Origin of the sequence: Litoribacter populi, assembly GCF_007483685.1 — a bacterium.
In the GTDB taxonomy this organism is placed as follows: Bacteria; Bacteroidota; Bacteroidia; order Cytophagales; family Cyclobacteriaceae; genus Litoribacter; species Litoribacter populi.
In genome coordinates this window covers 1937764-1995434 of record NZ_VMKN01000001.1, presented here as the reverse complement: position 1 = coordinate 1995434, position 57671 = coordinate 1937764, and the positions used below count along the sequence as shown (strand labels likewise).

The following is a 57671-nucleotide window of genomic DNA, read 5'->3' as shown; positions in this document are numbered from 1 at the left end:
TACGGTAATCAATCCAATATCAACACTGCTGAGTCCTCCCTTTTTGGTCAGTAACCCAAGGATGTCGCCTTTGCTTATCTTGTTTTTCTTCCCTGCGGAGATGTAGACGGAAACAAAATCAGGTGGAGCAGGCAACTCGATATGGTTATCAATGGTGAAGTCTTCGACAGAACCCTCCAAGTAATCAGGCAGCGATTCATCATGGGCCAACACTAGGTATGCCTGACCTTCGGCGTGCATTCTAGCCGTTCTTCCGTTCCGATGAATAAAAGCATCCTCTTTAGGGGGCAATTGATAATGCACCACATGCTTGATTTCAGGAATATCCAAGCCTCTTGCAGCCAGATCTGTGGCCACAAGAACATTGCAGGCCCCTCCCCGGAATTTGATCAGGTTCTTTTCACGGTCTATTTGCTCCATCCCTCCATGAAGAGTACCATGGGCAAAATCATGATCATATAAAAGCAAACTAATCCGCTCTACAGCCTCCCGGTGATTGCAAAAAACCAAGCAAACCTCGTTTTTAAAACCTGCTACCAGTTTCATCAAGGTCTGAGCCTTTTCGATGCTATCCGTATGGACTACTCCCAACTTCAACCTGGAGTAGGCTTCTTGCCTTAAAAAGCTTACAGTCTCAGGATAGGAAAAAGTTAAAAACTCAGGCCATTTGTCCAATCTGGTGGCCGAAGTAAGCAGGTGCTTTTGCTCCCCATTTAAACCCTGGAAAATTGTTTTTAACTGGTCATGAAAACCCAATTGTAGGGATTTGTCAAATTCATCCAGCACCACCATGCTAATCGAATCTGTTTTGAATGACCCCCGAATAACATGATCTTGGAGCCTGCCAGGGGTACCGATTACAACAGCAGGATTTTCTTGAAGGCTGTTTTGCTCAATCTTAAAACCATGCCCTCCATAGCAGCTACTCACTTTGAATGAAGTCTTCATGGAGCGAAAAACCTGTTCAATCTGTAAGGTCAGTTCCCTGGAAGGAACTATGATGAGAGCCTGAATGCCTTTGACATCAGCCTTGAGCTGATAAATCAAGGGGAGAAGAAAAGCAAGTGTTTTGCCTGACCCAGTGGGCGCCAAGAGCATCAGGTTGTATCCGTTATTTGCTTTTTTGATAAAAGCCCCCTGCATTTCATTTAATTTTTCAATGCCGAGATTGTTGAGGTATTGGCTTTGAGCCTCCTGCAAGTTATCTTCCATTCTACAAAGATAATCAGATTCTGAGCGCTTTTACAGGAATTATTGGAAGCCCTTCTAATTTCCATCCGCACTCCCTCCCAGCAGGCACACAAAAAAAAGCCATCCTATCCGGATGGCCTTTATTAACTCATTAACCTTAACCCTTAATGTGCATGAACCTCGTAGGCTCTTCTAGTTACGTTTCCATTGGCATCTTCAGCCCAGATGATGAGTTCGTAGTGATGATCACCAGCTGGTAATACAATTGCATTTTCCCCAGTCAGCACGTCAGCTAAATTTATTGAGGCTCCTGAAGGAAGTGCATCTCCACCGTACCAATTGCCATTGCTGTGTTGTCTCCAAGTAGATTGACCCCACATTTCTTCATACACATCTTCTCCATGACCGTGATCATCGTCATCATCATGCTCATCTTCTTCTACAAGTCTTACCCATAAAAAGGTAATATCAGAACTTAGTTGATGATCCCTTCTGTGAACAGTACCTTGTACAGATAACGCTTCCCCTGGCTCTCCTTCTAACTCATCCCCATCCAAATTGGTGATTTGCATATCAGGAGCATAAGGCCTCTCCAAATAGAAAGTTGAAGAATAATTATTGTTATCAGCATAGCTCGTCACATTACCGTGAATATCGGTAGCGTCGATTCCAAAATGATAAGGACCAGCTAACACCGTTCCATCAATCTCAGAATTTTCACCCTCCCAATAGATATCTGTGTCATGACCATCCTGATTATAAAAAGTGTCTCCATTCAAGTCAATTCTTCTTGAAACCACCAAAGGCTCAAAACCTTGGGCAACTCGACCATGAGTATGGCCATCAAAACCGGAATGCACCTCAATTCTCACTTGCTGAATCCCTGAAGGGTCAGTCACGCTAAATCTAACGTGCATATGATCATTAGTTGCGGCCATTCTTTCACCTTGTCTCGGTCTAATCTCATCACGACCTTCAGCTTTTGAAATTACGGGAGCATCCATATCTCTTGGCATGTCATCATCTGTATCACAGCTGAAAAAAACTACACCTGCCATAGCTGACAATAAAAGGTACTTCTTAATCATAATATTTATATTTTGTAAGTTAGTTGTATTTGCAATCACATTGCAATAATACAGTTCAAATCACTAAAATGCAAGAGTGTTGCATTTAAATTCTCATTAAAAATAGCATCAACGGCTATTTTCTTATCTGAACGGGTATCTTGATACTGAAATTTATATTTCTTCCCTGCTCTGGTAAATTGAGTAGTCTATATCTGCTCAAATGATTAAAATAATAAGTATCGGTAAGGTTTTGTCCGGAAACATTAAACTTAACCAGTTGGCTACCCAACCTTAAATCCATTCCAATTCCAGATTCCAATAACGTGTAACCTTCGGTAACCCTTTCATTTCTATCCACCCTGTCTTGAGTGGCTACATTTCTTACCTCTCCAAACACATAGAAGTTTTCAATTCTTCGACCAATATTCCCTAAGGAATACTCTAGTCTCGAAAGGGCTGAAAACGGTGGAGTCAAAGGTAAAGGAAGCCCAGTATCTAGGTTCTGGTTATAAACGTATTCCAAAGCCGTGGAAAACCGGAGATTCGGCAATATTGCAATCTCTGTCTTCAATTCGGCTCCCAAGAAATAAGCATCATTCTGACGGTATTCCCACATCATACTAGAGGCAGGCAGTGGTGAAAAAAGACCAGTAGGCGCCAGATATATAAACTTATCATAGAAACTGAAATATGGACTTATCCCTACATAAAAGTTCTTCTTTCTATAAGTATAATTTAAATCTATTTGATAGCTCCTCTCGCTTTCTAAATTTGGATTTCCTATTTCATGTCTAAAATTCCCATGATGAATGCCATTGGACGCTAATTCAATGGCAGTGGGTATACGATAACTGGTCCCTAAGTTGACCTTCAGGTTATTGGAATCATTAATGATCCAAGACAAGCCGGTCCCCCCACTGGCGTTATACATAGACCTGTTGATGTCCGGATTTCTTTGATCAAACTCTCCTGTTGCTTCTTGGCGTCTATAGATAGGCTGAAGGTGTTCTTGAATATCATGTACAGCACCATCCACCCTCACTCCTGCATTGAGAATAAGACTGGGACTATAAGTCATTTCGTGAAAGTAAAACACTCCCCCTTGAGTGGTGGTAAATTCAGGTAGCAAAAATTCAAAACCGTCTTTTTGGTTTTTCATATGCTGAAACTGAAAGCCATATATATGCTGGTGGGTTTCCGATCTTGAAGTGTTGTACCTTAAATTAGCAGTGTAAGTATCTAAATTTAGTCCCAAAGCCATAGTGCCAGAGGGAGTGGGCCCTATTCCATGAGTATGGGGAAGAGAGTGTTCCTCTCTGTTGTTTTTCTGATACCCCAAGTCTAATTCAAGCCAATTTTTGCCCAATAGGTATTTGGTATTGGAGATTACTTTTAAATGGGAATTGTTCTGGTTTGGAAGCTCTATATCCTTATGATCTCCTCTATGTTGCAAATTATAAGAATTGGGAATACCTACTGCACCAGGAAATATGCCGGCCAATTGAGAGAATCGACTTACCGTCACTGTGGAATGTCCCCATTCTTTTCTCAAACCTCCGGTAAGACTAAAATGCCTTTCCTTGCCTGCTGTATTTTTCATCCGCCCACCATGAACTGGCAATACAAAACCCGCGTAGGTAAATCTGTCGGTCGGAACACGATAATCATCATAATCCTGCATAGTAAACCTACCCTTGAAGACAAAGTCACTCTCATTCCCCTCTACAGAGACAGTATTGCCCCACATATTATTGTTAGAGCGATAAGTGGACATCACATCTGCATTAATTGTACCCGGGGATGGAAGCGGGGCGGGGGAAATATTGATCACGCCAGCCATACCATCAGATCCATAAATAAGTGAGCCTGGCCCCTTGATTACCTCTACCCTATCCACGTCAAATGGGTCAATTTCTAGACCGTGATCTGCACCCCATTGCTGTCCTTCTTGCTTGATACCACGGTCATTGACCATAATTCGGTTGAAGCTTAAACCACGGATTACTGGCTTACTTATACCCACTCCGGTATTAATGGTCGTGATGCCAGGAAGTTTTTCCAAGGCATTGGCAAAAGTACCTGCATTGTTTTTCTCAAGGTATGCTCTATCCACCACTTCTATGGTTTGGCTGTGTTGCAAAGGGCCGTTCTTAAATGGATTGGCTTCAATAGTCAATTCTTCTAAATTAAAAGTGGACTCCTTAAGGACTATATGGAGATCGTCTATATTTTGATCTCTAATAATTATGGTTTGGGAGGCAGATTGAAAACCCATCATAGTCACATGCAAGTGATAACTACCCTTACGTAAGCGAGACAACTCAAAACCTCCATCGAGATCGGCCATAACTCCCTTTTGAAGTTCATGAACCAGAACTTGAGCAGGTAGTCCCTCACCTTCTTCATTCACCACTGTACCCGAAACGGAAAAAGTAGGCGTCTGACCGAAGGCAGAAATGGCCCCGATAAGTAAAATTTGAAATAATATAAAGAGTGTTTTCAAGCGTACTTAATTATTTGCAACAGTGTTTCAACTACAAAAGTATACATTTCAGTTCCATGAATCAATGTTGATTTTCAAAGTGCAGAAAAACTTATTTAAATGGGAGGCAATGACAGTTGAATGGAAAAGATAAGGCAAAACTTTGAAGTTTTGCCTTATCTTTTCCATGAAAATGCCTAAACGGCTTTCCTAAAATTATATCAATTATTCACATTGGAATTCCCTTGCGCTGGAATTAAAATAAGATCTTCTTGAGGTTCAATAAGGTATTCGGCACCATCTGCTGTCACTACTGCCATTTCCTCGACTGACATTGTCTTTTCATTTCCATCAGGTAATTTCCAAGTATAAAATCCATCAAAGGCGAAGGTCATCCCTTCTTTAAGTTCCTTCAGTGATGAAGGGCGTGGCTCGTCCAATTGGGCACCTCCAAGGTTTGGACCCACATCATGGGCAACAAAACCTACTGGGTGTCCTGTGCTCCACATAACATACTCAGAACCTTTTTCTTTCATGAAATCGCGCTGAGCTTTATCTACTTCAAAACCCGTAGTCCCAGGCTTCATAGCTGCCAGAGCTATCCTTGAACCCTGCTTACTGTTTTCCCAATATTGCTGAACGGAGTCCGGTGCCGTGGTCTCTCCTTCTCTCAACACATAAGCAAATCTTTGGATATCGGTAACCCACATATCATGTACTTTGATACCAAAATCAATCTGGATCACATCACCGGGCAAGATTACTTTATCCGTGGCATGGGAATGGCCCCGGTCAGGGCCAGAATTCACATTTGGGTTTTGATCGGGATGCCAGCCATCCTTAAAACCATACTCAGCGATCTTATTCTTCAAAAACTTGGCAATATCAGCATCAGTACTTTTACCAGGAACCACTTGTTTATAAGCTTCAACCTGCCAGTCTGCAGTAATCTGGGCAGCCTTTCTCATAATTTCAACCTCTTCCGGCAATTTGATGCTAAGCCACTCATAAATCAAGCCGTCAGAAGAAACCAGCTTTTCTGACATTTCTCCCAAAGCATCCTCAAAAGCAAGCCGCTGGGTGTAGCTCAGCCCGTCCGCCATTTCATTATCTTTGGAGCTATTCACTGCAATAGAATTGAAATTTTTGTCGGAAATATATTTTGCTGCCGCAGATATGGCCGACTCGGTTCGACCAACGGGAATTACTTCATCGTGTATTTTAAGATCGGAAAGAGCTGTAGCCTCTCCTATTGGTGAAAAAACTTTGGAAATAACATTAATTCCATCCAAATAAAACAAGAAAACGGCAGTGCCACCGGCATTCTCCCCTCCTACATGTGGGGCTATCGGATCATTGTTATTTTCCCTGCAGACCACCGCCCAAGCATCTATCTCTGCGGCAATCATTGCCTGTGGTAGTAGTTCTGCAAGGCGCTTTTTTCTGATTTCTGGCCAGGGGTTTTCTCCTTTAAATGGGTTGTCTTTACCTTGGGCCCACGTGATCTGGCTCATTGTAATTGACAAGATAAAACAAAGGGCAAATTTCAAAAGTCTCATATGGTGATTTTTAGCATCCTCTAAAATAGTTTAAAAACAGGCAATAAAAAAAGGAGCTTAAAAGCCCCTTAAAAATTTTAGCTGATTATTATTACATTTAGTCTAACTCAGCAATATTTTCTTTTGCAACCTCAAATTCTGGTGCGAATGTCAAGGCTTGGTTAAAAGCTTCCTTTGCTTCAGAACTACTTCCTTTATCCTTATAGATCAAGCCTTTCAAGTTATAAGCGGCGGCTTTCATTGATATCTCCTGCTGAGAATTATCTTTAGTCGGGAAAGCAAGCTTCTCTTCATCAGCCTTTTTGTTTTTGGACAACATGTTAAGAGAATTCAATGCCTCATCGTACTTTTTCAAGCTATATTGAAGATTAGCTGCTTTGTAGAGACTAAATATATCATCCGATAGCAAGTATAAAGATTCAAAATGCCCCAATGCTCTATCCAATGCCCCTAATTGCTCAAGTGAATATGCGGCAATTTCCAAAGCAGCCACATTTTTGCTGTTCGCTTCTATGATATCCATAGCCACTAAGGCAGCTGATGCATATTGGTCCATTTCAAAATACATGGTGGCCAACATCTCTGCATAACGAGCATTATTTGGGTTTCTGGCGATCAAATCATAGAGTTTGGATTTAGCCACATCTACGTCATTGTACCTCAAAGCCATCTGATAGATTCTTTGATCAGTTTCATTTTTCACCTTATTGGTGTCAGTTGGTTCAGGTTGTTGTTCCTGGGCAAAAAGGTTGGCGCTGCAAAGGGCCAGTACTAAGGTTAAGATTCTAAACTTCTGGTTCATACTCATTTATCTGTTAATATTCAATCCTTTTTGGGCGGCTAATCTATACATTAACTCCAAAGCTTCTTCTTTATTGTTTTGAATTTCGCCCTCCAATATAGCTTCTTTTATTTCTTCTTTTAACTCTCCGACCATTTTTGATGGCTTTAAATCAAAAATTTCCATAATTTCCTCCCCGGAAATCGGCGGCTGGAAGTTCCTGACATGGTCATGTTCTTCTACAGCTTGCATTTTTTCTTCTACTTTATCAAAATTGGCCAAGAATCGCTTCACCTTATTATTATTTTTGGAAGTAACATCGGCCCGACACAACATCATCAAATCTTCAATATCATCTCCAGCATCAAATAGCAATCTTCTAATTGCGGCATCCGTAACCCGATCATTTACCAAAGCAATTGGTCTTAGGTGAAGCCTTACGAGCTTTTGCACATATTTCATCCGGTCGTCCATCGGCAACTTCAACCTTCTGAAAATTCCGGGAGTCATCCTTGCTCCCTTATCTTCATGTCCATGAAAGGTCCAGCCTACTTTTTTATTGAAACGTTTGGTCGCTGGCTTAGCTATATCATGCATGATAGCGGCCCAACGTAGCCAAAGATCATTTGACATGCCGGAAACATTGTCCAAAACCTGCAGAGTATGGTAAAAATTATCTTTGTGCGACTTGTCCCCTACCGAGTCCACACCTTGAAGGTCTACCATTTCTGGGAAAAACTGGTGCAGCAGTTTGCTCACAAACAAAAGTTTGAAGCCATAGGAAGGGGTGTCGGAAAGGATGATTTTATTTAGTTCTTCAATAATTCTTTCACCAGAAATAATTTGTAGCCTTTCGGCATTTTCCACGATACCGTCAAAGGTGTCAGGCTCAATATCAAACTTGAGTTGAGTTGCAAACCGCATCGCCCTCATCATCCTCAAAGGGTCATCTGAGAATGTAATGTTAGGCTCAGCAGGTGTACGGATCAATTTTCTCTTGAGATCTTTGACACCATCAAAAGGATCAATAAGGTCACCAAAATCCTCCCTATTGACACTTATGGCCATGGCATTAATGGTAAAATCACGACGATCTTGGTCTTCTTTCAAAGTTCCATCTTCTACTAGTGGGTTTCTGGAATCGGATCTGTAAGACTCCTTTCTGGCACCTACAAATTCCACTTCCCATTCTCCCAGTTTGATCTGGGCGGTTCCGTAAGTTTTGAACACAGAAACCGGAACATGGAAGTCGAGGCTTTCAGCGACTTTTTGTGCCAGCTGAATACCGCTGCCTACACACACAATATCGATGTCTTTACTTTCCCTTTTCAAAATCAGGTCACGCACATATCCCCCTACCACATAGGTATCCAATTGGAGCTGATCGGCACATTCCCCAACTTTTCTAAAAATATCTACTTGCTCTAATTGCTCCTTGAAATTCATTAACCCAAAATTTTCACATCACCTTCCGGTCCCAAAAACATCTCCTTATTAGCCATTATAAAGTTTTCATCCACCACTACATCAGGAGCAGCTGAGGATTTTTGAAAAATAACTGGCTTTCCTATTGCGAACAAAACTTTACTCCAAACCCCTTCTCGGATCATCCAAAATTTCACCTTTCCACTTACAAGCGGACCGTTTATAACCACCCTGTTTACAGGAGAGTGAAATATCACAGGTTTGGTGGTAAATTCAACAATATCCAAGGAAATCTCGGAAAATTGCTCTGTTAAGGAACGGATCTGAAACAAGTCGAATAATAAGTAAACCCCTTGGGAATCATCAGTTTTACTATCCCAGCTTTCCTGGGTAATAAGATCAAACTTCATCCCTGATTTCTCCTGAATACTAACCCTGCCTTTGGACTTTATGGTGTCGGTAATTTTCTTGATATCCACTTTATGATTATAGGTTCAATTTTCTACAAATCCTTTGATACCCCAAAAGTATAACAGAAATTCGAATAACATTAGAAAATGCGTGGCCGAGTTTGGAAAAGGGCCACAATCATCGTTCGCACACAAGAACTTTTTAAACTGTTTTAAGGAAAACTTGAATTAATATCAGAAGTGTGCAGGGTTCAGAACTTTAATTTCACAAACATCAGGAATCTCTGAAAATTTACTTAATTTTGCATCCCATAGAGTTCAAAACAAAATTTCATTTCAGCTTCTATGGCCTCAAATACCAAGTACATTTTCATTACAGGGGGAGTAACTTCATCATTAGGCAAAGGCATTATTGCCGCTTCACTTGCCAAACTGCTTCAATCCCGCGGCTTCTCCGTGACTATCCAAAAATTTGACCCTTATCTAAATATTGATCCAGGAACGCTGAATCCCTATGAACATGGGGAATGTTATGTAACTGATGATGGGGCAGAAACAGACTTGGATTTGGGTCATTATGAACGTTTTCTAAATACTCCAACCTCCCAAAGCAACAACATCACCACCGGTCGTATTTATAACAATGTGATCACCAAGGAGAGAAAAGGAGAGTTTCTGGGAAAAACAGTTCAGGTCATTCCACATATCACTGATGAGATTAAAACGAATTTCTACAAACTTGGAGAAGACGGCAAGTATGATGTAGTGATTACTGAAATTGGAGGCTGCGTGGGTGACATTGAATCGTTGCCGTTTATTGAGGCCGTAAGACAGGCGAAATGGGACCTAGGTCCCAACAATTTCCTTGTAGTTCACCTTACTTTAATCCCATACCTAGCTGCCGCCAAGGAACTCAAGACGAAGCCAACCCAGCACTCAGTAAAACAATTGCTTGAGGCAGGTATTCAGCCAGATATTTTGGTTTGCCGCTCCGAACACCATTTGCCACAAGAAGTGAAGAAGAAGCTTTCTCTTTTCTGCAACGTACAGCTCAACTGTGTAATCGAGGCACTAGATGCAGAAACCATCTATGACGTACCGCTACTAATGAAAAAAGAAAAGCTTGATGAGCGTGTAATGTCAAAATTAAAACTGCGCACGAATACTAACACAGAGCTTGAACATTGGAAAGATTTTCTAGGCAGGTTGAAAAACCCCACCTCTGAAATCAACATTGGCTTGGTTGGGAAATATGTTAGTCTTCCTGATGCCTACAAATCTATAATTGAAAGTTTTATCCATGCTGGTGCGGCAGCTGAGTGTAAAGTCAATCTCAAGCTGATTAGCTCTGAGGAAATCGACTCTGAAAATGCCCCTAGGAAGTTTGAGGAACTTGATGGAATCTTAGTTGCTCCAGGTTTTGGTGAGAGAGGCCTTGATGGTAAGGTAGAAACTGTTAAATTTGCGCGGACAAATGCAATTCCTTTTCTTGGAATTTGTTTGGGAATGCAAGTGGCCGTGATTGAATTTGCACGTAATGTACTGAATCTCAAGGGAGCCAACAGTACTGAAATGGACCCAAATACAGAGCATCCGGTAATAGCGCTGATGGAAGAACAAAAGAACATCGAGCAAATGGGCGGAACCATGAGACTCGGGTCTTATCCTTGTGAGCTGAAAAAAGGCACAAAGTCCAGTGCCGCCTACGGGAAAACAAAAATTAACGAAAGACACCGCCACAGATATGAGTTTAACAACCAGTATCTGGAGCAATTTGAGAAAAACGGAATGATTGCCACCGGAATTAACCCCGAAACCAATCTAGTGGAAATCGTAGAGATTAAAGACCACCCATGGTTTGTAGCCTCACAGTTTCACCCCGAATATAAAAGTACCGTGCTGAACCCTCATCCTTTATTCGTAAGGTTTGTAAGAGCAGCGATTGAGAATAAAACTAAAAATTAACGTTAGTTCGGAGCCATTTTAAAAATGGGCTCTTCTAAAAAGTAAAGTATGGACAGAAATCAAGCGACAGGGTTAATCCTATTCGCAGCAGTTATTCTGGTATATTCGATGTTCTTTGCCAAGGGACCAGAACTTCCGGAAGCGACAGAAACTCCCGCTCAGACGGAGGTGGTGGACTCCACCCAACCAGAACAACAAAGTTCACCTCAAGCTGTAACTCAGCCTACTGACAGCTTGATACAAGCACAAAATCAGGCCCAATTTGGAGATTTTGCAGCATTGGCTAGCGGAACCGAGGAGTCTTTGGTGGTGGAAAATGAAGTGATAAGAATAACTTTCTCTAACAAAGGAGGAGAGATCCGAGAAGTTGAGTTGAAAAACTTCAAAACTTGGGATCAGCGACCTTTGGTATTGGTTGATGAGGAATCTTATTCCCTCGAGTATCAGGTACAAACCGCAAAAGGACCAATTAGCTTGAATAACATTTTCTTTGATGTTCAAACTAGAAATGTGGCCGAAGCTGAAGCTCCTGGTCAAGAAGTGGTTTTTACTGCTCAGACTCCATCCGGTACTTTATCTAGAACCTATTTTCTACCAAATGAAAGTTATGTCCTTAATCAACATTTAAATCTTTCTGCTGGAGCTACCCTGCTTACGGATAGAAACATTACCATCAATTGGGAAGGCCAGTTGAAAAAGCATGAAGCTGACATTGAGGAGTCACGTAGAAAGACCTACATGAACTTCTTCACTGCTGACGAAAGCTATGATTACTTGAGCGCGTCTTCATCTTCAGATGCTGAGCAAGTAAGAAATCCATTGAAGTGGGTGGCGTTCAAGCAGCGGTTTTTCACATCCAGTATCATAGCCGGTGATCAATTCCTAGATGGCAATTTAGCTCAAGAGACGCCTACCGATACCATGTCGGTAAAAAACATGTCTGCCTCCTTGACCTTTAATCTAGATCAAAACGGCTCCGATATCTCCTATTTCTTTGGACCAAACAACTACAACCTATTAAGGAAAATCGCTCCTGGCTTCGATAAAAATGTCGAAATGGGCTATTGGTTTGTAAGCTGGGTCAACAAATACATCATTGTAAACCTTTTTCACTTCTTGGAAAGGTTCTTTACCAACTATGGTGTAATCATTATCTTGATCGTATTCATTATTAAGTTATTCCTCTTCCCGCTTACCTACAAATCATATGTCGGCATGGCCAAAATGAGGGTCATCAAGCCTGAAATTGATGAGTTAAAGGAAAAATACAAAGATGATCCGACCAAGCAGCAGCAAGAGCAGATGAAGCTATTTGGTCAGCTTGGAGTAAGCCCAATTAGCGGCTGTCTTCCGATGTTGTTGCAGATGCCATTCCTGTTTGCCATGTTCTTCTTTTTCCCAAACTCTATTGAGTTGAGACAGGAGAGCTTCTTGTGGGCGCATGACTTGTCAACTTATGACTCTGTACTTAATTTGCCATTCACTATTCCTTTTTATGGCTCGCACGTTTCTATGTTCACCTTGCTGATGACCATTTCGCAAATTGTCTATACAAGGTTCAACAACCAATTGACCGCTGCACAGGGGCCAATGAAAAACTTGGGCTATATCATGCCGATAGGTTTTATGTTTGTGCTTAACTCCTACCCAGCAGCTTTGAGTTTCTACTACTTTGTTTCAAACATGGTGACCTTTGGTCAGCAATACTTGATCAAAGCTTTTGTGGACGATTCCAAGATCAGAGCTAAAGTAGAAGAGAGCAAAGCCAAAAATGCCAACAAGAAAAAGAGTAAATTTCAAACCAAGCTTGAAGAGGCTATGAAAGCCAGTGAAGCTCAAAAGAAAAAGAAATAATCTTCTAGATAAAAATAATATAGGGGCAAAGATATTTTGCCCTTTTTTTTTTGCTCCTTATTTTATGTAAAATTTATTAGCAAATATGTCGTTAAAAGATTAAATTACTGTTTTGATATATATCCACAACTGCATGTGGATAAGAATCTGTTTTCAGTAAAGATTAAACTTTTATCTTTGTAGAATCTCACTAACCCAAAAATGCTATCATCATGAAACTTCAATACTTTGGACATTCCACATTTTTAATAATTGTTTCAGGTAAGAAAATCCTTTTTGACCCGTTCATTACTCCAAATGAACTGGCCAAGTCCATAGATATCAAGGAAATTGAGGCCGACTACATATTAGTTACCCATGGACATGAGGATCATGTGGCAGATGTGGAAGCCATAGCCAAGAACACTGGGGCCATGGTTGTTTCAAATTTTGAAGTAATAAGTTGGTTTCAAGAAAAAGGGCTAGAGAATGTGCACCCCATGAATCATGGAGGAAGCAAGGCATTTGATTTTGGAAAGGTGAAATATGTAAATGCCATCCACAGTAGCACATTGCCTGATGGTTCCCCTGGAGGAAATCCAGGAGGGTTTGTGATAAGTTCTGAGGAAGGCACTTTCTACTTTGCCGGAGATACAGCACTCACTTATGACATGAAGCTCATCGGTGAAGAGTTTGATTTGGACTTTGCCATTATGCCCATCGGTGACAACTTCACCATGGGGATCAAAGATGCCTGCAAAGCGGCCGACTTTGTAGGTACAAATAAGTTCATAGGCATGCATTATGACACTTTTCCTTACATCAAGATTGATGAGCAGGATGCAAAAAAAACAGCTGAAGAAGCTGGAAAAGAATTGATAATGCTTAATATTGGAGAAATAATCACCCTTTGATCGCATAGAATGGGAAAAATTATTGCTATTGCAAACCAGAAAGGTGGAGTAGGTAAAACTACTACAGCTATGAATCTCGCGGCAAGTTTGGCCGTATTAGAGTACAAGACCCTAGTCATCGATGCTGATCCTCAGGCCAACACCACTTCCGGTCTTGGCCAAGATCCCAAAGAAATCGAAACTAGTATTTACGAATGCATGGTGGATGGCATCGAGATCGACACCATTATCATCAAGACCGAGATGGACAACCTCGACCTTGTACCTTCCCATATCGACTTAGTCGGTGCCGAGGTGGAAATGATCAACTTGGAAGACAGGGAGGAAAAGATGAAAGAGGTTATTGAAAGTATCAAGGACCTATATGATTACATCATCATCGACTGTTCCCCTTCTCTTGGATTGATTACCATTAATGCCCTTACAGCAGCTAATTCAGTCATCATTCCTGTACAGTGTGAATACTTTGCACTGGAAGGGTTAGGCAAATTGCTCAACACCATAAAAATCATCCAGACCAGATTGAACCCGGAATTGGGAATAGAAGGAATTTTATTGACCATGTATGATGTAAGGCTCCGACTTTCCAATCAGGTGGTTGAAGAAGTGAGGATGCACTTCAAGGATATGGTTTTTGAAACGATTATCCCAAGAAACGTGCGTCTGAGTGAATCTCCAAGCTTTGGAGTGCCAGTAGTGGCATTTGATGCCGAGGGTAAAGGCGCTGTGGCCTACCTAAATCTGGCCAGCGAGATCGCAGAGAAAAACAACCTGGTAAAAGTTAACGGATAATTATGGCTAATAATAAACCTATGAAAAAGAAGAGTGCATTGGGCAGAGGTTTAGGTGCATTATTAGAGGACAGTCCCAAAAAAGGTAGGCCCGAGGTATTACCGACGGCAAATCCTTCATCAAGCATCAACGAGATTCCCTTAGAGGAAATACAAGTAAACCCTTTTCAGCCGAGGACTCATTTCGATAAAACAGCCTTGGAAGAGCTTGCCGAATCCATAAGGGTTCAAGGCATAATTCAACCCATTACTGTAAGGAAACTCGCAGACAATGAGTATCAGTTGATTTCAGGTGAGCGACGGTTCCAGGCCTCCAAATTGGCCGGATTGACTAGAGTTCCCGCGTATGTAAGGACAGCCAATGACCAGCAGATGCTGGAAATGGCTTTAATTGAGAATATTCAAAGGGAAAACCTCAACGCCTTGGAAATTGCTCATTCCTATCAGAGATTACTGAGTGAATGCGACCTTAAGCAAGAGCAATTGGGTGACCGTGTGGGAAAAAACAGAACTACGGTTAATAATTACCTACGTTTACTTAAATTGCCGCCGGATATTCAGGCAGGTCTTAGAGATCAAAAAATCAGTATGGGCCATGCCCGTGCGTTGATCAATATTGAAGACATTGACACCCAGTTGTCAATCTTTAAAAAGACAGTCGAGGAAGATTTAAGTGTTAGGAAAGTTGAAGCATTGGTAAAAAGCCTCAATGATGGTCCTGAAGAAAAGGCTGAAAAGAAAGAAAAAGACCTTGATCCTGTCAAAAAGTATGAATTGGGAAAACTGCAGCAAAAATTAGCTTCCCATTTCGGTTCCAAGGTTGCATTAAAGTCAGACAATAAAGATAAAGGTGAGATCAAAATACCGTTTAGATCAACAGAGGACCTTAACCGGATTCTTGAAATTCTTGAAATCATTTAGAGATTTGCAGATTTTTGAAAGTCGTTTGATGGCAAAAAAACTTCAAGCAATAGTTTTATATAAAGCTATTGCTATTTTTGTTTTATCGTTTGGCTTTTCGGAGATTGCAATAGGTCAAGTGGTACAGGACACCACTGCTCAAGGGGTGGTAATGGAAAGTTCCGATGCAGACCGGATCAGACTCACACCTTCCAAGGCTAAAGATCCCCGGACCGCTACGATACTCTCAGCCATACTGCCAGGTGCGGGACAGGTTTATAATGAGAAAATCTGGAAAGTGCCCATTATATATGGGGGAATAACTACTACCGCTTACTTTGTAGAATTTAACAATAGGCGCTATCAGCTTTTCCGTGATGCATTGAGAATTTCCAGAGACCCTAACATTGATCCAAGTCTCAACCCTTTTCCAAACCTTAACGAAGACGGGCTGGTCCGAAACGTGAACTACTGGAGAAGAAACCGGGACTTGAACTATATGATCTTCGTGATCATTTATGCGCTTAACTTAGTGGATGCCCAGGTGGATGCCCACCTATCGGCTTTTGATGTCAGCGATGACCTCAGCTTTGAATTAAAACCAGCATACGAAAACCTCTATGCCGGTTCAGGATTAATTGGATTATCATTTAAAATCAACTTTTAATAAAGTGAATATATTAATACTCGGATATGGGAAGATGGGCAAAATCATTTCTGAAATAGCAGAAGAGAGAGGCCATACCATAGTCGCCAAAATCACCTCAGATAACAGAGAGCAACTTGAAAACCTGGACGCTTCATCCGTAGATGTGGCCATTGAGTTCAGCCAGCCAGAATCGGCGGTAGACAATCTCTCATGGGCTATCAACCATGGCATCCCAGTAGTCTGTGGCACCACCGGTTGGTTAGAGCACAAACATGAAATCGAGCAGTTAACCTTATCCAAAGGGGGCGCTTACTTTTATGCTTCCAATTTTAGCATAGGTGTTAACATCTTCTTTAAAGTAAACAGATATCTGGCAAAACTCATGGATGAGCAGCACGATTACGGGATTCGAATGGAGGAGATACATCATACTGAGAAAAAGGACGCACCTAGCGGGACAGCCATCACCTTGGCTGAAGATATCATCAACAAAATCGACCGTGCAAAGCGTTGGAATTTGGACACCGAATCGGTCGAAAACGGACACAACGTACTAATCAGTGCCAAGCGGATCGACAAAGTTCCAGGCACTCATTCTGTGACCTATTCCTCTGATATAGACGATATTGAGATCAAACACACAGCACATTCACGCAAAGGGTTTGCACTTGGTGCAGTTTTAGTATCCGAATGGATAAAAGACAGAAAAGGAATTTTATCCATGGATGATTTTTTATCCTTTTAAGCGTAAATAGATGAAGACTAAAGAAAAAAAGAAAAAATCCCCTGCCCGTGAGTGGCTGGACGCATTGGTTTTTGCAGTCATTGCGGCCAGTTTGATCAGGTGGTTATTGCTTGAACCGTTTACCATCCCAACCCCTTCCATGGAAAAAAGCCTTTTAGTCGGTGATTTCCTGTTTGTAAGTAAAATGCACTACGGAACCCGGGCACCTAGGACTATTCTCCAAATGCCCCTCACCCACCAGACGATCTGGGGGACCAACATGAAGTCTTATAGCGACGCCGTACAGTTACCTTATTTTAGGCTTCCCGGTTTCACTTCAGTCAAAAGAAATGATGTGGTAGTGTTCAATTATCCGGTGGAGTTTGAACATCCATCAGACCTGCGAACAAACTATATCAAGCGAGCCGTGGGAATGCCGGGAGATGTGATCGAAATTAAAGATACCCAGCTATTTATCAATGGTCAACCTGGGGACAATCCGGAATTGATGCAGTTTTCCTACGAAGTAATGACTGAAAGAAGGTTTGGGTTGGAATTTTTCCAAGATTATGAAATTAATCCAGAAAGCATCATGCCGTTTTCAAATGGCTCTGGCTATTTAGTTTCCACCACTCCCGCGACCGCTGAAAGATTAAGAAAAGTTTCCAGCATTTCTGCCGTACACCTCCGCTCTTATAAAGAAGGCCTAGGTGAGCCTGACATTATGCCAGACGGCTCCTACTATTCTATGAATAGGGATAACTTCGGTCCATTGGAAATCCCAGCAAAAGGCTGGACTATTGACCTGACCGATGAAGACATGGTGAGAAGGTATGCCTTTACCATTGAAAGATTTGAAGGACATAAAAAAATTAGCATCGAAGCGAACAAGGTTTACATTGATGGCCAATTGCAAGAAAGCTATACCTTCAATCAGGATTATTTCTTCATGATGGGTGACAATAGGCATGATTCGGCTGATTCCCGATATTGGGGGTTTGTACCAGAGGATCATATAGTTGGGAAGGCTTGGTTCTTATGGCTATCCTTAGACAAACACCGCAACATGTTTAGCAAAATACGATGGGAAAGATTTTTTAAACCCATACGGTAAAAATAAAATGGCCCGATTCAACTTTGAATCGGGCCATTTTATTTTTCACCAATTGATTGTGGCTTTACCATTTTGCGCTAAATACTCATTGGCCTGACTAAAATGCCCGCAACCAATAAATCCCCTATGGGCTGATAATGGGCTTGGGTGAGGCGCTTTTAAGACCAAATGCCTACTTTCATCAATAAATTGTCCTTTTTTCTGGGCATAAGATCCCCAAAACATAAAAACCAAATTATTGTAATCTTCAGCAAGGTGATGAATTATCGAATCAGTAAATTCCTCCCACCCTTTCTTTTGATGCGACCCAGCTTGGGAAACTCTTACGGTCATTGTGGCGTTTAAAAGTAACACACCTTGCTCGGCCCACCTTTCTAGATTCCCTGAAAAAGGCGCCGAAATCCCCAAATCACGCTGTATTTCTTTGAAAATATTCCGTAAAGAAGGCGGGAAAGCTACCCCGTCAGAAACAGAAAAACTCAGTCCATGAGCCTGACCGGCACCATGATAGGGGTCTTGACCAAGAATGATCACCTTAGTATTTTCAGGAGGGCAATGATTTAACGCATTAAAAACTAATGACTTTGGGGGGAAAATGGTTTTATATTTGTATTCTTCTTCTACAAATTTCAACAATTCCCGATAATAGGGTTTCTCCATTTCGGATTTGAGGACAACCTCCCAATTTTCATGGATGTCAAAGTGCATGTGCTAATGATTGTAATTTGAAATTAATAAACTATATTCGAAATCATAATATCTCTCCATGGCGACTGCAATAACAGAAGGTATAAAAGTAAGCATAAATGCGAAATACCAAGCGGAGTTTTCCAGCCCGCACCAGCATCACTATGTGTTCACTTACAAGGTAACTATAGAAAATCACAGCAAATCAACCCTACAGCTCATGAGGAGAAAGTGGGAAATCACGGACGCCGCTGAGGAATTAAAACTTGTAGAAGGTGATGGAGTAGTAGGCAACCAACCTGTTCTAGAACCCGGAACATCTCATAGTTATGTATCAGGCTGCAATCTTCGGTCTGGATTCGGAAAAATGAAAGGTTACTACTATATGGAAAGAGTCGTAGATGGTAAAATAATCGAGGTAGAAATTCCCGAATTCCAACTAGTAGCTGACATCTTCTCGAATTAAATTCGCATGTTTTCAGCAGTACAGTATATTCTTCATTTTCTGAGAAAAGAAGACAGGCATAGCCTGCAGTCCCCCTTCGCATTTCAGCTTTACGATGGACTAATAAATCACTTCAAAACTGCTAAGTACCCTGAAATTGAAAAGATAAGAACCTCCTTCCTCCGCGATAATACTGAAATATTTGTCACGGATTATGGAGCTGGAAGTAAGATGGTTCCTAATTCCAAACGCAAGGTGAAGGACATTGCCTTATATAGTAATTCTCCTAAAAAATATAACCTCCTTTATCAATACTTTCTCTCACAAACCCCTGCAGATTACGCTGTAGAGTTGGGAACAGGCCTAGGTATCAATTCACAATATTTAGCTGCATGCACTAAAAAGAGTCTCTTAACAATTGAGGCGGATAAATCGATCTGCGATTTGGCTGCTTCCCACCTTCAGAAATTACCGAATGTTGAGGTTTTCTGTGATGAGATACCCAATGTGTTACCAACAATTGCTAGCCAAATGAATTCCTTAGATTTTTTGTTGATTGACGCGCATCACACCTATGAGGCCACAATAAAGTATTTCAACATGCTGGTCCCACGGTTGCATGAAAACAGTATCATGATTATAGGTGACATCTACTGGTCTAAGGGTATGAAAAAAGCATGGGATGAAATCAAGATGCACCCTGAGGTCCGGATGACTTTTGATTTTTTTGAATGTGGAGTGGCGTTTTTCAAAAAAGATCTTCAAAAAGAAAACTATATTCTCACTTATTGATCAAAATAATAAACAATTCGCTCCCATGTCGTGGGGCAATGGAATTATAACATGGCTCTAAGACTTGGATGTGAAAAGTTGACCCGAAATAACTTTGATATTCCTCAATAGATGCTCCAAACGGAGGCCCCACTTTCGAAAAGTCTTTATTAAATAGCACCCCCACTAATTTTCCTCCTGGATTTAATAGGGATTTCATTTTTTTTACATAATTTTCCCGTTGATCTGGCAAAAGAGCACAGAAGAAAGTTTGTTCAAGTATAAGATCATATTTATTTTTATGATCAAAAAAATCTTCACAATGAATTTGCGACATAGGAAAATTGGGATTTTCCTTGATAAAATTTTCAATTGGAACGGGGGAAAAATCTAAAATATGAACATTCGAAAAACCAATTGAATTGGTGTAAGCGGCTTCATAAGCATTGCCAGCTCCGGGAATAAGCACTCGGAGGGATTTATCCCTGATTTGGTCTAAATATTGCATTATTGGCAAAGTAACATTTCCGGCATCCCAGCCAGTTTCGTTATTTAAATATCGTTTTGTCCAATATTGGTCATTTAACATCGTTCGCATTTTATATTTCACAAATATAACTTAGGTCTAAATAATATTATGAGTAACAATACTCCTTCGGGAAAAGCTCCAAACACCGAGAAAGGCAAAAATATCCTAATTATCGTCTTGATCATTTTGGTGATTGTCAGCGGGATCAAATTATATATGGATCACCAAGACAAAAATAAAAAAACAGAGGAGATCATCATTCTTTCGGAGGAAAACAATGACCTCAACCTACGCCTGGACTCCATGACTTACCAACTCACACTCAGAATTGATGAGATTGAGACTTTGGGAGGTGATGTGGATTCTTTAAAACAGATTAGGGATCAATTGATTGATGAAAGAAACAATGACCGTAAAAGATCTGCTACGGAAATTGCAAACCTTAACCGAAAAATCGACGGTTATTCTACCCTTCTCAGAGAAAAGGATACTGAAATTCTAGCCTTGCGTGAGCAGAACCAAGAACTTTATACCGAAAACAAACAATTGAAAACCACCCAAGCGGAGATCGAGGAGGAAGTGGCTCAACTTAACATCAAGCAGCAACAACTGACCGAAAAAGTCACCAAGGCGGAAAGGTTACGAGCAGAAAACATACTAGTAGCGGCCGTAAATTCCCGAGGACGTGAGCGGGAGGATAATTTTAGAAACCGTCAATTGGACAAGCTTAAGATATCATTTGATCTTATTGAAAACGAAATTACTCCAGCAGGAACCAAGGACATCTTTGTACAGGTAATTGCGCCAAACAATCAAGTAATCTTTGACATCGCCCGAGGATCAGGTACTTTCGACCTAGAAGGCAAAGAAGAGTTTTTCACAGCCAAACAAGATATCCTTTATAATAACACCAGCCAAAAGCTCACTTATTACTATGAAAAAGGTACTGATTATGCCCCTGGCACTTATAAAGTGAGAATTTTCGCTGATGGTTTCCAGATTGGAAACAGGGAGTTTGAAGTTAGATAATCTTAAACCACCTTTAAAGTAGTAAAGTGAAAATATCCAAAGCACCTGCAGACGGCTGTTCTGCAGGTGCTTTTCTGTTTAAGATTTACGGAACTTAGTTTTGATAATTTGCCAGAAAGTGATACTTTTGCGGTCTGTTTAAATATTTAAAAATTAAACGAAAAAACAAATGTTCCAAAAAAATTATGAAACGGTATTCATTTTAACTCCCGTTTTGTCTGATGTTCAGATGAAGGATACCGTAGACAAGTTCGTGAACTTGTTAAAAGAAGAGGGGGCAGAAATCGTAAATGTTGAGAACTGGGGCCTTAAGAAAATGGCTTACCCAATTCAGAAAAAAAGCACCGGTTTTTATGTAATGGTTGAATTCAACGCAGACCCTAACTTCATCAAGAAGTTTGAGCTTGAGTTCAGAAGAGACGAGAAAGTTATGCGTTTCTTGACCACTGTTTTGGATAAGCATTCTTTGGCTTATGCAGAAAGAAGAAGAAAAGGTGAATTTAACAAAAAATCTGAAGTTAAGGAGGAAGCTGCAAAATGACACTTAAGAACGAACCAATCAACAGAGGAGAAAACAGAAAGAAATACTGCCGCTTCAAGAAGCACGGCATCAAGTATATCGACTACAAAGATCCTAACTTCTTATTGAAGTTTGTAAATGAGCAAGGTAAAATCCTTCCTAGAAGATTGACCGGTAACTCGGCAAAATTCCAGAGAAAAGTTGCTACGGCTATCAAAAAAGCTAGACATCTAGCCTTATTGCCTTACGTGACTGACGGATTGAAGTAATCCGCCCTGTTCTATCCCATATTTATAAATCAATACGACAATGGACGTTATATTAAAAACAGATATAAAAGGACTTGGCTATAAGAACGACTTGGTAGCAGTAAAGCCCGGATATGGTAGAAACTACCTTATCCCTCAAGGTTTCGCTGTTTTGGCCACTACTTCTAACAAGAAGATCCTAGCAGAAAATATCAAGCAAGCTGCTCATAAAGCAGAAAAAATCAAAACTGAAGCTGAAAATTTAGCTGCACAAATCGAAAAAACAACTTTGGAAATCAAAGCGAAAATCGGTGATTCAGGTAAAATTTTCGGTAAGGTAACCACACTTCAGATCTCTGACGCTCTTGCAATCAAAGGCATTAATGTAGACAGAAAGAAAATCGCTATCACTTCTCCAGTAGTTGGAGCCGGTGAATACGAAGCTGAGATTGATCTTCACAGAGAAGTGAAAACTAACGTGAAATTTGAAGTAGTAGCTGAGTAAGCACTCTATTTTAATTCAAATGTAGAAAGCTAAGGACTTACGTTCTTAGCTTTTTTTTATGTGTCATTCGCTCTTAATTCTTATTTTTAGGTTATGAATTTTCGCATCACTTTTCCAATACCCATTTTTCCCGTGCCCGTCTCCCACTCCCATAAGGTTCTTTCAGTGGGGTCATGTTTTGCCAATATGCTCGGCAAAAAGTTGAGCGAAAGAAAATATCAGATTTTATCAAATCCATTTGGAATTATTTTTAACCCAGTATCTCTATTTCAGCTACTACATCATTCTTTGCTCGGAAATCAGCTTGAGCCTTCCTTGCTCCTTGAGGCTTCCGGCAATTATATGCATTACCAAACACACTCAGATTTACGGGCCGATTCTAAAGAATCTTTAAATCAGCTAATTGGTGAGAAGCTACAGAGGTCTGCTGAATTCCTGAAGCTTTCAAAACATCTTTTTATAACTTTGGGGACTTCCTATGTCTATGAACATTTGGTGACAGGTCAAGTGGTGGCCAACTGTCATAAGCAACCTGCAAGCCTGTTTAAGAAGCGCATGTTAGAGTTGGAAGAAATGAACAAAGCTTTTGATGGTTTTTACAGCAGCCTTAAAGAAATCAACCCTGAAATACAAATAATTCTCACTGTCAGTCCGGTAAGGCACATCAAAGATGGAGTTTCCGAAAACCAAGTGAGCAAAAGCTTGTTAAGAGTGTTCACCCATCAATTGACTGAGCGATATCAAGACGTCAATTATTTCCCCAGCTTTGAACTGATGATGGATGATTTGAGGGATTACCGATTTTATCAGCAAGACTTATTGCATCCTACCGCAATGGCTGAGGATTACATTTGGGGGAAATTTGAAGAGACCTTTCTGAGGGAAGATGAGTCAAAGTTGAATCACATGATCACTTCAATCCAGAAGGATCTCTTGCATAAGCCTTTCAATCCTAGTTCTGAAGCACATCAAAAGTTTTTAAATAGATTATTACAAAAAATAGATCAATTGCCAAAAAACCTAGATTTCTCAGCTGAGAAGCAACAAATCCATAACCAGCTAACCAACCATGAAGAAAGCTAACCGATTGATCAACAGTAAAAGTCCATACTTACTGCAACATGCCTACAACCCTGTAGACTGGCAGGAATGGAACGATAACGCGTTGCAGCAGGCTGTAGAGCAAAATAAACCCATTTTGGTGAGCATTGGCTATTCTGCCTGCCATTGGTGCCATGTGATGGAGAAGGAAAGCTTTGAGGACGATGCCACCGCCGAGCTCATGAATGAGCACTTTGTCTGTATAAAAATCGACCGTGAAGAACGCCCCGATTTGGACAATATTTACATGGATGCCGTACAAGCAATGGGACTGAACGGTGGATGGCCGCTAAATGTGTTTCTTTTGCCAAACCAAAAACCATTCTACGGCGGCACCTATTTCCCGAATAAGAATTTTAAGGCTTTGCTGAAAAACATCTCTCAGGCATTTGAACTTCATTATGACAAGCTCTCAGAGAGTGCGGATGGTTTTGGTGAAACACTGGCCAGGCTTGAGAAGGATAAATATGGGCTTTCGGATGAGCAAATGGAAACAAACAGTGAGGTGATTCATAAAGCCGCGAAAGAAATTTTGCGTCAATTTGATGATCAGTGGGGAGGGCTATCTCGAAGCCCGAAATTCCCAATGCCTGCCATTTGGGAATTTCTGCTGAGTTATGCTAAAATTGCTGGAAATATAGAAGTTAAAGACAAGGTTCTTTTCACGTTGAAAAAAATCGGAATGGGTGGGATCTATGACCACATCGGTGGCGGTTTTGCTCGATATTCGGTGGACGCAGAATGGTTTGCCCCTCATTTTGAAAAGATGCTTTATGATAATGGCCAGCTTCTTTCGCTATACGCAAAAGCATATCAGAGCAGTGGAGATGAGTTTTTTAAGGAAAAAATTGAAGAAACAATTGAATGGTTAAAGAACGACATGCTACAGCCAGAGGGAGGCTTCAATGCCGCAATAGATGCCGATAGCGAGGGAGAAGAAGGTAAGTTCTATACTTGGAAAGCTCAAAATCTAAAGGATCTCCTTGGAGAGGATTATGACTGGTTTAGGGACTTGTATAATATTAAAGATCCTGGAAACTGGGAAGATGGTGCAAACATACTTTTTCAGACCTTAGATTATAACCAATTGGCCCAGAAAAGTGGATTTACTGAAGTTGATCTTCACACGAAGTTAAAAGCAATCAAGCACCTGCTGTACTCCCATCGGGAAAACAGGCCAAAACCTGGTTTAGATGACAAAATATTGACTGGATGGAATGCCTTAGCTATCACAGGCTTGGTGGATTGTTATTTTGCCTATCACAAAGAGGAATATAAAACACTTGCCTTGAACGCAGCTAGGTTTTTAATAGAGAAGGTATACCTCAATGGAAGACTTTACAGGGTATATAAAGAAGGTACGGCTTATAATGATGCGTTTTTAGAGGATTATGCTGCCTTAATAGAAGCGTTGATCAAATTGTATCAAATGACCGGGGATGTAAATTGGCTTGAGCATTCAAATGATATGGCCGGAATGGTAATTAAGAATTTTCTAGACAAAGAGGAACCGCTACTCTACTTCAATAATCCCAAAGCTGAGCGACTAATTGCCAATAAGAAAGAAATATTCGACAACGTAATTCCCTCAAGCAATGCTAAAATGGCCAGAAATCTCCATTTTTTGGGATTGTATTATTACAATAATGAATATCTCAACCTTTCCAAAAGGATGCTTGCAATGGTAAATAAATTAATTCTATCTGATCCAACATTCATGGCTCATTGGGCTTTACATTATCTGGAAACCCATTTATCGACTGGAGAAGTAGCGATAGTGGGCTCAGATGCAGAAAAGCTTTCCGAAGAATTTGCAGCTGAATTTCATCCGAATGCAATTTTTGGATTCTCCTCTCAAAAAACCACCTACCCTCCACTATTGGAAGGAAAAACTTTTGAGGTAGGTGATTCTAGAATTTTCGTTTGTTTTAACCAAACCTGTAAACAACCAGTAGGTACCGTTCAGGAGGCCTTGAATCAATTACCAAAGCTGAATTAGATGATTGACAACACTTTATTTGATAATTCCGCACCTGATCAGGCTAGTTATTTTGCCGACATTATCCTCCCTGTTCCTATCCCAAAAATGTTCACTTATAAAGTCCAATTTGAATTTCTAAATGAAATTCAAATTGGTAAACGGGTAATGGTGCACTTTGGAAAAAGGAAGGTTTTGACTGGAATTGTTGGTAAGGTCCATCAAAAACCCCCTAAAGAATATGAAGCCAAACCTCTGCTTGAGCTTTTGGACAACCAGCCAAGTGTCAATCCTATCCAAATAAAGTTTTGGACCTGGATGTCGGAATATTATTGTTGCCATATCGGAGAGGTGATGAATGCAGCTTTGCCCTCGGGTCTAAAATTAAGTAGTGAAAGCAAGGTCCAGCTGAACCCAAATTTCGACCCCCTTGAAACCAAATACCCCATTGACCCAAGGGAGCAAGTGATCTTGGACCAGCTGGAAACCAAGGATGAGCTGACGTATGAGGAATGCGGAAAGTTATTACTGTTAAAATCAGCGCATCACATTATCAAAAGTTTAGTGGCTAAGGAGGCTATATTAATTTTTGACCAAGTAAAGGAAAAGTTTTCGCCTAAAATAGAAAGTAGAGTCAAGCTTATAGATGGGTATGTTGTGGGAAAATCTGCTTTGGAAGACCTATTTGAATTACTTTCAAAAAAACCCAAGCAGGAGGGCATGTTGCTTCGATACCTTCAAATGGTGCCAATCTATCAAAAACCTGAACTAAATACCTTAGGGATAGAGAAAAAGCTGCTTTTAGAAGCAGGTTCATCCCCAAGCACTCTAAAAACCATGGTCAAGAATGGGATTTTTGAAGAGTACAAAAAGGTGATTAGCAGATTTGATGAAACACAGGTCATTGATACGGAGCCTATAATTTTATCTGAAAATCAGGAAGAATCGGTGAAAGCCATTAAGGCTCATTTTGAAGACAAACAGACTGTTCTCCTGCATGGAATTACAGGAAGTGGCAAAACTGAAATCTATATCCAATTGATTGAGGAGGTATTGGAAAGTGGCTCCCAAGTCCTATTTCTATTACCAGAAATTGCCTTAACTACCCAAATAGTTAACCGTCTCCAAAAAGTATTTGGTTCAAAGATGGGGGTATTTCATTCCAAATATTCCGACAATGAAAGAGTGGAAGTTTGGCAAGGAGTATTAAGTGGTCGCTTTCCCTTGGTCGTGGGTGTGAGATCCTCTTTATTCCTTCCTTTTGACAGTCTAGGCCTTATCATAGTTGATGAAGAGCATGAGACTAGTTATAAGCAATTTGATCCGGCACCGAGGTTTCAAGCAAGGGATGCCGCCATAATGCTGGGCTACCTTCACCAATCGAAGGTGTTGTTGGGCAGTGCCACACCATCGTTTGAGTCATACTATAATGCACGACAGAATAAATACGGGCTAGTGGAAATGACTCATCGGTATGGCAATGCCCAACTTCCAGATTATGTCCTATCGGACATTTTGAGCGATAAGAAAAAGAACCTGCTGAAGCTAGATACTACACGGCAGCTCCGGGAAAAGGTTCAAGCCGCACTCAACAACCAGGAACAAGTCATAATTTTCCAAAACCGTCGTGGATATGCACCATTTGTCAATTGTGAGGACTGTGGATGGATACCGGAATGCGAACATTGTGATGTCAGCTTGACCTATCACCAATTTGGCGAGGAGATGCGCTGTCATTATTGTGGGTTTAAGGAAAAACTCCCAAAGAAATGTGAGGCATGTGGAAGTGTACAGATAACCACAGTGGGTCAGGGAACTGAGCGTATTGAGGAAAATCTTTCCATGCTATTCCCTGAAGCCCGAATTGCGAGAATGGATATGGACACCACCAGAAGCAAATATGGCTTTCAAAAGTTGTTGGAGAATTTTGGCCAAGGAAATATCGATATTTTGGTAGGTACTCAGATGGTGACCAAAGGGCTGGATTTTGATAAAGTGACAGTGGTGGGTATAGTGGATGCTGATAGGATTCTATATTTTCCGGATTATCGGGCAGGAGAAAGAGCTTTTCAGCAAATCACACAAGTGGCAGGCAGGGCCGGGCGAAGAGAAAAAATAGGTTCCGTAATCATTCAAACCCGACAACCGGACAATCCAATTTATAATTCGATCATAAACGGAGACTATAAGAATTTTTACTTGCAGGAAATGGGGGAACGAAAAAGTTTTTTTTACCCACCATTCATTAAGGCTATCAAAATCAGTGTAAAGCACAAAGAGTATAACGTGGCAGAGCGGGCGGCTAAGCATTTGGTAAACCTGCTAGCCACTATTAAGGTCAAAAAGATAATATTAGGACCGGAAAAGGCATTGATTGCGAAGATAAAAAACCTATATATTTTTGAAATACTGGTGAAGTTGGACAAAAACAATAATGCTCCAGCAACCTTCAAACACCATATGATCGAGATGATCGAAGAGTTATCAGCAGATAAATCATTTAAATCAGCGAGGTTTATCGTTGATGTGGATCCCGGATAATTTTTCTAAAATTCTCATAAAATGGTTTATGCTCAATGTATTTTTTTAACTTTATACCAAACCTATTAAACTAACATATGAAAATTGCCCTAATTGCCCATGACGGCAAGAAAGCTGATATGGTTCATTTTCTTAGCGGCTTCAAACAAAAGCTCAAAGGAGCAAACATAAAACTTGTGGCCACCGGCACTACAGGCCTCCATATAGAAAGAGCCGGATTCGAAGTCCAAAGATTACTCTCGGGGCCCATGGGCGGTGATGCTCAGATAGCAGCTATGGCAGCACAAAAAGAGCTGGACATGGTTGTCTTCTTTAGAGACCCTTTGGATAAGCACCCCCACGAACCTGACGTGCAAATGTTGATGCGGATATGTGATGTCCATCATATTCCCCTAGCCACAAACTTGGCATCTGCAGAATTAATGTTTAAACACCTGAACACAATTAATAAATAAAATGGCAAATAAAACGGTCACACGCATCGGTGTGCTCACTTCTGGGGGAGATGCCCCGGGGATGAACGCAGCCATCAGAGCAGTCGTAAGATCGGCGAAATATTACAATCTGGAAGTTTATGGGATTTTCAGGGGATATGAAGGATTGATCCAAAATGACATCAAAAAACTGGAGAACAGAGATGTAGCTTATATTCTGGAACGAGGGGGCACCTTCTTGAAATCAGCCCGAAGTCAAGAATTCAGGACCTCAGAGGGTAGAAAAACTGCCTATGAAAATTTAAAATCACATGGCATAGACGCCTTGGTTGTAATCGGAGGGGACGGATCCCTAACTGGTGCCCATCTCTTTTATAAGGAATTTGGCATCCCTTCCATAGGGCTACCGGGCACTATTGACAATGACCTTTCTGGTACGGATAGCACGATAGGCTTTGACACTGCGTGCAATACGGCAATTGAGGCAATTGATAAGATTAGGGATACGGCAAGCTCCCATGATCGACTTTTCTTTGTTGAAGTAATGGGTCGCGATGCAGGTTTCATTGCCGTAAATGCGGGAATTGGTAGTGGTGCAGCCGCAACCTTAATTCCAGAGCGGAAAATGCCTGTGGAGAGCCTTATCGAAAGGTTAAAGTCAAGGGCAAAAGCCAAAAAGCAATCCAATATAGTCATTGTCGCTGAAGGAGGAAAAAGTGGTGGGGCTTTGGAGATTTCCAAAAAAGTCAAAAAGTTTTTACCAACCTATGATATTAGAGTTACTATTTTAGGCCATTTACAGAGAGGTGGCTCACCTACTTCGTTCGATAGGTTACTAGCTAGTAAATTAGGAGTTGCGGCAGTAGAAGGTTTAATACATGGAAAAGAAGATGTCATGGCTGGAGTAATAAATAATAAAATTGTATACACACCAATTAAGAGAGCAATTGTGGACGACAAAGAGGTGGATGAAGATGACTTTAGAGTTGCTAAAATTTTGTCACAATAAATTTTTAATGAATATAAAAGGGCCAAACGAATACGTTTGGCCCTTTTATGTTTTACGCGAATATAGGTAAAATCAGGACATAGGTTTGATCTTATAGTTAATTCGGATAAAAGTGTAAAGAAAGAAGATACAGCATAAAGTCAATGTAAAAGTAATTGCTGTCATATTCTCCATGCCCACTAAATGAATTAAAACCGTATTTAGCAGCAATTGACAAATAGCATATGTGGCTGAAACCGTAAGATGACTTATCCCCCGCTCATTGACCAAGTATTGATACAAATGTGATCGATGAGGATGAAGAATATTCTCCTTTTTAATAAGGCGAATAAAAATTGTAATAATGGTATCAACACCATAGATTGAGAAGAATATAAGGTAAAAGAAATTCCCCGTTTGAACAATTGTGTGCACCATAAAATACCCGAGAATTATAGCAAGGCTAATACTCCCTACATCCCCTAAAAAAGCCACTGCTTTTTGACGTAAGTTAAAAACTGAAAAAACCATGCAGGCTAACCCCAAAATAACAAAAGTCTCATGATAGATAAAATTGACTTCAAGAAAACTGAAAGAAATTAAGGAAACAAGACAGTATAATACAGAAATCCCATTAATTCCATCCATAAAGTTAAAGGCGTTAATCCATCCGAAAAACAACACCGTACAGATCAAAATATAAAACCACTCTATTTGAAAAACACCTAAATCATAGAAAATGTATAAAGTTCCAGCTATCTGAGCTATTGCTCTCGGTAGTTGGCTCAAAGAAAACATATCATCCAAAAAACTAATTGTCGCTACCAAAAGAACTACGATAACCAAACTCTGATTAATTTCGCCAAAATAAAAGGGCAAAATAAGTGCAATGGGAAAAATCACCCCCCCTCCCCTTACCGTTGGTACTTTGTGGGATGATCTATCAGTAGGAATGTCTACTATTCTATAATTCCTGGCTAATTGGATGTAAATAATTTCTGTGATTAAAAGAGCGCATAAGGCAAAAAGATAATACATAGCTTTTGAAAAGATTTAAACGTTTGAAAAAGGCCTTCTTGACTGGAAACAGGAAGCTCAACCAAAAGGGTACGCATTAGTTTGGAATTGGAAACAATGTAATTTTCAGTAAGCTTTCGAAGTCGATCAGAGTTCAATGGCAGCCTGAGATGATCACCTACTTTAGCAATGCCTGAAATAATAGGTTTAGGGATATGAATTATTTTTGATTTTTTGCCAATCGAATCACCCATTATTTCGATTAAATCTTTCGTGCTAATTGGATGATCATCTGAAATATGGTAAACACCAGACTCTATTGGTTTTTTGATAATTTGGCTTAGAATAAAGCAAAGGTTTTCAATACTTAAAAATGAGCGAATGTTGGAATATGCACCTAGAGGGTAAGGAATCCCCTTAGAAATAAATTTATAAAGAAGATTTAAGTTTCCCTTATTTTCAGGTCCATGAATCATACATGGTCTTAGGATAATCACCTTTTTTCCCACTGGGCAATTTGAAAAAATATACTGTTCTGATTTCAATTTAGATAAACCATATGCTGTTTGAGGGTCTGGCTCCAGGTTTTCAGTTAGAACCGTCTCAGCACAGTCTCTAACAGCTTTAATAGAGCTTATATAAATAAAAGTTTCAGCCTCAGAATCTTGTAAAAATTTCTGAAACACCTTTTTAGATAGCTCAAAGTTTATCTCAAAATATTCTTCAGAATTGGATGTATTTTTTATATCGTGAGCCTTCCCAGCTAGATGAATATAATTATGAAAAAAAAGTGAATCATCTAAATAGAAGTTACTAAAGGAAATATTTTTATCATCTTCAATTTGGGGCTTCCTGTTTACAGTTGTGACATCAAAAAAATCGTCCAACTCAAGATATTTGACAAGGTTTTTCCCAACAAAGCCAGAGGAACCAGTAATTAAGACTTTTGACATACGAAAAATTTAGGAAATTTCATAAGACTTGATTATCAAGATATTCCATTATAGAAGGATCGACATTAAAATCGAATTTTCGGGCAAATAAATGGTCGGTATTTAGAATATTTTCTTTATCCCCATAATTAAGTATAGCCCCAACCCTATCCCATTCCAAAAAGTGAAGAGTCGTATTAACTAACTCTTCTTGATTCGGATAATTACCCATAATTGTTTGAAACATAAATTCATCAGCTACCATAACATATCTGAAAAATTTGTAAAAATCAGGATTGCCATAAATAGCCTCATAAATATATTTCACATGCTTTATATTTAAGGCCCAAAACTGAGCCCCTCCATAAGGTATAAATCCGCTTGGAAATTTTCTATTGGGAAATAACTTTCCTATAGTATTTTTAATTAAATGAGAAAGTCTAGGCCTAGATCTAAATAGTTTGTTTGGAAAACCATATTGCTGACTTTTAGTAACAAAGTACCAATTGGTGAGCCTATCATACCCTCCATTGTGATCTCTCCATGTTGGATGGGGCAATAGATTGTAGTTAATGAATGATTTTCCATTATGACGTTCAAAAAAATTAAGAATATACTCATTAGATTTAATGGGATAATCCTGACCACTCATTAAACACAAATAATCACATGGAATGTTTTTCTCAACAACCAGTTTCAACCCTTCATAGCTAGCTTCAACAATACCAAATCCAGCCCAATGACAAGTATACCTTTTGATAAATTCAACATTACCATATTTTAGAAAAGTGCTTTCCAAAAATGAAAAATCATTATTACCAACTTTTTTATCCCAATGTATTAAAAAGTGGGTGTGGTCCATATTTAATCTATCAACCAATTTGATTAGTTGCTCTGGATATCTATGGGCCAATATCAAATAAACAATCCTCATAAACCTTGATTTAAGGGAATAAGCCCCTAGTTTTTCTACGGAGTAATGATTTGAGAAAAAATTTGGTATCAAACATTTCCCATTTTAGATACTTACTACTATTAATAAAACCCATGATTTCTAATCCAATTGGTGTAGACCATGTGACATTTGTTAATATTCGATTTAACAGAAAGCTTTCTACAAATTTTCTTTGAAAGCCATCATGGTATTTAAAAGTTTCAATAAATTTCAAAATTAATCTTTCAATATCCCCTAATTCTTCTAAGGAGTTACAACATTGAGGATAACAGATATACTGTAGAGGTAGCAAATCCTCTTCTTGTAGCTGAACCCCATAGTCAAGTAATACTAGTCGAGTTTTAGCAAGGCTATTTCTCCTTTGAATGGTATGTTTCGTGGTAGAAACCTGATTTTGATGTAATCGATATTTGATCAAATAGTCGGGGTGGTTTGCCAATTTGCCAAACTTGGAGAGGTCTAACCACATGGCTTTGTCCTCAGCATAATAGTATTCCTCGTTATAAACTATTTTATGATCTTTCAAGATTGAATTTCTTATAATGGCACTTGGGTGGGGTATAGAGGTGTTAAAAATAGAACTAAAGAGAAGATCGGTTGAATCTGTAATATTGAATACTTTCGTTTCTGTTTCTGGATGGCCATCCAAAAAGTTAATTTTACCACTGCCACAAACAACTACGTCAGGATTGGTCTCCATAAAAGAAACTTGTTTTCCCAATCGATCCGGCAGACTAATATCATCCGCATCCATTCTGACGATATATTTAGAATCAATTCTTTCAATCCCCAGATTAAGGCAATATATATATCCTTTATTAAATGGGTTAATTTGGAAAATTATCCTCGGATCAGCATAAGACTTAATTATTTCCGGTGTTTCATCAGTGGAGCCATCATCGATAATAAAAAATATAAAATCTTTATAAGTTTGACTTAGAATTGACTCAATAGATTCTCTAATGTAATTTGCAGCATTAAACACCGGCATTAGAACCGTAACTACCTCACTCATAAACTATTAAAAATTTTCTTTAAAGAATTTAATACAAGTTGATCTGGTTTTAAATAGGAGTTATAATACTCAAAATTTGCCTCCATCATATTTTGCCTTAAAGACTTGTCGTTTAACAACTTTTGGATCTTGGAAATTAGCGATTGTGGACTATTGAATTCCAAAAAATTTCTCCCACATTTAAAATCTCCAGTAGTAGTATAAGTAAGTGGCTCAGTTACAATAGCTCGACTTACCGCAATATACTCTGCAAATTTCCATCCTGTAGAATTATGAAGTCCTCGAGTGGCAATGCAAATGTTACTTTTTTTAACTTTTTTTAGATAATTCAGCTTTCTAATTTTTCTTTTTTCGAGAATTAAATGAGGCGCCATTCTTCTAGCCAAAGGAGAGTCATATAACCCACCACTAAACTGTTTGCCAAATTCTTTTCGGCACTTTTCAATAGCACTTATCCTAGAAAAATTGATGTCCTTTAACTCTGAGGCAAAATCAGGATTGTCAGTATGATCATGGGGATCCCACAAACGAGTATAAAAAAGTATCTGACATGGATCTTCATCAGCAGGAGGGTGAACATAGATGTTTTCAGGAATATTTTCCTGCGAATACTGAATCAACTTTTCTACCAAAACTCTAGGAGTATTAATCAAGGAATCAATATCCGATTTGAGAAAAAAATATGGAGAAGGAACTACGTTGAAATTGAAGCCTAAGGGAAAGAGCTTACATGTTGGACTTGCAAAATCATAAAGAGAAGGTTGAAAACTTCTTTTAAAATAAAAATCAACTCCCTTTGTGACCGTTTTGAAATATTTCAAATTATCAATTTCACTTGTCTTATTGACCCAATTAAACCCATCCAAAAGATCATACCTAATTTTTAACTTACTATTTATCACTACATCAAAAAATCCGTCATTCTCACTATCTAGATTTGAAATTTCTAAGTCAATAATTCCAGTTTTATTTAAAATATAAAAACCTGTAAAAATCTGATTACAATGAACCGTCTGGGGTTTAGATACTTTACAATGAATATTTTGTATTTTATTCAAAACATACTAATTTAAAGTTCTAATAATTTTTTTAAATAAAAATGGATCAAAATTTAGTAAAATTCGATAAAAATTTAATCTTAAGTTCATTTTGTAAGAGAACCCTTTAATCTTTCTAAATGGAAAAAGTTTATAGAATTTAAGCTTCTGATATAGTTTTATCTCTTCTTCTTTGCTAAACTGACTGTTCAAAAAGTCTAAATAAAGCATTTGGTTAAGGTCTTCACATCTTTTTTCTAACCCTTTATAAAGAGATGATTTCTTTTCTACCTCTTCTTTAAAACAGTCAATACAATTATAAACAACAATCATTGATTCATAAAAAAACAATCTTTCTGAATCATTATCGCTATTAACAGCAGAGTTTAATCTTTGTCTATATTTTACTAATGGCGTTGTAAATGATTTAACCCGCTTTACACAGTACATCATCCTGGGCAAAAATTCATAATCTTGCATTTTATAGGGTGTAATAAAATTCAGGCCATTCTTAACAAGAATAGCCCTTCTAATGATATATTGCCAAATGTAATTATATTGCACATTATGTAAATAAAAATCTTCTCCATTGGATATTTTTGAGTCATTAAACACTGGATTTAAATTTAACCAATCAGACTCCCTCCCTTTTTCATCTACCAAATTGAAAGAAAAACCCAAAACATCCAATTCACAATCCCTCAACAACTTAATAGCCTTTTGAAGATTGGCCGTGAATACTACGTCATCACCATCGACAAACCAAATGTATTCACCAGAGGCATATGCTAAACCAAGATTTCGAGCTGCACCTACCCCTTTATTTTCTTGATTCAAGATCCGGATGTTCCCGTAATTACATGACAACCTTAAAAGAACACCCAAGGTATTATCAAAAGACCCATCATTTACGACAATAATTTCATATGAATCTTCGTCAAAAATTAAGGATTCTATACACTCTTCGATATACCTATCTAAATTATAGGCGGTAACAATAATGCTTAATACCATAGTTTTTTATGTAAAAATTTCAAGAACAGGTTTTCACCTTTATAAAAACACCTTGAAATTATTTTAACATATGTCATAAACCTAACCTGATATAGACTCATCAATTCACTCTTACGGACAAAGACCAAAACTTCTAGTCCAATCCTTGATGACCTAGAAACAATTGTAGCTAAACGATCATGAAGACTCTTCTCTAACTCTTTCACAAACTTAAATTCAACAGTATATGCTTTATCAATTATTTGAAAAATTAACTGTTCTACTTCGAAGAGCTCTTTTAAAGTCTTACATTGTTCTTCATAACAAATTTTTTTGAGCAATGGAATTCTATTTTTATCAATATAAACACCCATAGTTTTAAAAAATTCATAAGTTATGTCAGTACTATTATCCCGTTGAATTTCTAGAAACAATGAAGTCACCTGTTTTTTGTGAATTCTATAATATAAAAGTGGTTCTGATAAATTAGCAAGTACACCAAATCTTGACATTCTTAGCCAAAGATCTTTATCTTCGGCATAATAAAATCTTTCGTCATATTGAAGCTTATTATCTTTTATAACCGATGTTCTAAGAATGGCACAAGGATGATGTATGGAAGTGTTAAAAAGAGAATTTACAAAAAGTTCTGTCTCATTGATTATGGCTTTTACAAATTGCGGTTTACGCGAGCAATTTTCAAAAATATTAATTCTACTACCTCCACAAACCACCACTTCGGGATGATCTTCCATATAGTTAACCTGATGAGCAATTCTATCAGGTAATGAAACATCATCCGCATCCATTCTGACTATATATTTGCTAGAGATCCTTCTTAATCCAAAATTGAGACACTCAATATATCCTAAGTTTTGCTCATTTTTAATATAGCTAATTCGAGGATCTTCGAATGATTTGATGATTTCCGCACTATTATCAGAGCTTCCATCATTAATGATTAAAAATTCAAAATCCGAAAAAGTTTGATTCAATATGGATTGAATGGTTTCTGGCAACCAGTGAGCCACATTGTAAACAGGCATTAAGACAGTAACTAATGTCATAAAAAAATAAAAAGGGAATTGCTGAAAGCAACCCCTTTATAAAAATTATTCTGCAATTTTTAAAATATACTGACCATAGGTACTTTTTGCCAAAGGCTCACCTAACTTCCTTAATTCGTCCTTAGAAATATATCCCATTCTATAGGCAACTTCCTCAATACAGGCAATTTTCAAACTTGTTCTTTTTTCAACGGCCTTTACAAATTCTGTTGCTTCACTCATGGATTCATGGGTACCTGTATCTAGCCAGGCATATCCCCTACTTAGTTTTTGAAGTTTAAGGTTCTTATCCTCTAAGTATAATTGATTTATGGATGTAATCTCAAGCTCTCCTCTTTCAGATGGCTTAATATCCTTTGCATATTTCACCACATTATTAGGGTAATAATACAAGCCAACCACAGCATAGTTAGATTTTGGTTCTTTGGGCTTTTCTTCAATACCTAAGACATTACCGTTTTCATCAATTTCGGCAACACCATATCTCTCTGGATCCTCTACATAATACCCAAAAACAACCCCCTTTTTCTCCTTTTCGGCAATGCTTGCTGACGTAGTTAAAAGGCTGGGAAGACCTGCTCCGTAGAAAATATTGTCTCCTAAAACTAGGCAAACATCATCATCTCCAATAAAATCCTCTCCAATTATAAATGCTTGAGCAAGTCCATCTGGTGAAGGCTGTTCCGCATAACTTAATTTTATTCCTAATTGGCTTCCATCACCCAATAGTTTCTCAAAACCCGAAAGGTCATGTGGGGTTGAAATTATCAAAATTTCTTTTATCCCCGAAAGCATCAAAACTGACAAAGGATAATAAACCATTGGCTTGTCATAAATAGGCATCAACTGCTTACTCACAGATATTGTCAATGGGTGTAAACGCGTGCCGGAGCCCCCGGCTAAGATAATTCCTTTCATTTATACTCTTTTATATGCAACTGCATATGGATTAAAAATTCAAAACAGCTCAAAAATAGTATTTTTCAGGATACTTTCCACCTTGGCATCAATTCAAAAACTTTAACAAAGTATTTAAAAGCCAAAACTCCAAGGTATGTTTTTATGCCATTTTCTTTACAACCTCTTACTATTTCTTTATTCAAAATATAATTACTGTAAATAGATTTTGTACTTGCACCCCCAGTTCGCATGATGATCATATCTAAGGGTACATACCGATAAGGTAGTTTATGTTTGTATAGAAACCTGGTCAACAACTCATAATCAGCAGCTATCTTATAGTCTGTCTGATAATACCCAAATTCCTCAAACCACATTTTTCGAGTAAAAAAAGTTGGATGTGCCGGCATAAAGCCATACCTAAACCACGAGGGATTAAAAAATTTTGAACTATAATACCTAACTGTTCTATTTAACTTTTGGGGGTTGACGAACCTCACATCTCCAAATACAGCTTCTGCATCCGTGTTAATAAACTCTTTGGCTATTTTAGAAATAACCCTGCTATCCTTATAAAAATCGTCGGAATTCAATATCCCCACTACCTCTCCAGATGCCATTTTTAATCCCTTATTCATCCCATCATATATCCCTCGGTCTGATTCTGAAAACCATACAATTCTCGGGTCGTCATAAGATTCAAGAATTTCCTTTGTACCATCCTTTGAGTTCCCATCTGCTATAATGTATTCCAAGTCAGGATAGTCCTGGCTTAACACTGAATCGATGGTATCTCTAATGGTGGTTGCACTATTAAAACTAGTAGTCACAATGCTTATTTTCATAATTGAATCAGCTAAAAATCTATGTTATATTTTTTTGAAAAATGTGTTTTTATGGCTTCAGTATCTTTCCCATATTTGACACGAACCTCGAGAAGAAGGACATCAACCAATGTTCTATACCACCAACCTTGCATAAAATGCCACACAAAACCCTCTTTACCATCCAAAAATCCTAACTGAATAAAATAGCGGTAAAAAAAATACAGAAAAGATCTAAAAAATAGTGGAAATCTATTGTAAAGGCCTTTTTGGCTTGCCTTACTCAAAATCGTTTCATCTGGACCTTTTTTACCCGAGTAAGTGAAGTTAGATGATAAAACATCAATTGCCTCTCTCGCAGCATAGTTGTTGTGCTTGTTTATCCACCAACTGATATCATTCAGATTCTCATCCACAAACTCTCCTTTGAAAGAAGCTGTTTGTCCTGATGTTATAACCATGCGTTCATCCATCCATTTTTGCTGTGAAATAGCTTTACCGAGACGGAACAACCTCAATATTTTCACCCCATTGGCTCCACCCCTTTTGATGTGTCTTCCCATAAATACTCTTCGCAAAGGAAGATAAATCCCGTTAACTTCTGAGGTAAGATTAGGCAATTCATTTTCTATTTCATGAATGAGTTCTGAGGTTAAATATTCATCCGCATCCAACCTCAATATCCATTCACCCTGAAAAGGTAAGCTTGCTAATGCCCAATTGAGTTGTTTTGCATGACTCTTTTCCCATTTTCTCTGATAAAAGTTTACCAGGTTTTCTCTGGCAATTTCACTCGTCTTATCTGTCGAAAATGAGTCTACCACATGAATATCATCCGATATAGCCTTTGCACTATCAAGACATCTTTGAAGATGAATCTCCTCATTAAATGTCAAAATAACTACGCTAATTTTCATCCTACCAATTTCCTAGTTTTGATAAACTTAGCCGGATTTCCTCCAACTACACTCCAACTATCAACATCTTTGAAAACAGCAGCTCGAGCCCCTACTACAGCTCCTTGTCTAAGCGTCACCCCAGGACCAACAAATGATTCTGCAGCTACCCAAACCTGATCTTCAATCCTTATGGGAAAAACAACAAGTGGGTGATGGGCAAGTGTAATATCGTGCGTAGCTGTACACAGATAGGCTTTTTGCGAAATTGTGGAGTTCTGTCCAATAGTGACTTTTCCAGGATTGTAGCAGTCCACTTTCGGTCCTAAGCAAGAGTAATTTTCCATAATCAAATTCCAAGGAGCCCAAACTTTTGCTGATGAATTGATGGTAGCCTTATAGGAAATTTTAGCCCCAAATATATTATAGATAAAAACTCTAAAGGAATTAAAAATAGTAAGTGTAAATGGTCTAATTAGTAGAAAGTAGACAAAGCCCCAAATAAATCTACCAGCTTTATTATAAAAACTGAGTTTATTCTCATATTTCGATAAATTGACCTTAAATGTATATTCTTCAACCATCAGTCAAGTTTTAAAAAAGTTGGAGGAGTAGTGTCTCTATTTAACACCCACTTATATAAGGTTTTCATTTCTTCCGCAACCGCCATTTGGGAATATTTATTTTTAACTAGCTCCTGGCCAGCTATCCCCATTTTCAATCTTTCACTCTCTTCTTGATGAAAGGCGCGTAATATGTAGGACTTTAAATTCTGCGGTTCATTGTTTACCCACCACCCACATCTAAAATCTTCCAAATCTTTCCAAGGCGTTCCCTTTGATGCGATTACAGGAACACCTTTTGAAAGGGCTTCAGTAACTACCATTCCAAAGTTTTCGGATTTACTTGGTAATAATAAGTAGTGAAAAGATGAGATCATTTTTTCTTTATCTTCTCCATCCAAAAATCCAGTAAAAGCAATATTTTTAATTTCTGCCCGATGAATTAAAATTTCAAGTTTTCTTTTATATTTTTTTTCACCATCTCCAACAATCACAAGCTCAACTCTTTCGCTATTTACATCCTTTAAAAATAGTCTCCATGCTTCAATTAACCCTTCGATATTTTTTATAAAATTCAATCGCCCAACAAAACCATACCTAACTACCTTACGACATTTTTTCTCAATTACTTCAAATGGAAATGGCAGAGCTATGGGATTAGGAATAATAGCTACTGGGTTAGTAAAGTTTAAAGATCTTATCACTCTATACTCCTCCTCACATGTTGCATGTAGAACAGCAGCGCACGCTAAATCCCAATCCTGAAAAAACTTAGAAGCGATTGATTTTATCAAATTAGAATGCTCCAGGGCTGATGGGTATAACATCCCACGAAGAGTGAAAATATAAGGCTTTTTAGATTTTATAGCTTGTCTAGCTGCGGTATGTGGCAAAAATTCCCAAAGTCCATGAATATGGAAAATATCAAACTGCCTATGATTATGTTTCAAAAACTTGATTGCGGATAAGGAATATTCCCACTTTGGAAAAAGAGAGTAGGGTAACTTCCATATAAAAACTTCTTCTGAAATTAACCTTTCGTTCTCTTTTCTTGGCGCAAAAGTGAGCATTTCTATATTTAACCCAACTTGCTGTAAACCTTTAACTAGGGTAAATGAACTTAGAGATGGTCCCCCAGAACTTTTGTTTAGTGTGGAAATAATATGTAGTACTTGCATAAAAATTTAAAAAGTTAAAGCCAAGGAGCAGATTGAACTTCGTCTGAACCATCAAAAATATGTTCTATAATATTCTCAAAATAATTAGAAACTACTGGGCCTGATATTGTATTTGAAGCCCACACCTTTATTGAAGTCCTAGTTGCGATATTAACAATCCCTGAATCCAAAGATTTTTTAAAAGCATTTTCAAAAGATTCCTCTGAAAATGGATTAAATATATACCCTACACTTTGTTGTGAAACCAATGCGCTGGCTCCACATTGTTCACTCACCAATACTTTCATTCCTGACATCAAAGCTTCATTGACAACAGCCCCCCAGCCATCAAAAAAACTAGGAAGGACTAGATAATCATGGCTTTCCATTTGCTCGAATACTTCGGTATTGACTACCCCTCCTAAAAAATAAATTTTAGAATGGATATTAGACAGTTTTTTAATTTCATTTTCCAAAGGCCCAACACCTACGATTGTAAATTTATGGAAATGCTCAGAATATTTTTCTACAGTTTTCAACACTGAAAGAATGTTTTTCCTCTTAATCAGTGCTCCAACGTAAAGGTAGCTCGGTTTCCCTCTTTCCATAACCTGAGTATCTCTCCTCATTTCGGGATTTTCCGTAAAATATCCCCAATCAAAAATTTTATTTTCGGGAAACCCAATTTTTACAAAACAGGATCTGGCAGTTAAACCTGTGGCAAGAATTCCTTGAATCTTTCTTTCATACCTCAGAAAAAGTAATTTATATTTAATAAATCTTAAAATCCCCTTCAAACCCTTCAAATTAACCGTTTCTAAATAGACCAAAATATGACTATTGAGAGCTATGGCTCTTTTAAATGCCTCATAGACAAATTGAAATGCATCGATTCCACCAAAAACATGAATAGCATTGGGATGATTTTTAAAAACTGATTCTACCTGACTTGAGGAAGCATCTACCCGAACATCTACCTCTCCAAAATTCGGAGCTGTCCAACCTAATGCTTTTCTGTTTTCACTATATTCTTTGGATACTAATAAAATCACCTTATTGCTTTTAGCAATATTTTTTAAAAAGGCTGACTGGTGAATGCTTAAAGCATACTGCCAAAAAATAAAAGTCCTCATTCTTTAAATTATCTGTATTTTACCAGTTTGTTTAAAAATCTCAATATTCCCTAATAATAACCATAGGTAAAAAAACATTACTCCACCAGAAGAAAGTAGATATCCTTCAGCAAGCATATGTATAGAAAAAAATATTAAAAGACTACCTAATACTCCTATATTCAATATATCAGTTTTATCCTTAATTACAAATGCGATGTAGGATACAAAAACACCTATGAGCATCAAAAACCCCAAAATCCCTGTCATGGACAAGGCGGCTAAGAATGAACTTCCCGGTTCAACTTTTCCATCATCATCTATCTTTTTTTTTGCATTATATTTTAAGTGCGAAAAGCCTACTCCATATATTGGAGATTCATAAAATTCAAGAAATCTTGCATCCCAAATAGACCTACGAGTAGCAACGAGATCACCCTTTTTATCGCTATCTTGCATTTTATTTTGAATTCCATCGGCATAGGAAAGCCAAATAGGGCTTGACAACCCTATGAGACCAGATATAATTAAAATGGTATATAGAAATTTGGATAACCTTTGCTGGTAAATTTTATAGAAAAAAAACAAAAGAGCCCCAATACAAGCAAGAATTGCAGTTCTAGAACTAGCTAGTAATAGGCTTAGAAAAGAAGACGACATACAAATTTGGTATAAAAGTATCAACTTTTTATTGGGTCGATTGGAAATTTTTTCATGATAAAATAAATAAAGAGCAAGCAATAAGGAAATAGAAGCCATAGGACCTAGGATCATGGTATGCACAAAAAATCCGCTCCAGCCCCCCCTTCCCTCAGGAACTCTTAATGGTAGAATTTTGGTTAAAAAACTTGCGGAACCTAGAATTAAAATGAACAGGTTAACCTTGCTAAAAGTAAAATATCGAAATGCGAAAAATTTGGGGGAAGAAATAAATGGTCCTAACAATCCAATCATAATTAGGAAAGAAGCCAATCTAAACCAAGGTTGAAATTGGGAAGGAATACTGTTCAACAATATACTTACCATTGCAAAAAACAAAAATCCACACAAAAATAAATTTAACTTATTAGCCCCTCCAGAAAATAAGAGGAGAACAAAGTACAAACCACAGATACCATAATAAATACTTTGGTTCACTTCAGGACTAACTATAAAAACCTGATTGATACCTATAGCACCCACAAAAAAAGCTGAATATTTAATAAATGAATTCAATTTCTCTTTAAAGCTAAGTCAATTTTTTGATCAATTTTGCTGGAACTCCACCGATTAAGGAATTTGGGGGAAATTCACCTTTGACTACCGCACCTGCCGCGACTATACTTTTGCTTCCTATAGAGGTCCCTGCTAATATTATTGAACCAGCGGAAATCCAACTTCCGTCTCCAATTTTGATAGCCTCCTGTGTTCCTTTACCTGCCACCCTATCTCCCACCAGGTCAATATGATGTGATCCAGTAGTGAAAAATACATTTGGAGCAATATCTACATTTTTCCCTATTTCAATCTTACAAGCACTAATTATGTGACAATTATGACCCACCCAGGTATTTTCACCTATAGTCAAATCCCCTATACCGCGAATTTGAACTGAGGAACAGATACGAACCCCAGCTCCAAGCTTTGCTCCAGCAGTCTTATACAGTTTGTTTTTTACACTAAAGAGCCTGGTTTCAGGAATTAGAGGCATAAGTAGATTAATCAAATATTGTATACTGGAACGCATCCTACAGCTTCATTAAAAATTTCTTCATATTGTTTTCCTATCTCTTCTGCAGTAAAGCTTTTGGAATACTGGATTGCATTTTTACTCATTTTTTTCAAATCAGAAGTGATGATTTCATGAAGGGACTTTGCTAATGAATATGGATTTTCGGTTTCATAAAATATGGCTACCTTCTGGCTGGTGAGAATTTCCTGGGTTACTGGTATGGTCGATGCCACTATTGGTAAACCACAACTCATGGCCTCAATTTGGACAATTCCAAATCCTTCTGATCTAGAACAAAATACAAATACTGAGGCCTGAGCAAGGTGCTTTTTTACATTACTAGTATATGGAAAAAGTTTTACCCTATCCCTTAAATTGAATTCATCAATTTTCTGCTCTAGAAAAGGCTTTAATGGGCCATCTCCAACTATATCAAGAGTCCACTCCTTATTTGTAAGTGCGAAAATTTTGAATCCCTCTAATAACACATCAAATCCTTTGTGATGCGCACATCTACCCAAAGCAATAAATTTCTTATTGGATAAAGTGGAAATTTCATCGTACTCCATGTCATGAGCATTATATACTCTAACTGCCTCAAGCCCCAACTTATTGAAAAAAGTTTTCTTATCATCATCCGATAATACGATCAGGTTATCCAGTTTTTTTAAATAATGCTGGAATATGAACTCATGTTTGTAATTTCCTCGATCAGAACTTCCAAAGAAGTGATCATAGGATGCTTGGATCACACCTACCATTGGTGTTTTGACTCTTTCCTTAACCGAAGCCATCCAAAGATCACTCCCAGTATCAAAGCCCACCACTAAATCGAATTGATTATCATTTATAAAATCAACCAAAAAATTTCGTTGCTTTTTTAGAAACATCAAAGATCCATATTTCTCAACCCTTTTAGCATTAAAAAAACCCTTTTTTGCCAATATATTCAATGTATTTCGTATGATTTTCCTAGGAATACTAAGCTCATAAACAGTAATTTTTTGGGCATCTGGCATGTTATAAAGATTACCATCTTTCTTTCCCGATGTCAAAAGGAGATGAACATCATGCTTTTTACTAAATTCTTTAGTCATAGTAGCAGTAATCCTTTGCATTCCACCATGAGTAAAAACACTATAGGTAAGGAAACATATCCTCATTATATAAGCCTATTATAATAGAATGAGAACTTACTAAATAAAAGTGGGAAATTCTTTAACCAAAAGTATTTCCCAAATTCTTTCATATTCATCCCTTTCCAATTTTCAAGGAAACCGATTCTCTTCAATGATTTGACTTCAGCATCTGAATTTGGGTAAATGGAACTATCATGCAAAAAATTGCTGTACTGCTGAAGTAGATACTCATTCAACAATCTTCTATAGGCATCCGTTATCGGCAATGAATTTCTAAAATCTCTCAAAGATTTAAAGATCTCTATCCAACTTTTTGCTTTTTTAGGGCTAAAGCTCGTCATTATTGAACCGGACCTGATTTGATAGATATAAACTGCTGAATGTAATATTTGCAACTTTTCTATAAAGTATAACAGCCGAGGAGTATGCTCATTATCTTCATGGACGATTCCTTCTTTCCAAAAAAGGTTATGCTCAAGTAACAGTTTTCTTTTGGTGATGTATCTCCAAGAACATAAAAAATCACCCGGCCTATTTGCAAAATATTCAACCCCTTTATACACCCTATTTTCTTCAAACTGATGATTGACCATGGAAGAATTTGAATATTTACCGTCCTCAGTACATCTTTGAAAATTTACTATTAAGGATTCGATAGGTGAAATCAAACAAGCCAGAATATATTTCAGAGAACCTTCCGTTATGCAATCATCACTATCTATAAACCAAACAAATTTTCCTTTAGCCTCCCTCAACCCTGTATTGCGAGCTCCACTCAAGCCTCTATTTTCTTGGTTTATTAAATGCACATTTCCGTAAAGTTTTGAAAATCTTTCAGCAATTTTACCTGAACGATCTAAGGAGCCATCATTTACTATTATTACTTCATATTGAGATGATTCTACCTCTTGATCTAGAATACTTTTTAAACATCTGGAAAGGTAATCCTCGACATTGTACGTTGGTAAAACAATTGAGAGTAACATCAAATTAATAGGTTTTCAATTTCTAACATTGTTTTCTCTTCATCGAAAATCTCGGATCTAACCAATGCCTTAGACTGGTATTCAAGTAACATATGAGGATTGTCAATTAGGGATTTAACTGCAGAATAAATCGAGAAAGAATCATGACTAGTAATAATCCCATATTCATTATTACCTAAAATCTCACGAGAACCTGGACTGGAAGTACATACTACAGTTCTTCCCAAGCATATTGCTTCGCAAACCGTCAAGGGGTATCCCTCGGTTATAGAGGTGTTTATATATACATCCGCTGCTTGTAAAAACGGATAGGGATTAGATTTATAACCTAGGAAAATAAATTCTTTTTCGAGTTGTAAATGTTGAACTTGCGCCTTTAGATCATTTTCCAATTCTCCCTCCCCGATCAACCAAACCTCAAATACATATCCAGTATTTTTTAGAAGTTTTGCAACTTCCACTAGTCTATAGAAAGCCTTTTGGATTTCTAATCTCCCCACTGAAACAATTATAAATTTGTTTTTTTCAACAGTATAATCCTTAGCCCTTAATAGAATAGAGGATTTAGGTATTAGGTTAGTTTGTATCACCTGTTTATTCTTCGGAACATTAAACAATTCGTTAAATTCCAACATGGAATCCTTGCTCACAAAAACTATTTTATCATATAAATTGTAAAACTGGGATTCATCTTCCACACTTTCAAAAAAAGTAGATGTGTAGTGGTTATTCTTCAGATCAGTGTGCACCCATGCAATACGTTTATTTGCATTCTTTTTATAGCTTAGGTATTTGGTTGATAGACCTTCCATAAATGCAATCTCAAGATCGTAAATGTTTCGAAATCTATAGTTAACAAAAAATCTTGTTAAAAAATCATTTCCCAATTTCTTAGGCCATTCAAACATTATCTTATTAAAAAATCTCAGTAGGTACGTATTCTGCGGCAACAAATAAACAATTTGAACATTTGATGGAATTTTTTCAAAGTGAACGCCTCCTGAAAACACCAACCCGAGTGTAATTTGATATTTATTATAATTAATTCTTTCCAAAATATCAATCAATACTTTTTCAGCACCTCCACCACGTAATGTGTTAATTAGTATAAAAATAGATTTCTTATTAATCATCAATTATTCTAAATCTCTTGTAAGGCAACCATGTTTTTAAAAGCAACCGAATCCTCTACCAAAGAATAAAATTCGCCAGACCCCATAATTCTACCCTTTTGGAGTAGTACTATCTTATCGGCATTCTTTATCGTACTTAATCTATGGGCAACAATCAGTATAGTATAATTACCTTTTAAATCCTCAATATTTTGTTGGATAGCTTTTTCGGTTTCAGAGTCTAATGCTGAAGTGGCCTCGTCCATTATTAGGATTTCAATATCCTTATATAATTCCCGAGCTATAGATAAACGTTGTTTTTGCCCTCCACTTACCATTACGCCATTACTTCCAAGTTTAGCATATTCCTGCCCGGGTATACTTCGCACAAATTCTGCAATCGAGGCCTTTTCTAAAGCCTCCCAAAACCTACGTTTGTTGTGTTCATTATCATCTGCCCAAAAAGTTATATTATTATAGATCGTATCATCAAAAATTACCGGTTCCTGTGTGATGTAACCAACTTTTAAAGCCAAACTTCTTACATCTATCTTCGACCTATCCATACCGTCAACATAAATACTTCCACGATCGGGAGCCATAAGTCCAGCAATGATATTGACTAATGTAGTCTTCCCACTTCCACTTTCTCCGACAAAAGCAATAGTTTCATTCTTTTTAATTTCAAGATTGATATTCTGCAATATTGGAGTAATACCATAATTGAAATGTAGATTAGTAAGGGTTATCCCATCTTCGATTGTTTTGACAGGTATACTACCGAATTGTTCTCTTCCAGCTCTTAATTCGTTCATAAAAGCTGTCATATTTTTAAGAGAACCCGTGGTTCCTATGAAGGAATTATATGTGTTTTGTAATCCCATTAAATAGGCAAGAGCCCTGTAAAAAAACAGCAAACTTAGCAATATAACCCCCATATTGGTCCCAAACCAGTTGAGCTGAACAAGGATAACAATTGCTACTACACTTACCACCAAGGGTTCTCTAGAACCGCTTAATATAGCTGCATACTTCCCAATTTTCATAGAGCTATCCTCTATTTTAACAATTGTTCTCTTAAGCTTTTGTCCGAATGAATAAACCAATCCAGTAGCTTTTAGATACTTAAAAAACGCAACTTTCTGGACCAATAAACCTTGAAAATCATGAGCATCTTCAGTAATCTGGGCAGAAAGATCTTTAGTTTTTCTATAGATTTTTCCATATAAATAATTGGTAACCACACCTCCCATTACCACCAAAAGTGCAAAATGAGGATTAGCAAAAAATGCTAAAGCGGCATATACAGAAACCATTATTACTGCCTGAATGGTATGGAAGTAAAAAATATATGATTGTAAAACTTGACCTACTTCTCCCGAAAAAGTATTTTGAATTCTTCCTGAGTCAGCCAGCACAAAGGATTTATAATTAAAATCTGAAAGACTATCAATATTATCAAACCTCATTTTAGTTATAAAAAATCTTCTAAGAATCACGGAGTAATATTCAGAACAGAAGTAAAATAGGCCTTTCATACAGAAGAAAAACACTAACACTATTAACACGGCCCCAACTCCAGTACCTAATCCAATATTGTCCATCCAGGCAAGAAGAAAACCCAGATTTCCCAAACCTTCTGCTGAAGCTTGTCCATCAGTTGACTCGAGTAAAGGCAAGAACATTGCAATCCCCAAACCATCCATAAGCCCTACAGACAGACTTAATCCCAAAGCGATAAATATCCTAAACCTTAGATGAAAGAAGAAATATGCAAAAGATGAAAAATATTTTAAAATTATTTTTTTAATACTATCCATATAGGAAATTTTACTCTAAAAATTATAAACTAATAGTTAACAATACTCCATGCACGGCTTCGCCCCGTCAGCCCCATTAACAAGCTTAGCATCAATTGATTATAAATTTTATATTTACTTCAGTTCAAGAAATTCAAAAAATCAAGCGGGATCTTTAACTAAAACTTTTGACTTCCCCTCACTTTCATCACCATAATAACCAGCAGCATATCCAGAACGGACATCCTCACAATCATTGTAAACTATATAAAGCGAATTAAAATTGGTTTTCTCTAAAGTATCCTTACATGCCTCAAGAGCTTCAAGAGTTGTTTGATCTTTTCTTATCACAAACAACCCTGCATCACACAAAGACATGATATCCAAGGTCTCTGCAACTACCCCCATGGGCGGTGTATCAAAAATAATCGTATCGAATTGTTCATGTAAAGCTGCCACAAACGTTCTGAATTTCTGGGTCAATATTAACTCAGCAGGATTTGGAGGTATCGGACCAGCGACTACTACATGAAGGTTCTCATAATCGGTTGGCGTCACAATTTCCTCATAACTGTTCTGCCCGATTAAGTATGAAGTTAACCCTAACTTGTTTGACATATGAAATGAATCATGAAGCCTTGGTTTTCTAAGGTCTACACCTACGATCACTGTTTTCCTACCACTTAATGCGAAAATTGAAGCAAGATTGACAGCAGTAAAGGTTTTACCATCCTTGGGTTGACCAGAGGTCACAAAAAGAGATTTCATTTCCTTCTCAGGAAACAAATACTTGAAGTTTGCTCTAATTGACCGATAAGCCTCAGTCACGTGGGATTTAGGGAAATTATAAACAGCCAAATCACCTTGAACCTTGCTTTTAGGTACATTACCTATTATGGGATAAGTAAAATATTTCTTGATATCTGAGACTGATTCCACCTTGTTTCGGAAAAAATCCTTGGTAAAAATGAATAGAGCAGGAATTATAAGGCCTAGTAGGATCCCAATAGCCAAGTTGTTCTGGTGTTTTGGAAAAACAGCTTCGATAATTCTTGGTTCATCAAGGATGTTGTTTTGACTTTTGGTAGCAGCTTTAGAGATAGCGGATTCTGCTCTTCGTTGTAGCAAGTAATTGTAGATCCCTTCGTTGATGGTGAATTTCCTCTGAATGGATAGTAATCGTCTTTCTGTTGCTGGCAAACTATTTACCTCACTGTTTACTTTGGCAATCCTACGATCTAGATCCTCACTTTGCGCCTGGGTATTAATGAGTAGGTTCTTAAGATTTTCCCTCAGAGATCTGATAACGATTCTAAGTTTTTCCTCTTCATTCTTAAGTCTGGAGTTATCTTTTGTTAAGGCCAATCTCAAAGTTGAGAGTTGCCCTTGTTGCTCCAATACTTTCCCCACAAGCTGGTTCAGTACCGGTTCAGTAACCCCAGCCAATGAAGGCACCATCAAATCTTCAAACCTTTCTTCCTGCACATATTCATTTAAAGTATGGTAATACCTTAAACTCATATCCAAAACCGCTTTTTCTTGCTCTAAATCAGCAAGCCTTCCATATATAGAGGCCCCCTCACTGCTTAAATCAAAAATTTGATGATTCGTCCGGTAATTCTCAAGTCTATTTTCTATATGATTAAGACTGTCTGTAATTCCAGTTAGTTGAGAATCAATAAAGTTGACGATGTTCTCTGCAGTCTTATTGGCTTGGTCCAGTTCCTCTTGTATGTATTGATTCATCAAAGCAGACAAGTAAATCTTGGCCTTTTCAGGAGAAGAACTGATCATTGATAATTTGATAATTGTACTTTCATTCAACGGTTCCTCAAACTTCACAGAATACAAATACCCCAAAACCAGGTCATGGGTGGGGTGAAATCTTACAATTAGTTCTCCTCTAAACTCTTGATCAATAATGTTAAAGGTCATAGCCCCAAAAGGCGTCATCTGCGGCGCTCCATCTTTCAACCTAGCTTTCAAATTACCCTCATTATAGGAATAAGTCTTTGAAACTGGATTATAAATATTATAACTGTCTCCTTCCGTTTCTAAAGTTGCCCCTTCATCCGTAATGGACAATATCATGGTACCGTTGGCGACATAGGGTTTATTAAGATCTAAATTTATATTAACAGGTGCTACTCTATACAGATCATGTTCGTCTCCTAAAATGTTCTTTTCGGAGATAGAAACATTAAAATCCAAATTTTCAATTGTGCGGGCATGAAGACCAAATGAAGATAGAATTCCGATTTCGTTTTCGAGATTGGTCCCAGTTTGGGGTACCAAATTTTCAAATAAAACGGAATTCATGTTTTCCTTTCCAAAATCACCAATCAGCACTGATGACTCTACTTTGTATTTGGTAAAAAGGATGTCATTGACAAAATAGGTAACACCAAAGCCTATAGCGGGAAATATCAAGAAAAGATACCACTTAGCAAGAAACTTCTTAAGCAAAGCCTGAAAATCGTAACCATCTCCAGTAGCTTCAAAAGGATTGTTTTGCGAATTATTTTGGACATTGTTTTTCATACCCTAGTCATTTAGAAAAATTGCATAAATAAATAGACCTGCTGACAGCAAAGTCATAAACAATTGAAAAGTCTGCACTCCAGTTTCCCCCCCACCTATTTCTCTAGCTTTGATCGGTTCGGCATATAGTTGATCATTGGGCTGTATGAAGTAAAAAGGCGAATTAATGATGTTTCTGTCCTTAAGATTTACCCGGTGAAGCTTAGTGCCTTCAGGATATTGCCTCAACACCAGTAATTCATCCCTTTTAGCCAAGATGGTCAAATCCCCTGCATTTGCAATTGCCTCAAAAATGGTAAGTCGGTTTTGGAGTACTACGAATTTACCACCCATCTTAAATTCTCCAAAGGCCGCATACCTAATACCTCCAAGCTTAACCCGAACAAAAATTTCATCTTGAAAATACTGCATCAAGTTTTTCTCAACGAGCTCTTTGATCTCATCCGTATTTAGACCCTCAACGGAAAGTTTTCCAACAAAAGGCAATTCTATCATACCAGTCTTGTCTACGGTATACCCGGTCATATAGTAAATATCACCACCGCCGCCACCCATGAAGCCACCGCCCATACCCATTTGCCCTCCTGCTCCCATTCCAGAAGCGAGGTTAAAAATTTCATTTACCTCTATATTAGTGGAGCGAACCTGTACATCAATTATATCATCCCGCTGTATTCTATATACAGGCAAATCATAGGTTACCAAGGTTTCTTCTTTAATTTCCGTTTTTCCGGCAAGATTTTGAAGATATATGATCTTTTTATTAGAAATACAGCTTGAAAATGCAGTTACACATAACAATACATACGCTACTCGTAAAAACTCGGTCTTCATAAAAAATCAGAAGTTTATCCTAAAAACTGGTTACAAATAAAACAAAATGCTTTTCGAATATACATTTTTGTATTTAACTAGACAAACATCTAGCAAAATTTTCCACAGAAAAATCGCCAATGTCAACAAATAGGTTTGGGAAAGGGGATTTATACCTTCCTATTGAAAGGATTATTTTAGTATTTTTTGACCAAAATACCGTTGGAAGTTGATTAAAAAGGCAGAAAAAACTGCTTTTTAAAACGCAGAAAAAACTCATACTGGGAATTTTAAAAATTGATCTTGGTAATCAAATTCGATTATTGAAGGGTCAATCAAGCCAAGTCCCTAAAAAAATAAGCAATAGGAATATCTTCAAATCTTGGTTAAAGATACTTGTTAAAAACAAAAAAGCCAATAATTTTAAATTATTGGCTAAAAAAATAAGATTATTTTACCCTATCCCGCTCAAAGGTATCCATATGCCTGCTTTTTTTAGTCTCGTAGATATCATCTATGGTTATCAGAATCCCAGTTTCTTCTACCGCTCCAAATTCGTTATTCATACAGGTACCAAATGTTTTCATGCTAGAAGAAAGGTTCATATAGGTATTGATCAATGGCGGAATGTTTTCCCCATAGGCCCGGACCTTGCTGTTTAGTACTTTATAACCCTCCTTATAATCAAGTCCTTCAAACAATTTTTCAAACATAATTGTATCCCCATAATAGCCAAGAGGCTCCAATGGTCTTACTAATTCTTCGGTGTCAGGAAAATAATGATTCATAAAATAGAGTAGCAGGTCACGAGCCTCCTTATTATAATGCGGGTACATTGTCACCTTACCAAATAGATATTTCACATCGGGATTGAGCATAACTATGGCCCCAAGACCATCCCAGAGGTTATCCAAAGAAAAAAGGCCTTTTCTCTTATCCTTACTCGGCTGATATTTCGGTTGAACAAATGAACGGCCTAACTCAATGGTATGTGGTAGGAAGTCTTTGATGAATTTTTCGGAAAACTTGAACAAATGGGCTGTCGACAGATTCAACTTCCCGTTTTGGCTGACTCCGTTTTGACCACAATTAATTAGCCTATAGCCGGCTATTATCTCTTCGTCTTCAGGATTGTAGGCAATCAACTGGTCATAGCACCTTTCATTTGTATCATTCTCATCAATATCAAAAGGAAGGCCTGTACCACCCCCAGCCTGTCGAAATGTAATCTCCCTTAATCTACCTATCTCTTTTACCACATTTGGCGCATTATGATAATTGACCAAGTAAATTTCATTATTTCCATTATTAGTATAACGGAGAAACCTGTCCCTGTTCAATTCATTCTTTAATGTTGATTTATCTATAGGTGCTATAATTTCTTGCATAAGTCTATTTATCTTGAGCCATCTGATACACACGATCCCTCATTTCACTTGCCCATTGTTTTTCATTTTTACTGCTGTCAAAATGCTGATAAGGCACCGGTTTCCCAATATGAATTATCACTTTTTTGCCCCTTTGCTGAAACATTTCATCAGCAAGGTAAAACATCTCAACGTTCGCTTTTATCCCTGCCATTTTTCGGATTCGGGCAAGGTTGTAAAAGAAGCCTGAATTCCTCCCATCGATATATACAGGAATAATCGTCTTTCTATATTTTTTCGCTTTTGAAATAAAGCTTTTTTTCCATTCTAAGTCCTTGATGCCCTCAGGTTGCTTTCTGGAAACCAGTCCTGCTGGAAAAACCAATAAAGCATCATCCCCCGAGTAGGCCGCCTCGATCGCTGCTATTCCTACCCTTCCGTGACTACCATGCTTATTTACCGGTACAAAAAGGGATTCAAAATTTTTAATATTGGTTAATATATCATTGACCAGAAACTTGATGTCTTGTCTATGCTTACCCAGCACATGCATAAATGCTATTCCATCTAAGCCGCCCAATGGATGATTGGCTACAAATATCACCCCTTTTTCCAAGGATATATTTTCCTCACCTCTGAGCTCCACCTCGACTCCGAATTCATTGATTAAAGCATCCACAAATTCCAGACCTTGAAGGTGACCATGTTTGTTCATGATAGTGTTAATATCATTCTCATGAACAATTCTCTTAATATACTTTAAAATTGGAGAAGGTAGCCACTTTTTCAAGCCTGGGTTTTTATCTCCAAGGATTTTTTCAATATCTATAAATTTCTCTTTTCGTTCCACAGACACTACTATAACATTTTCAAGTTCCACTTAACCGCCTGATTCCTAGTATTTTTATCCACACACCCATGCAATCAAGTTTCTTGTTTGAGGCAGATTTTAAAATATCCGCTCCCTAAAAATACAAAAAAATATCAATTGGATAGGTTTGAACATCACTTACGAAATTTTATTTGACTCATTATTCCCAAACATTTGGCTCTCAGAAATCATTCCTCCGACCCTCCTATGGTGATTATGGAACTAAGTACAGAACTACTTTTAAAATATCCCAAAACCTCTCCCTCTTCATTGAGTTCTATTATATTCGTGGTGGGGTTTTGAGGAGGAGGACTGAATAAGCCTCCATCATTAAATAATAATCCAACCAATTCGTTCAAATAATCATACGCTTCCCGATTAAGTCTGAAAAGTTCTAATCTTATTCTATCGTTTTCCTTAAAAGCATATCCAGTCAATTCAAATCCTCTGTTTAAAATCTGGGTACCAAATGTGTCATCAAAAAGCAAATAATCATTTCGCCGGTTGAGTAGCGTATCATTTCTGACAATTCGAATACGATAATTGTTATCCCTATCAAATGGAATGTCCCCATATAATGTGAGATAATACCCTTCATCTCTAAACAAACGTTCTTCTCTGAAATTAACTGCGATGCTGTCCAAAGTGGGCGGTGGAAGTACTTTGCCCTTGGAATAGTAATGCCTTCCATTCAATAAGACATTCAATGAATATTCACGGTCAACTTGAGCTTTTTGATTGTTGACTGGCAAATAGGCCCCTATTTGAGGCACAAACCGAAAAGGAAAAACCTGGCCGGTCTCTTCATCTTGAATAAAAACATCGGCCTCGCTTTCTACCTGGTTTTCCTCAAGGTTATAATAATCTTTTGAATAAGAAATCGAAACCTGGTTTAAGCCAGGTGCATCCGTCCAAATAGCCTCAATCACGGGAATATCCGGCTGGCTTTCCAAATCTATAAACACCTCCTCCTGGCATGAATAAACCAAAAAGCTACTAAGCAGGACTATATATATTATTAACTTCTTCAAAACTCAAAATTATAGGTTAGGGACGGAAGGAAAGTAAATAAGTATGTTTTGACCACTCCGGGCCTGCGGGTAGTGACAGGATTATCCAATGATGGTTGAAAATTAATTGTCTCGTTAAGAATTTCAGCAAATTGATAAGAAAATGGGTTTTTCCTTCCATAAACATTATAAACACTGAAATTCCAACTCCCTCTCCATTTTCTTCCTTTATCGGGAGCTTTATAATTAAAGGAAACATCCATGCGGTGATAATCAGGAAACCTGTCTTCATTTCGCAACTCAGAATACAAAGGCAACCGCTGGTTGTCCACCTCATAAATCCCAATCGGGAAAGTAACTGCTTGACCAGTGGTATATACAAAAGTCAATGAGGCGGACCATTTAGGATTAAATTGCTGATTAAGTACTAGGTTCAGATCATGAGGTCGGTCGAAACGGGGATTAAATGGTTGCCCCATACTTATACCCTCAATCTGCCTGAAAGTTCTCGAATAAGTATAACCAATCCAGCCTGTTGTGGATCCCACATTTTTCCGGATAAGGAATTCAGCACCATAAGCCCAACCTCTTCCTGCAAGGATTTCGGTTTCTACATTATCGGTAAATAGCACATTCGCGCCTTGCTTTAGATCGATGATGTTTTGGAAGTCCTTATAATATGCTTCCACACTGAATTCCCACCGGTTGTTGCGTAGATTTTTAAAATAACCTACAGAATACTGGTCGGCACTAATAGGACTCATATACCTATCCGCTGGTACCCATCTATCTATAGGAAGTCCGGCTGAACTGTTTGAAGCGACTTGAAGATATTGATAATTCCTGTTGTAGGAGGCTTTCACCGAACTGGACTCATTCACAAGATAGCGAAGGGCGGCACGGGGTTCCCATCCGGAATAAACCTGCATAGTTTGGAAATTATCATAACTGATTATTCCTGTAATTTCCTCCGTTTGTGGATTGTCATTCTCATATTCATATTCTATACCTCGACCAATTTGCTGATAAATGCTTTTTCTTAACCCTACCTCTGCACTTAATCTGGGATTAATTTCCAACTGGGATGAAATAAACAAATTATATTGAATCGCATTCCTGGCAGTAGTTCCGATTCCTTCAAGACTACTGCCCTCATCAGGTTGGAAGTTCAGTGGAGCAAAATGATAATATTGGGTGTGCAAACCTGTATTAAATTGAAGATTCTCTTTTGGCGTATACACCAATTCTCCTCTCAATCCGCTTTCTGAGAATAAATTATCCCATGCAAACCCGCTGTCCTCATCTTCAAATGAAACCGCATAATTATAGGAACTATGATAAGCATTTACATCTAAAAACAGATTTTCACCCAAGGTGCGATTCCACACAGCACTATTAACCCAATTCGTCCAACCAAAACCAAACTGCTCCGAAAGCCCCAGAAAATCATTACCAAAATAAGAGCTAATCGTAATTTTATCTTTGTCGCTCGGCCTGTAGGTTATTTTCCCGCTGAGGTCGTAAAAATAAAGCGAATTGTTCCGAATGTTTGGATCATTTGAAAGCCCAAGAAAAATATCTGCATATGTCCTTCTTCCAGAAGCTACAAACGTAAGTTTATCGTTGATCGGCCCGTCAATTGTGAATCGCGAACTTATGGTCCCAATTCCACCTTCACCTTTGATCCTATTTGTGTTTCCCTCTTTCAGAGATACATCAACCAAAGAAGATAGCCTGCCCCCATACTGGGCTGGAATATTGCCTTTATAAAGCGACACATTATCTATCGCATCGGGATTAAAAACTGAGAAAAACCCGAAAAAATGAGAAGGATTATAAATGGGTGCTCCATCCAGCTGTACCAAATTTTGATCAGCAGATCCACCCCGAACAAATAAACCTGTGGTACCTTCACCGGCGGTCTGGATTCCAGGAAGCATTTGTAATGACCGCAGAATATCTACCTCGCCAAAGAGGGCCGGAATATTTTTGATGGTCGAAATAGGCACAACAGATTTTCCCATCTCCAAACTTCTCACGTTTTCATCAGGCCTTCTTTCACTTACGACCACCTCACTTAAAGCAAATTCCTCAGGACGAAGGTAGATTTTTATACTTTTGTCGTTGTCTTGGATCTGTCTTCTTATTTCTTGATAACCAATAAATGAAACCACCAATTCAGCCGGTAAAGTGATTTTTTGAAGTTGAAAACGCCCATATTCGTCGGACACCACCCCTCCCTGAGGTCGGCCTGCCCAATAGACATTTGC

53 protein-coding genes (2 of these 53 only partly in view) are annotated in these 57671 nt (G+C 38.1%); 19 read left to right on the top strand and 34 right to left on the bottom strand.

All coding sequences use genetic code 11. The features are described from left to right. From FPL27_RS08770 to FPL27_RS08740, 7 genes are all read right to left on the bottom strand, one after another. On the bottom strand, positions 1 to 1212 hold the 5' portion of the coding sequence (locus tag FPL27_RS08770; protein WP_143960735.1) for a DEAD/DEAH box helicase. The gene continues 114 nt to the left of window position 1, outside the view; only the first 1212 of its 1326 coding nucleotides appear in the window; the start codon lies at positions 1210 to 1212; the stop codon falls past the left edge of the window. Positions 1213 to 1355: 143 nt separating this feature from the next. Further along, on the bottom strand, positions 1356 to 2279 hold the full coding sequence (locus FPL27_RS08765; RefSeq protein WP_235893401.1) for a DUF4625 domain-containing protein: 924 nt from the start codon (positions 2277 to 2279) through the stop codon (positions 1356 to 1358). A gap of 115 nt (positions 2280 to 2394) precedes the next feature. Beyond that, on the bottom strand, positions 2395 to 4764 hold the full coding sequence (locus FPL27_RS08760) for a TonB-dependent receptor (protein WP_235893400.1): 2370 nt from the start codon (positions 4762 to 4764) through the stop codon (positions 2395 to 2397). 200 nt (positions 4765 to 4964) lie between these two features. After that, on the bottom strand, positions 4965 to 6302 hold the full coding sequence (locus tag FPL27_RS08755) for a M24 family metallopeptidase (protein ID WP_143960734.1): 1338 nt from the start codon (positions 6300 to 6302) through the stop codon (positions 4965 to 4967). A gap of 97 nt (positions 6303 to 6399) precedes the next feature. After that, complete coding sequence (locus FPL27_RS08750; RefSeq protein ID WP_143960733.1) at positions 6400 to 7104, bottom strand: CDC27 family protein; 705 nt, start codon at positions 7102 to 7104, stop codon at positions 6400 to 6402. A gap of 6 nt (positions 7105 to 7110) precedes the next feature. Further along, positions 7111 to 8529 (bottom strand): CCA tRNA nucleotidyltransferase, encoded by a 1419-nt coding sequence (locus FPL27_RS08745; RefSeq protein WP_143960732.1) that lies wholly within the window; start codon positions 8527 to 8529, stop codon positions 7111 to 7113. Beyond that, positions 8529 to 8987 (bottom strand): hypothetical protein, encoded by a 459-nt coding sequence (locus tag FPL27_RS08740; RefSeq protein WP_143960731.1) that lies wholly within the window; start codon positions 8985 to 8987, stop codon positions 8529 to 8531. Before FPL27_RS08740 ends, FPL27_RS08745 begins: the two co-directional genes overlap by 1 nt. A gap of 276 nt (positions 8988 to 9263) precedes the next feature. On the opposite strand from FPL27_RS08740, the gene FPL27_RS08735 reads away from it, so the two are divergent. The 8 genes from FPL27_RS08735 (at position 9264) to lepB (ending at position 17808) form a co-directional block, all read left to right on the top strand. Then, a complete protein-coding gene (locus FPL27_RS08735) occupies positions 9264 to 10883 on the top strand; it encodes a CTP synthase (RefSeq protein ID WP_143960730.1) in 1620 nt (539 codons plus the stop codon). A gap of 48 nt (positions 10884 to 10931) precedes the next feature. Further along, positions 10932 to 12737: a membrane protein insertase YidC gene (gene yidC / locus FPL27_RS08730; protein ID WP_143960729.1), complete on the top strand. Its 1806-nt coding sequence runs from the start codon at positions 10932 to 10934 to the stop codon at positions 12735 to 12737. Positions 12738 to 12949: 212 nt separating this feature from the next. After that, positions 12950 to 13630, top strand: a complete 681-nt coding sequence (locus tag FPL27_RS08725; protein ID WP_394348492.1) for a metal-dependent hydrolase — start codon at positions 12950 to 12952, stop codon at positions 13628 to 13630. 9 nt (positions 13631 to 13639) lie between these two features. Further along, positions 13640 to 14422, top strand: a complete 783-nt coding sequence (locus FPL27_RS08720; RefSeq protein ID WP_143960727.1) for a ParA family protein — start codon at positions 13640 to 13642, stop codon at positions 14420 to 14422. Positions 14423 to 14424: 2 nt separating this feature from the next. Beyond that, on the top strand, positions 14425 to 15342 hold the full coding sequence (locus tag FPL27_RS08715; RefSeq protein ID WP_143960726.1) for a ParB/RepB/Spo0J family partition protein: 918 nt from the start codon (positions 14425 to 14427) through the stop codon (positions 15340 to 15342). Between the two features lie 28 nt (positions 15343 to 15370). After that, positions 15371 to 15988 (top strand): DUF5683 domain-containing protein, encoded by a 618-nt coding sequence (locus FPL27_RS08710; RefSeq protein ID WP_221936590.1) that lies wholly within the window; start codon positions 15371 to 15373, stop codon positions 15986 to 15988. Between the two features lie 4 nt (positions 15989 to 15992). Continuing rightward, complete coding sequence (dapB, locus tag FPL27_RS08705) at positions 15993 to 16715, top strand: 4-hydroxy-tetrahydrodipicolinate reductase (RefSeq protein ID WP_143960725.1); 723 nt, start codon at positions 15993 to 15995, stop codon at positions 16713 to 16715. A gap of 10 nt (positions 16716 to 16725) precedes the next feature. Next, the gene (lepB, locus tag FPL27_RS08700) at positions 16726 to 17808 is read left to right on the top strand and encodes a signal peptidase I (RefSeq protein WP_143960724.1); all 1083 of its coding nucleotides are present in this window, start codon (positions 16726 to 16728) and stop codon (positions 17806 to 17808) included. Between the two features lie 45 nt (positions 17809 to 17853). Here the strand turns inward: lepB and ung are convergent, their stop codons facing one another. After that, positions 17854 to 18516, bottom strand: coding sequence for a uracil-DNA glycosylase (gene ung / locus FPL27_RS08695; protein ID WP_143960723.1), 663 nt, complete (start codon positions 18514 to 18516; stop codon positions 17854 to 17856). A gap of 58 nt (positions 18517 to 18574) precedes the next feature. On the opposite strand from ung, the gene apaG reads away from it, so the two are divergent. Together apaG and FPL27_RS08685 are read left to right on the top strand one after the other, a co-directional pair. Beyond that, a complete protein-coding gene (gene apaG, locus FPL27_RS08690) occupies positions 18575 to 18961 on the top strand; it encodes a Co2+/Mg2+ efflux protein ApaG (protein WP_143960722.1) in 387 nt (128 codons plus the stop codon). Positions 18962 to 18967: 6 nt separating this feature from the next. After that, positions 18968 to 19732, top strand: coding sequence for an O-methyltransferase (locus FPL27_RS08685; RefSeq protein ID WP_143960721.1), 765 nt, complete (start codon positions 18968 to 18970; stop codon positions 19730 to 19732). Here FPL27_RS08685 and FPL27_RS08680 read toward each other — a convergent pair. Continuing rightward, positions 19722 to 20300, bottom strand: coding sequence for a methyltransferase domain-containing protein (locus tag FPL27_RS08680; protein WP_317129433.1), 579 nt, complete (start codon positions 20298 to 20300; stop codon positions 19722 to 19724). The two genes, FPL27_RS08685 and FPL27_RS08680, sit on opposite strands and share 11 nt — an antisense overlap. A gap of 48 nt (positions 20301 to 20348) precedes the next feature. On the opposite strand from FPL27_RS08680, the gene FPL27_RS08675 reads away from it, so the two are divergent. The 9 genes from FPL27_RS08675 (at position 20349) to pfkA (ending at position 29605) form a co-directional block, all read left to right on the top strand. Then, positions 20349 to 21269 carry a hypothetical protein gene (locus FPL27_RS08675; RefSeq protein ID WP_143960720.1) on the top strand — a complete coding sequence of 307 codons (921 nt, stop codon included), beginning with the start codon at positions 20349 to 20351 and terminating at the stop codon, positions 21267 to 21269. A gap of 169 nt (positions 21270 to 21438) precedes the next feature. Then, on the top strand, positions 21439 to 21810 hold the full coding sequence (rpsF, locus tag FPL27_RS08670) for a 30S ribosomal protein S6 (RefSeq protein WP_143960719.1): 372 nt from the start codon (positions 21439 to 21441) through the stop codon (positions 21808 to 21810). Beyond that, a complete protein-coding gene (gene rpsR / locus FPL27_RS08665) occupies positions 21807 to 22058 on the top strand; it encodes a 30S ribosomal protein S18 (protein ID WP_143960718.1) in 252 nt (83 codons plus the stop codon). Before rpsF ends, rpsR begins: the two co-directional genes overlap by 4 nt. Positions 22059 to 22098: 40 nt before the next feature. Beyond that, on the top strand, positions 22099 to 22542 hold the full coding sequence (rplI, locus tag FPL27_RS08660) for a 50S ribosomal protein L9 (RefSeq protein WP_143960717.1): 444 nt from the start codon (positions 22099 to 22101) through the stop codon (positions 22540 to 22542). A 93-nt stretch (positions 22543 to 22635) separates the two neighbouring features. Next, a complete protein-coding gene (locus tag FPL27_RS08655) occupies positions 22636 to 23625 on the top strand; it encodes a GSCFA domain-containing protein (protein WP_143960716.1) in 990 nt (329 codons plus the stop codon). Further along, positions 23612 to 25642: a thioredoxin domain-containing protein gene (locus FPL27_RS08650; RefSeq protein ID WP_143960715.1), complete on the top strand. Its 2031-nt coding sequence runs from the start codon at positions 23612 to 23614 to the stop codon at positions 25640 to 25642. The genes FPL27_RS08655 and FPL27_RS08650 overlap by 14 nt, the downstream gene beginning before the upstream one ends. Continuing rightward, positions 25643 to 28162: a replication restart helicase PriA gene (gene priA / locus FPL27_RS08645; RefSeq protein WP_185974332.1), complete on the top strand. Its 2520-nt coding sequence runs from the start codon at positions 25643 to 25645 to the stop codon at positions 28160 to 28162. Between the two features lie 77 nt (positions 28163 to 28239). After that, positions 28240 to 28617, top strand: coding sequence for a methylglyoxal synthase (locus FPL27_RS08640; protein ID WP_143960714.1), 378 nt, complete (start codon positions 28240 to 28242; stop codon positions 28615 to 28617). A gap of 1 nt (position 28618) precedes the next feature. Further along, positions 28619 to 29605 (top strand): 6-phosphofructokinase, encoded by a 987-nt coding sequence (gene pfkA / locus FPL27_RS08635; RefSeq protein ID WP_143960713.1) that lies wholly within the window; start codon positions 28619 to 28621, stop codon positions 29603 to 29605. A gap of 72 nt (positions 29606 to 29677) precedes the next feature. On the opposite strand, the gene FPL27_RS08630 is transcribed toward pfkA, so the two are convergent. The 25 genes from FPL27_RS08630 to FPL27_RS08510 all read right to left on the bottom strand — a co-directional run. Beyond that, a complete protein-coding gene (locus FPL27_RS08630; RefSeq protein ID WP_143960712.1) occupies positions 29678 to 30622 on the bottom strand; it encodes an MraY family glycosyltransferase in 945 nt (314 codons plus the stop codon). Further along, entirely contained in the window at positions 30589 to 31554 is a 966-nt protein-coding gene (locus FPL27_RS08625; protein ID WP_143960711.1) for an NAD-dependent epimerase/dehydratase family protein, read from the bottom strand. The genes FPL27_RS08630 and FPL27_RS08625 overlap by 34 nt, the downstream gene beginning before the upstream one ends. A 19-nt stretch (positions 31555 to 31573) precedes the next feature. Further along, positions 31574 to 32467: a beta-1,6-N-acetylglucosaminyltransferase gene (locus tag FPL27_RS08620; RefSeq protein ID WP_143960710.1), complete on the bottom strand. Its 894-nt coding sequence runs from the start codon at positions 32465 to 32467 to the stop codon at positions 31574 to 31576. Between the two features lie 10 nt (positions 32468 to 32477). Beyond that, positions 32478 to 33503, bottom strand: a complete 1026-nt coding sequence (locus FPL27_RS08615) for a glycosyltransferase family 2 protein (protein ID WP_143960709.1) — start codon at positions 33501 to 33503, stop codon at positions 32478 to 32480. Then, positions 33500 to 34561, bottom strand: coding sequence for a glycosyltransferase (locus tag FPL27_RS08610; RefSeq protein ID WP_143960708.1), 1062 nt, complete (start codon positions 34559 to 34561; stop codon positions 33500 to 33502). The genes FPL27_RS08615 and FPL27_RS08610 overlap by 4 nt, the downstream gene beginning before the upstream one ends. A 6-nt stretch (positions 34562 to 34567) precedes the next feature. Further along, entirely contained in the window at positions 34568 to 35554 is a 987-nt protein-coding gene (locus FPL27_RS08605; RefSeq protein WP_143960707.1) for a glycosyltransferase, read from the bottom strand. Next, a complete protein-coding gene (locus FPL27_RS08600; protein WP_143960706.1) occupies positions 35545 to 36600 on the bottom strand; it encodes a glycosyltransferase family 2 protein in 1056 nt (351 codons plus the stop codon). The genes FPL27_RS08605 and FPL27_RS08600 overlap by 10 nt, the downstream gene beginning before the upstream one ends. A gap of 45 nt (positions 36601 to 36645) precedes the next feature. After that, positions 36646 to 37518 carry a glucose-1-phosphate thymidylyltransferase RfbA gene (gene rfbA, locus FPL27_RS08595; protein ID WP_143960705.1) on the bottom strand — a complete coding sequence of 291 codons (873 nt, stop codon included), beginning with the start codon at positions 37516 to 37518 and terminating at the stop codon, positions 36646 to 36648. Positions 37519 to 37583: 65 nt separating this feature from the next. Beyond that, the gene (locus FPL27_RS08590; protein ID WP_143960704.1) at positions 37584 to 38345 is read right to left on the bottom strand and encodes a glycosyltransferase family 2 protein; all 762 of its coding nucleotides are present in this window, start codon (positions 38343 to 38345) and stop codon (positions 37584 to 37586) included. A gap of 11 nt (positions 38346 to 38356) precedes the next feature. Then, entirely contained in the window at positions 38357 to 39241 is an 885-nt protein-coding gene (locus tag FPL27_RS08585; RefSeq protein WP_143960703.1) for a glycosyltransferase family 2 protein, read from the bottom strand. Next, positions 39238 to 39804 carry a putative colanic acid biosynthesis acetyltransferase gene (locus FPL27_RS08580; protein ID WP_143960702.1) on the bottom strand — a complete coding sequence of 189 codons (567 nt, stop codon included), beginning with the start codon at positions 39802 to 39804 and terminating at the stop codon, positions 39238 to 39240. The genes FPL27_RS08585 and FPL27_RS08580 overlap by 4 nt, the downstream gene beginning before the upstream one ends. Beyond that, positions 39804 to 40961: a glycosyltransferase gene (locus tag FPL27_RS08575; protein ID WP_143960701.1), complete on the bottom strand. Its 1158-nt coding sequence runs from the start codon at positions 40959 to 40961 to the stop codon at positions 39804 to 39806. Before FPL27_RS08575 ends, FPL27_RS08580 begins: the two co-directional genes overlap by 1 nt. Before the next feature lie 14 nt (positions 40962 to 40975). Next, positions 40976 to 42073: a glycosyltransferase family 4 protein gene (locus FPL27_RS08570; protein WP_143960700.1), complete on the bottom strand. Its 1098-nt coding sequence runs from the start codon at positions 42071 to 42073 to the stop codon at positions 40976 to 40978. A 3-nt stretch (positions 42074 to 42076) separates the two neighbouring features. Continuing rightward, positions 42077 to 43267, bottom strand: a complete 1191-nt coding sequence (locus tag FPL27_RS08565) for an O-antigen ligase family protein (RefSeq protein ID WP_143960699.1) — start codon at positions 43265 to 43267, stop codon at positions 42077 to 42079. A gap of 13 nt (positions 43268 to 43280) precedes the next feature. Continuing rightward, entirely contained in the window at positions 43281 to 43742 is a 462-nt protein-coding gene (locus FPL27_RS08560; protein WP_221936589.1) for an acyltransferase, read from the bottom strand. An 11-nt stretch (positions 43743 to 43753) separates the two neighbouring features. Further along, positions 43754 to 44881: a glycosyltransferase gene (locus FPL27_RS08555; RefSeq protein WP_221936588.1), complete on the bottom strand. Its 1128-nt coding sequence runs from the start codon at positions 44879 to 44881 to the stop codon at positions 43754 to 43756. 44 nt (positions 44882 to 44925) lie between these two features. Next, positions 44926 to 45888, bottom strand: coding sequence for a glycosyltransferase (locus FPL27_RS08550; RefSeq protein WP_143960696.1), 963 nt, complete (start codon positions 45886 to 45888; stop codon positions 44926 to 44928). Continuing rightward, positions 45888 to 47021 (bottom strand): glycosyltransferase, encoded by a 1134-nt coding sequence (locus tag FPL27_RS08545; RefSeq protein WP_143960695.1) that lies wholly within the window; start codon positions 47019 to 47021, stop codon positions 45888 to 45890. Before FPL27_RS08545 ends, FPL27_RS08550 begins: the two co-directional genes overlap by 1 nt. Before the next feature lie 8 nt (positions 47022 to 47029). Continuing rightward, a complete protein-coding gene (locus tag FPL27_RS08540) occupies positions 47030 to 48820 on the bottom strand; it encodes an ABC transporter ATP-binding protein (RefSeq protein ID WP_143960694.1) in 1791 nt (596 codons plus the stop codon). 141 nt (positions 48821 to 48961) lie between these two features. After that, positions 48962 to 51340, bottom strand: coding sequence for a GumC family protein (locus FPL27_RS08535; RefSeq protein ID WP_143960693.1), 2379 nt, complete (start codon positions 51338 to 51340; stop codon positions 48962 to 48964). Between the two features lie 3 nt (positions 51341 to 51343). Then, positions 51344 to 52174, bottom strand: coding sequence for a polysaccharide biosynthesis/export family protein (locus FPL27_RS08530; protein ID WP_143960692.1), 831 nt, complete (start codon positions 52172 to 52174; stop codon positions 51344 to 51346). Positions 52175 to 52602: 428 nt separating this feature from the next. Next, positions 52603 to 53541, bottom strand: a complete 939-nt coding sequence (locus FPL27_RS08525; protein WP_143960691.1) for a GNAT family N-acetyltransferase — start codon at positions 53539 to 53541, stop codon at positions 52603 to 52605. Between the two features lie 4 nt (positions 53542 to 53545). After that, entirely contained in the window at positions 53546 to 54400 is an 855-nt protein-coding gene (locus FPL27_RS08520; protein ID WP_235893399.1) for a 1-acyl-sn-glycerol-3-phosphate acyltransferase, read from the bottom strand. Positions 54401 to 54579: 179 nt separating this feature from the next. Beyond that, entirely contained in the window at positions 54580 to 55422 is an 843-nt protein-coding gene (locus FPL27_RS08515) for a DUF4249 family protein (RefSeq protein WP_143960690.1), read from the bottom strand. Continuing rightward, positions 55419 to 57671, bottom strand: the 3' portion of a protein-coding gene (locus FPL27_RS08510; RefSeq protein WP_394348491.1) for a TonB-dependent receptor. 159 nt of this gene lie beyond the right edge of the window; the window shows 2253 of its 2412 coding nt (coding positions 160-2412); its start codon lies beyond the right edge, outside the window — the gene reads right to left on this strand; it ends in the stop codon at positions 55419 to 55421. The genes FPL27_RS08515 and FPL27_RS08510 overlap by 4 nt, the downstream gene beginning before the upstream one ends.

Coding starts and splice junctions, on each gene's coding strand:
- FPL27_RS08530 (WP_143960692.1), bottom strand. CDS start 52,174: ATGAAGACCGAGTTTTTACGAGTAGCGTATGTATTGTTATGTGTAACT.
- FPL27_RS08755 (WP_143960734.1), bottom strand. CDS start 6,302: ATGAGACTTTTGAAATTTGCCCTTTGTTTTATCTTGTCAATTACAATG.
- FPL27_RS08615 (WP_143960709.1), bottom strand. CDS start 33,503: ATGAGTGAGGTAGTTACGGTTCTAATGCCGGTGTTTAATGCTGCAAAT.
- FPL27_RS08625 (WP_143960711.1), bottom strand. CDS start 31,554: ATGTCAAAAGTCTTAATTACTGGTTCCTCTGGCTTTGTTGGGAAAAAC.
- rfbA (WP_143960705.1), bottom strand. CDS start 37,518: ATGAAAGGAATTATCTTAGCCGGGGGCTCCGGCACGCGTTTACACCCA.
- FPL27_RS08650 (WP_143960715.1), top strand. CDS start 23,612: ATGAAGAAAGCTAACCGATTGATCAACAGTAAAAGTCCATACTTACTG.
- apaG (WP_143960722.1), top strand. CDS start 18,575: ATGGCGACTGCAATAACAGAAGGTATAAAAGTAAGCATAAATGCGAAA.
- FPL27_RS08550 (WP_143960696.1), bottom strand. CDS start 45,888: ATGTTACTCTCAATTGTTTTACCAACGTACAATGTCGAGGATTACCTT.
- FPL27_RS08535 (WP_143960693.1), bottom strand. CDS start 51,340: ATGAAAAACAATGTCCAAAATAATTCGCAAAACAATCCTTTTGAAGCT.
- FPL27_RS08725 (WP_394348492.1), top strand. CDS start 12,950: ATGAAACTTCAATACTTTGGACATTCCACATTTTTAATAATTGTTTCA.
- FPL27_RS08540 (WP_143960694.1), bottom strand. CDS start 48,820: ATGGATAGTATTAAAAAAATAATTTTAAAATATTTTTCATCTTTTGCA.
- pfkA (WP_143960713.1), top strand. CDS start 28,619: ATGGCAAATAAAACGGTCACACGCATCGGTGTGCTCACTTCTGGGGGA.
- rpsR (WP_143960718.1), top strand. CDS start 21,807: ATGACACTTAAGAACGAACCAATCAACAGAGGAGAAAACAGAAAGAAA.
- FPL27_RS08580 (WP_143960702.1), bottom strand. CDS start 39,804: ATGGTTGAAGAATATACATTTAAGGTCAATTTATCGAAATATGAGAAT.
- rpsF (WP_143960719.1), top strand. CDS start 21,439: ATGTTCCAAAAAAATTATGAAACGGTATTCATTTTAACTCCCGTTTTG.
- FPL27_RS08585 (WP_143960703.1), bottom strand. CDS start 39,241: ATGAAAATTAGCGTAGTTATTTTGACATTTAATGAGGAGATTCATCTT.
- ung (WP_143960723.1), bottom strand. CDS start 18,516: ATGCACTTTGACATCCATGAAAATTGGGAGGTTGTCCTCAAATCCGAA.
- FPL27_RS08590 (WP_143960704.1), bottom strand. CDS start 38,345: ATGAAAATAAGCATTGTGACTACTAGTTTTAATAGTGCAACCACCATT.
- FPL27_RS08605 (WP_143960707.1), bottom strand. CDS start 35,554: ATGGTATTAAGCATTATTGTTACCGCCTATAATTTAGATAGGTATATC.
- FPL27_RS08600 (WP_143960706.1), bottom strand. CDS start 36,600: ATGACATTAGTTACTGTCTTAATGCCTGTTTACAATGTGGCTCACTGG.
- yidC (WP_143960729.1), top strand. CDS start 10,932: ATGGACAGAAATCAAGCGACAGGGTTAATCCTATTCGCAGCAGTTATT.
- priA (WP_185974332.1), top strand. CDS start 25,643: ATGATTGACAACACTTTATTTGATAATTCCGCACCTGATCAGGCTAGT.
- FPL27_RS08630 (WP_143960712.1), bottom strand. CDS start 30,622: ATGTATTATCTTTTTGCCTTATGCGCTCTTTTAATCACAGAAATTATT.
- FPL27_RS08745 (WP_143960732.1), bottom strand. CDS start 8,529: ATGAATTTCAAGGAGCAATTAGAGCAAGTAGATATTTTTAGAAAAGTT.
- FPL27_RS08560 (WP_221936589.1), bottom strand. CDS start 43,742: ATGCCTCTAATTCCTGAAACCAGGCTCTTTAGTGTAAAAAACAAACTG.
- FPL27_RS08555 (WP_221936588.1), bottom strand. CDS start 44,881: ATGCAAAGGATTACTGCTACTATGACTAAAGAATTTAGTAAAAAGCAT.
- FPL27_RS08525 (WP_143960691.1), bottom strand. CDS start 53,541: ATGCAAGAAATTATAGCACCTATAGATAAATCAACATTAAAGAATGAA.
- FPL27_RS08545 (WP_143960695.1), bottom strand. CDS start 47,021: ATGATTAATAAGAAATCTATTTTTATACTAATTAACACATTACGTGGT.
- FPL27_RS08675 (WP_143960720.1), top strand. CDS start 20,349: ATGAGTAACAATACTCCTTCGGGAAAAGCTCCAAACACCGAGAAAGGC.
- FPL27_RS08750 (WP_143960733.1), bottom strand. CDS start 7,104: ATGAACCAGAAGTTTAGAATCTTAACCTTAGTACTGGCCCTTTGCAGC.
- FPL27_RS08685 (WP_143960721.1), top strand. CDS start 18,968: ATGTTTTCAGCAGTACAGTATATTCTTCATTTTCTGAGAAAAGAAGAC.
- FPL27_RS08765 (WP_235893401.1), bottom strand. CDS start 2,279: ATGATTAAGAAGTACCTTTTATTGTCAGCTATGGCAGGTGTAGTTTTT.
- FPL27_RS08570 (WP_143960700.1), bottom strand. CDS start 42,073: ATGAGGACTTTTATTTTTTGGCAGTATGCTTTAAGCATTCACCAGTCA.
- FPL27_RS08720 (WP_143960727.1), top strand. CDS start 13,640: ATGGGAAAAATTATTGCTATTGCAAACCAGAAAGGTGGAGTAGGTAAA.
- FPL27_RS08655 (WP_143960716.1), top strand. CDS start 22,636: ATGAATTTTCGCATCACTTTTCCAATACCCATTTTTCCCGTGCCCGTC.
- FPL27_RS08620 (WP_143960710.1), bottom strand. CDS start 32,467: ATGAGGATTGTTTATTTGATATTGGCCCATAGATATCCAGAGCAACTA.
- FPL27_RS08710 (WP_221936590.1), top strand. CDS start 15,371: ATGGCAAAAAAACTTCAAGCAATAGTTTTATATAAAGCTATTGCTATT.
- lepB (WP_143960724.1), top strand. CDS start 16,726: ATGAAGACTAAAGAAAAAAAGAAAAAATCCCCTGCCCGTGAGTGGCTG.
- FPL27_RS08735 (WP_143960730.1), top strand. CDS start 9,264: ATGGCCTCAAATACCAAGTACATTTTCATTACAGGGGGAGTAACTTCA.
- rplI (WP_143960717.1), top strand. CDS start 22,099: ATGGACGTTATATTAAAAACAGATATAAAAGGACTTGGCTATAAGAAC.
- FPL27_RS08575 (WP_143960701.1), bottom strand. CDS start 40,961: ATGCAAGTACTACATATTATTTCCACACTAAACAAAAGTTCTGGGGGA.
- FPL27_RS08640 (WP_143960714.1), top strand. CDS start 28,240: ATGAAAATTGCCCTAATTGCCCATGACGGCAAGAAAGCTGATATGGTT.
- FPL27_RS08715 (WP_143960726.1), top strand. CDS start 14,425: ATGGCTAATAATAAACCTATGAAAAAGAAGAGTGCATTGGGCAGAGGT.
- FPL27_RS08680 (WP_317129433.1), bottom strand. CDS start 20,300: ATGTTAAATGACCAATATTGGACAAAACGATATTTAAATAACGAAACT.